Genomic DNA, 57156 nt, shown 5'->3' with positions numbered 1-57156 from the left:
TCTTCGCCGGCGGCTTCCTCCTTTTGGCCGCCGCAGGCGCCGAGGGCCAGCAGTATTGCCGCCATGGGTAACAGTCGGTGCAGTGTACGGATCAGATTCATACCAATTCCCCCATTGTTTACTCGCTTTTTGTGAGGATTCGCTGCCGCAAATTCTACTTGGTCAGTGCCCGGACTGCCGGTGGGGAGTATGCACATAGCCCCCTCCTGCCAGGGAAGTCGCCGCCCGGCGGCACGACCACGCACTGTGCAGTCTTATCGACGGCTACTATAACGGCTCTCCATTTAACCGGCTAATGGCTCTCCATTTAGCCAGCTAGTTCGGCATCCAGCTGCGCCAGCCGCTGCTTGAGAAAACCGGTGAACGCCTGCACCTTGCGCGTGCGGTGCATATCCCGGTGGGTGACCAGCCAGAGGTCGGTGCTCCAGTCCTCCGGCGGAGGCAGCAACCGCCGCAGCCGGTCGTCGCCGTGGGCATTCCAGGTGTTCAGCGGCGCTATGCCGATGCCGGCGCGCACCGCATCGTAGAAGGTCTCGAAGTCATTGCAGCGCAGTGCTATCTGCTCCTCCGGCACGCACTGGTCGATCCAGCGCATGAACGGAATAAAGGAGGCATCGCGGCTGGAGGCGATAAAGCGATGTCCAGCTATCTGCTCCAGATTGTGCAGCGCGCCGAACTCCCGCAGATGGCCCGGCGATGCGTAGAGGCTGTGGCGCAGGCACGCCGGCTTCTGCACCACATAATCCGGGTCGCCGGGCCTGGCGCCGGGGCGAATGCCGATATGGGCCTCGCCGTGTTCCAGCCGCAACTGCCGGTAGGCGGTGGCAAGCTGCAGGCGCACTTCCGGGTACTGTCGCTGAAATTCCTTGAACAGCGGTATTATCCGGACCGCCAGTTTGGAGACGGTGGTCACGACCAGGGTGCCGCGCAACTGATCGTCCACCCCCTGCACCCTACCCACGAGCAGGTCCAGTTGGTCCTGCATGTTCTCCGCCGCGCTCATCAGCAGGCGCCCCGCCTCGGTGGCCACATAACCGCGCGCGTGGCGGTGGAACAGCGGGTTTCCAGGGATCTCTCCAGCGCGTCGATACGCCGCTGCACTGTGGAGTGGGCCACCCCCAACTGCTCCGCCGCACCGGACAGGGTGCCGGCGCGGCACAAGTCCCGGAAGAAGTCGCGGCCTGAATTCCCCTGTTAGACTGAAAAGTGCGAAGACTCAGTCAGTGGCGCTGAACTCCAGCGCTTTTTTCTGCCCTATGGCCAGCATCACCTTTCGCTTCTACCGGGAACTGAACGACTTCCTGCCGCGGCACCGGCGCCAGCGCTGCTTCGTTCGCGAGTATGCGCCGACGGGCTCGGTGAAGGATGCCATCGAGAATATCGGCGTGCCGCATACCGAGGTGGACCTGATTCTGGTGGACGGGGAATCGGTGGATTTCGATTACCGGCTGCGCGACGGCGACCGCGTCAGCGTCTACCCGGTGTTCGAGGCATTGGATGTCTCCGACGTCACCCGCCTGCGCCCGCGCCCCCTGCGTGTCACCCGCTTCGTACTCGACTGTCACCTGGGCCGCCTGGCCGGCTACCTGCGTATGCTCGGATTCGACAGCCTGTTCCGCGGCGACTACCACGACGACACATTGCTGCGCATTTCCGTCGGGCAGCAACGCATCCTGCTGACCCGGGATCTCGGCCTGCTGAAACGCAAGCAGCTGCAGCGGGGCTACTATGTCCGCGCCACCAAACCGCGCCAGCAGGCGGCGGAGGTGATCCGGCGGTTGCAGCTCGAAAGCAGCATCAGGCCCTTTACCCGCTGTATCGCCTGCAACGGCACCCTGGTAGAGGTGCGCAAGGAAGAGATCCGGTCGTTGCTGCCGGAGAATACCGACCGCTACTTCGATGAATTCATCCAGTGCCGTGATTGCCTGCGGGTCTACTGGAAAGGCAGCCACTACGAGCGCATGCAGCTGCTGGTGAAACAGTTCACCGGCGCCTCCCGCTAGCCGGCCTCAGCCCTCGCTGGCGGAGCCATTACGCCTCACCCGCTCGTCCGCGGCCTGCTCGGCGGCTTCCTGGACGTCCTTGGCCTCGGCAATCGGATGTCGCTCGTCCTCCGCCGCATCAAACTCCTCCGACACCGGCGCCCGGCGCAACACCAGGAAGCCCGCCACGCCGGCGATCACCGAAGCCAGTATGACACCGGCCTTGGCCTGGTTGAGCAGTTCGGCCCGGCCGGCGAACGCCAGCTCGGAGATAAAGATGGACATGGTGAAGCCGATACCACCCAACAGTGCCACGCCGACGATATGGTGGAAACTGGCGGACTTGGGCAGGCTGCCCAGGCCCAGCTTCCAGCCCAGCCAGGTGGCCCCGACGATCCCCACCAGCTTGCCCACCACCAGGCCGCCGATCACCCCCAGGGTCACCGGATTGAACACCGCTTCGGTGCTGGTAAAACTGGCGATGGGAATGCCGGCATTGGCCAGCGCGAAAATGGGAATGATCAGGAAGGCCACCGGCGTGTGCAGGCGGGTCTCCATGCGCTGCAGCGGCGACTGCGCCAGGTTGACGCCATTATCCAGCGCCATCACCCGCGCGCGCAGCGCATCGTTGGCGATGATCCTGTCGCCGGGGCGGAAGCAGCGGTCGAAGCTGCGGATAATGTCCTTGACGAAGGTACTGAAGGCCACCGGGTCGTATTTCGGTCGCGCCGGTAGCGCCATGGCGGTGATCACCCCGGCCAGTGTCGCGTGCACCCCGGCCTCGTGAAGTTCGTACCACAGCAGCAGGCCGACAAACACATAGGCGGGAGAGCGGCGCACGCCGGCGGCCTTCAGCAGCCACATGATCACCACCAGGACACCGGCGGCGATCAGCGCCACCGTGTTGACATCCTCTGTGTACCAGATGGCGATCACCAGTATCGCGCCTAGGTCGTCGACGATGGCCAGTGCCACCAGGAACATCACCACCGAGCGCGGCACCCGGTTGCCTAGCAGCGCTATACAGCCGACCGCGAAGGCAATATCCGTAGCCATGGGAATACCCCAGCCGCGCTCCCCCTCGGTGCCAATATTCAGCGAGGTGTAAATCAATGCAGGCACCAGCATGCCGCCGATGGCCGCCAGTATCGGCAGCACTGCCTGCTTCAGATCCGACAGCTCCCCCACCAGGAACTCCCGCTTCAGCTCCATGCCTACGAGGAAGAAGAAGATGGCCATCAGGCCGTCATTGATCCAGTGGTGCAGGCTGAGGGAGAATTCCCAGTCGCCGGCGTTCAGGCTGATGGGCATATGCAGCAGGTGCTCGTAGGCGCCGGCCAGGGGGGAATTGGCGATGATCAGCGCCGCCACGGCACACAACATCAGCAGGATGCCGCTGCTGCTCTGGCGGTGGATGAATTCCTCGAATGGTGTGACCAGGCGTCCGAAGGCGTTCTCCAGTGGCGCCTCAAATACCGTTCCCTTGCGAACCTTGAACTTGCCCAGAACGCTTTTCGCCATCAGCCACCGACCTCCTTCCTAAAGAATAGAGCCTCAACCCGAAGTCACGGATTCAGGTTTCCCCCAAAGGGGCCAGAGGTTAGCATGGCACCCGATTCACCCACCACATCTTTAGAACTATAGTGCCATTAATGACACGCCTGGACCTATTGTTAGTACAACGCAACCTGGCCAACTCCCGCACCCACGCCAAGAAGCTGGTGGATGCGGGCCGGGTGATGCTGTCCAGCGGCGGCGCCTGGCAGCCAGCGCAGAAGGCGGGCCAGGCGGTGGGCGAGGACTGGGAACTCAGGGTGGAGCCGCTGCCGGAGGACCGCTACGTGTCCCGGGCAGGCCTCAAACTGGCGGCGATGCTGGACCGCACAGGCCTGGACCCGCGCGGCTGGCAGGCCCTGGACGTGGGTTGTTCCACCGGCGGTTTCAGTGACTGCCTGCTGCAGCGCGGCGCCGAGCTGGTAGTGGGTGTGGATGTGGGGCGCGACCAGCTGGCGCAGAAACTGCGCGACGACCCGCGCATGCGGCTGTTCGAGGGTGTCAACGCCCGCAACCTCACAGCCTCGCAGTTGGCGCCCTACGGAGACTCGGGTTTCGATGCGATAGTGATGGACGTGTCCTTTATCTCCCAGACGCTGATACTGCCGCGCCTGCCCGCACTGATTCGCCCGGGCGGCCAGTTGCTGAGCCTGGTAAAGCCCCAGTTCGAGGTGGGCCCAGAGGGTATCGGTAAGGGCGGCCTGGTGCGGGACGCCGGGCTCTACCCGCAGGTACAGGAAAAGATCACCGGCCTGTGCCGGGAATTGGGGCTGGAGGTGAGGGAATATATCGAGAGCCCGATCAAAGGCGGTGACGGCAACCGCGAATTCCTGCTGTGGGCAACCCGCGGGGCCGATCCGGCAACCTCCGGGGCCAGTCCGTAGGGGCGAACCTTGTGTTCGCCCAGCAGGGATTAGGTTAAACCGACGAAAGCGATGCGAAGGCCCTGATGCCGGTAGCCCTTTGCGGGACTGTTCGCGAGAGGGACCTCGCGGACAAGCCTACAGGGATGTATTCACGGCGTGTCCCGCAAAGGGTCACCGGCAGCAGGGCCGCCACCAGCCTCTCTACAGAACTCCGGCTTCAGATACCCGCAGTGCGAACACAAGGTTCGCCCGTCCTTCAACGATTACAGAATCTCCGTCACCACCTCAGTCCTGACCGAATTGGCGATAAAGCACTGCTCGTGGGACTGGTGGTGCATCTTCTCCAGTTGCTCGCGGCTGGGTCTCTTGTCGCCGGAGAATTCTATGCGCGGGCGCAGCGTCACCCGGGTCATGGCCATTTTTCCATCTTCGTTCTTTTCCATTACCCCGATCGCCTCGTCCCGGTACTCCTCCACCACGAATCCGCGCTTGGCGGCGATGGCGAGGAAAAACAGCATATGACAGCTGGACAGGGAGGCGACGAAGGCCTCCTCCGGGTCGACATTTTCCGCCACGGACCAAGGCAGCGGCACTATATGCGGGGACGAGGAGGCGGGCACCTGCAGGCCGCCGTCAAACTCCCACAGGTGGCCGCGGCTGTATTTATTGTCGGTAAAATTCTGGCCGTTTCTTCGCCACAGGATGGTGGAAAAATATTCGGACACGGTTCGGCTCCTTATCTTAGAGGTAACCTGTCAACGCAACAGTTTTTCGAGTTTGGCCCTGAATCGCTGTGGCGCCCCCTCGGTGGGGGAGCGGCTGCGGATGGGGCGCAGCAACAACTGGCCCTGACAGTTGGGGCAGCGCTGCTCCAGCTGCTCCGCGCAGGAGGGACAGAATGTACATTCAAAAGAACAGATATAGGCCTGGTCGGTTAGCCCCAGCGAGGCATTGCAGCGCTCACAGGTAGACTTCATTCTTAACATGGCAGCCCCGTGTTATTTCAATCCCGAGCACGCAGCCTGTCGGGCTACACGCGTCCAGTCGGGCGGCCGCGATCTCAATCGGGGCCGCCAATCAGGTAGAGGCGGGCTGCCAGTCAAAAATTCCCGGCTACTCCGCCTCGATTTGCTGGTCGGTGCGCGCGGCCATGATGAAGTCGTTCTTGTGCAGCCCCTTGGCCTCGTGGCTCCACCAGGTCACGGTGACCTTGCCCCACTCGGTCAATAGCGCCGGGTGGTGACCGACTTCCTCCGCGATGGCACCCACGCGGTTGGTAAACGCCAGTGCCTGCTTGAAGTTGCGGAACTTGAAGACCCGTTCCAGCTGCATGATCCCGTCGCGGGTGACCGGAGTCCAGTCGGGTATCTGCCGCAGCAGCTCCGGGAGCTCCTCATCACTGACCAGCGGTGCATCGGCGCGGCAGGCTTCACATTCTTGTTGGGCCAGTTCTGTCATGTGAGTGGTCATGGGAAAGTCCTCAAAAAAATTTTGTTTATTATGGACTGTTTTGAGCTGGGCCCAACTCTACCCGCCGCCTCTGGAGGAAACAAGCGCACCGACCAAAAACACATTTTATGCGGTTTTGGCGCCAGGTAATGGGACAGAGTGCTAAAAACGGCACATGGAGTTGTCGCGCAAATACACTCGCCGGAACTGCGGCTGGTGTACTACAAGTGGAACCTGCACACGGTGACCAACACCACCCTCGACTATGAGGTACAGGTGAAAGGCATCGACGAGGAGCGGGCCATGGAACTGATGGTGAGGAACGCCTCCCAGTAGAAGGCCGAGGCCATGGGCAAATGGCGCTGCGCGAAGAGATGAAGGAAAAACTCGGCGACGACTTCGACCTGAAGGAATTCCACGCGCAATTCCTCAGCTACGGCAGTGCACCTGTGCCGGTGATCCGGGAGTTGATGTTGGCGGAGTTGCAGCAGGGCTGATCGAGCATCCCGCGGTGCGAGGCCGCCATGGATGGCAGTCATGCAGATCACGCATGGAGCAGTTATCTGCCACGGCGCACCCTACGGCGCTGGCCGTGTAGGGGCGAACCTTGTGTTCGCCCTGGGCCGGGAAGGCACTGGAGGCTGGGGCTCTGTAGCGGGTTTCGTGGCGGCCCTGCTACCGGTGACCGTCCGGAAAAAACCTCATCGGCAAACATTTTCCGGACGGCCACCGGCATCAGGGCCTTAACGTCAGGCGCAGGGATTTTCTCTACCTCCGCAGGGCGAACACAAGGTTCGCCCCTACAGATCGATTAAGGGGAAGTGATTAAACCACGCTCCAGATCAATTGCGGAAAGCGTTTAAACCGCTCCCTCCTCGATCTTCGCCTTCCAGATCAGCGGCCCGGTCTGGTGTACCGATTCGCCCTGGCTGTCCACGGCCACGGTCACCGGCATATCCTCCACGTCGAACTCGTAGATGGCCTCCATGCCCAGCTCCGGGAAGGCCACGACCCTCGCGTCCTTGATCGCCTGGGCCACCAGGTAGGCGGCGCCACCGACGGCCATCAGGTAGACCGCCTTGTTGTCGCGGATGGCCTCGATCGCCACCGGGCCGCGCTCGGCCTTGCCGATCATGCCCAAGAGGCCGGTCTCCTCCAGCATGGTGCGGGTGAACTTGTCCATGCGCGTGGCGGTGGTGGGGCCGGCCGGGCCCACCACCTCCTCGCGCACCGGATCCACCGGCCCCACGTAGTAGATAAAGCGGCCGGACAGGTCCACCGGCAGCTTCTCGCCCCCGGCGAGGATATCCACCATCTTCTTGTGCGCGGCATCGCGGCCGGTCAGCATCTTGCCGTTCAGCAGCAGGGTCTCACCCGGCTGCCAGCTGAGCACGTCCTCGCGGGTCACCTCGTCCAGGTTCACACGGCGGGTGTTGCCGCCCGCCTCGCGCGCAACCTCCGGCCAGTCCTCCAGCTTCGGCGGTGTCTGCCGCGCCGGACCCGAGCCGTCCAGGGTGAAGTGGGCGTGGCGGGTGGCGGCGCAGTTGGGGATGATGGCCACCGCCTTGTTGGCGGCGTGGGTCGGGTAGTCCCTGACCTTCACGTCCAGCACCGTAGTCAGGCCGCCCAGGCCCTGGGCGCCGATGCCCAGCTTGTTGACCTTGTCGTACAGTTCCAGGCGCAGCTCCTCGGCGCGGTTGGAAGCGCCGCGCTCCTGCAGGTCCTGGATATCGATCGGGTCCAAAAGTGACTCCTTCGCCAGCAGCATCGCCTTCTCGGCGGTGCCGCCGATGCCGATGCCCAGCATGCCCGGCGGGCACCAGCCGGCGCCCATCTGCGGGACCATCTTCAGCACCCAGTCGACCACCGAGTCGGACGGGTTCAGCATCGCGAACTTGCTCTTGGCCTCGGAGCCGCCGCCCTTGGCCGCGACATACACCTCGACGGTGTCGCCGGGCACGATTTCGTAGTGGATCACCGCCGGGGTGTTGTCGCCGGTGTTCTTGCGGGCGCCGTCCGGGTCCGCGAGGATGGAGGCGCGCAGCACATTGTCCGGATGCATATAGGCGCGGCGCACGCCCTCGTTGACCATATCGGTCACGCTCATCTCCGCGTCCCACCGGACCTTCATGCCCACTTTCATCTTCACGGTCACGATACCCGTGTCCTGGCAAATGGGGCGGTGGCCCTGGGCGCACATGCGCGAGTTGATCAGTATCTGCGCCATGGCGTCCCTGGCCGCCGGGTTGGCCTCCTTCTCGTAGGCCTTGTGCAGGGCCTGGATGAAGTCCTGCGGGTGGTAGTAGGAGATGAATTGCAGCGCGTCGGCGACGCTGTCGATCAGGTCATCCTGGCGGATAGTGGTCATTTCCGGCCTCGGTTAAGGTTTGGGGTTAACGTCTCGAGGCGGGCGATTTTACACGATTTGTGGGGTTATTGGCGGGGAAGCGGAATGATGAATGAATGATGAATCAGAGTGTAGGTTGGGCTGAGCTCCGCGAAGTCCAACCTACGGGCTCAGATGCCCCAAACAGGCAAGGGCGAACACAAGGTCCGCCCCTACACGATCTGGCCCAGTGGCTTTACAGGGAGGACGAGGCCGTGGTGCCGCCGGACTGCAGGCTGCGGATGGCGTCGCGCAGCTGCACCAGGTCCTTGTTCACCGAGCGGCGGTAGGCGTCGATGGACTCCACCGCCTCCTCGTTGGCGCCCACGCGGGCGGTCAGATCGCTGCGCACTGACGCCAGCTGACGCTCCAGTCGCGCCAGCTTGTCGGCGGTTTCTCGCTGACTCTCGGTATTGCTCTTGCGCAGCTCTGCCAGGGCGGATTCCACCGCGGCAATCTTCTGCACGCTGCCGCTCAGGCCGTTGACCTTGCCGGCCAGGGACGCCAGCTCCTTCTTGTTCGCGGCCGCGGCGATCTTGTTCGCCTCGATGTTCTTGCGGTTGGTGTCGTAGGACACGCCCCACAGCTTGCGGATCTCGGAGGCGTTCTCCTTGACCTTGGCGTTCAGCACCTCAACCGAGGCCGAGGACTCCTCGTCCGACATCTCGAAGCGCTTCTCCAGCTCGACGATGCGGGCCTCCGCGTCGACCAGTTGTACCCGGCTGGCCTGCCACTGCTGGTACAGGAAGGCCGCCGCGCCGAGGCCGGCCAGGGCCAGGATCAGCGCAAAAAGGGCCAGTACCGGGAAACCGCCACTGCGCTCCTCCGCGGTCGCTGCGGGCTCCGGGGGGCGCGGGCTGCGGCCGATCGGCCTGGTGTCCAGTTGCGGCTCAATGGCGGCGCTGCCGTCCAGTGTGGGCTCTCTGCGTTGCATGTTTGAAAATACCCGATATGTTTACTTGGCCGGCGTGGGTCTCTGTTGCACGCCGGGCCGGTGATAGGTCGAATTCAGCGGCAGTTTAACCCAAAAACTGACGAAAAAGTAAGCGACTCCGCCTAAAGCCTAGCAGGCGGGAGCCCCGAGGCGCCAACTGCCGCTCCCCGACCCCGTTAGACTGTTTTTGCAGCAAATGGACCGAGAATTCAACAAGTTTCTACTAGGCTGCTTGCGTTTGCGGAATTAGACCCCAATACGTCCTATTCATCACCTACGCCGGCTTAATTCTGACATGCCGCGCGTGTAGAATGCCCCCACCAATAACCCGAGACAAAGGAAGGAAGACACCATGGCTTTCGAACTGCCCGAACTCCCCTACGCGAAGAATGCCCTGGAACCGCACATCTCCGAGGAAACCCTGGAGTACCACTACGGCAAGCACCACAAGACCTATGTGGACAAGCTGAACGGCCTGCTGGAAGGCACCCCCGACGCCGACAAATCCCTGGAAGAGGTGATCAAGTCCTCCTCCGGTGGTGTGTTCAACAATGCTGCGCAGGTGTGGAACCACACCTTCTATTGGAACTGCCTGAGCCCCAACGGCGGCGGCGCGCCCAGCGGAGCGGTCGCCGAGGCCATCGACAAGGCCTTCGGCTCCTTCGACAAGTTCAAGGAAGAGTTCAGCACCAGCGCCGTAAACAACTTCGGTTCCGGCTGGACCTGGCTGGTCAAGAAGGGCGACGGCTCAGTGGCCATCGTCAACACCTCCAACGCCGGCACCCCGCTGACCGAGTCGGACCAGACCGCCCTGCTGACCTGCGACGTCTGGGAGCACGCCTACTACATCGACTACCGCAACCTGCGGCCGAAGTACCTGGAGGCCTTCTGGAACCTGGTGAACTGGGACTTCGTGAACCAGAACTTCGCCTGATAGAAGTCGATCTCGAAAAGCGGGCCCTGTGCCCGCTTTTTTGCATACGGAACACCAGCGGTGACTATTCGCCCACTTGGGACCCGGGACCCGGGACCCGGAAAAGAATGCCAGAGCTCGATACGAAGGCCCTGATGCCGGTGGCCGCCTGGCAAATATTTACCGATGAGGTTTTTTGCCAGGCGGCCACCGGCAGCAGGGCCGCCCCGGCCTCTCTTACAGGACAGGCAACCGGGGGCGAGCAGTTACCATCAAACAAAAAACAAATCCGTCGGGAAAGCAATCATGAAGTTAAACCCCACCCTGCTCGCCGCCGCCATAAGCGCGCTGGTAATGACAGGTTGTGACCGCGGCCAGGAATCCAAGGCCCCGGAGCAGAGCGCGACCGAGGTCACCACCGAGACTGCGGAGATGGCAACCGAGACCACCCCCCAGGCTACCGGAGAGGCCGACGAAGCGGCCATCGCCCAGGCCAACCAGATGTTCGAGGAATTCTTCCAGGAACACCTGTCCCGCAGTCCGGAATTCAAAACCTTCCTGGGCATGAAGGAGGACTACGACAAGTGGGATAACCTGTCGCCGGAGTTCGAACAGGAGACCCACGACATCAACCGGCGCCAGCTGGCCGAACTGAACAAGCTGGACCCGGCCAAACTGGACGACGCCACCCGCCTGAGCCTGAAGCTGGCCAAGCGCAACCTGGAGCAGGATATCGAGGGCTTCAAATGGCGCCTGCACGACTACCCGGTAAACCAGATGTACGCCGTGCATACCGGCATAGCCTCGCTGCTGATCAACCAGCACCGCATCGACAATGTCTCCGATGCCGAGGCCTATATCGCGCGCCTGAATGCCCTGCCGGAACATTTCGCACAGCTGCAGGAAAACCTGGAGTCGCGCGCCGAGATCGGCACCATAGTGCCCAAGTTCGTATTCCCCTACGTGATCAGCGATGCCCAGAACCTGATCAGTGGCGCCCCCTTTGACGACGGCGAGGACAGCACCCTGTTCGCCGACTTCAAGGGCAAGGTGGAAAAACTGGAAATCCCCGACGAGCAGAAGGAACAGCTGATCGGCAAGGCCAGGTCCGCCCTGCTCAGCAGCGCCGGTCCGGCCTACGAAAAACTGATCGCCTACCTGCAGAAACTCGAGAAGCGCGCCACCACTGACGACGGCGCCTGGAAGCTCGCCAACGGCGACGACTTCTACGACTTCCGCCTGCAGGTCTACACCACCACCGACATGACTGCCGACGAGATCCACCAGATCGGCCTGAAGGAAGTGGCGCGCATCCACGACGAGATGCGCGGGATCATGAAGAAGGTCGGCTTCGAGGGCAGCCTGCAGGAATTCTTCGAATTCATGCGCACCGACGACCAGTTCTACTACCCGAACACCGAAGCCGGCAAGCAGCAGTACCTGGAGAAAGCCACCGAGATCATCGACACCATGAAGGGCCGCCTGGACGAGCTGTTCATCACCAAGCCCAAGGCGGACCTGATCGTGAAGGCGGTTGAGCCCTTCCGCGAGAAGTCCGCCGGCAAGGCCTTCTACCAGCGCCCGGCACCGGACGGCTCGCGCCCGGGTATCTACTACGCCAACCTGTACAACATGGCGGACATGCCCATCTACCAGATGGAGGCCCTGGCCTACCACGAGGGCATTCCCGGCCACCATATGCAGCTGTCCATCGCCCAGGAACTGGAGGACATCCCCAAGTTCCGCAAGTTCGGCGGCTACACCGCCTATACCGAGGGCTGGGGCCTCTATTCGGAGCTGGTGCCCAAGGAGATGGGCTTCTACCAAGACCCCTACTCCGATTTCGGCCGCCTGGCGATGGAACTCTGGCGCGCCGCCCGCCTGGTGGTGGACACCGGCATCCACAGCAAGGAGTGGACCCGCGAGGAGGCCATCAATTACCTGAAGCAGAACACACCCAACCCGGAGGGTGACGTGGTCAAGGCCATCGAGCGCTATATCGTAATGCCCGGCCAGGCCACCGCCTACAAGGTGGGCATGCTGAAGATCGTCGAGCTGCGCGAGAAAGCCAGGAAGGAACTCGGCGACCAGTTTGACATCCGCGCCTTCCACGACGTGATACTGGCCAACGGCGCCGTGCCGCTGGATGTGCTGGAGGAACTGGTGGACGAGTGGATTGCCGAGGTGAAGGCGCAGCAATAGCCTCCCCGGATCTCCCTCTTTAGGAGCGGCGGGGCGGCCATCCGCCCATGGCCGCGATCGGCCTTGCGATGTGGCAAGGGCCTATCGCGGCCACCGGCCGCTCCAGGTATTCACGGCGCCTTAGGCCCTACAAGGCTACCCCTTCACCGGAGAAACGAAATCGCTCGGCTTCAGGGCCAACAGCGAACAGCTCACCTTCTGCAAAATATTCTCCGCGGTGTTGCCCATGATAAAGCCGGGAATGCCGGTGCGCCCCACCGTGCCCATCACCAGTATGTCGAACTTCCTCTCCTCGATCAGCAGCGGGATATAGCGGTCCGGACGGGCGATGGTGTGGTTCACGTCCAGCTTGCCGCCGATACCGGAGGCGTGGATCAGCACGTCCAGCTTGGACCTGTGCCTGGAGATGGCCGCCTCGGTGGCCCGGTCCAGCTCCTCGTCCGAGGCACTGATGGGAAACTTGTGGCGCAGGTACTCGTCCACATCGTAATCCCAGCAGGAGATGATATGCAGTTCGCCGCTGCAGGTGTCCGCCAGCGCCCGCGACCACCGCAGCAGTCGGATCGCCAGGTCGTAGGCGCTCGCCTCCTCACAATCGGGATCCACCGCCACCGCCACGTCGATGTCCTTGTGCGAGTTCTCGATCGGGCGACACAGCCACACCGGGCAGGGGCACTTGCGCAGCAGCTCCATGTCCATGGCCTTGAAGCCGGCGCGCCGGGTGCGGCCCTCGACATTCTTGATCACCAGGTCGTAGTCCTCGCCGAGCACCCGGTGAATCACCCGCTCCGCCGGCCGGCTGCCGCAATCCGCCTCTACCTCCAGGTCCAGCTCGCCCTCCCCAAGCTTCAGCCTACCGCGCACCGCATCCACAGCCTCCCGCACCCGCGCGGTCAATGCCTCCATGCAGACCTGGCTGAATTCTTCGAATTCCTCCGGGATCGCCGGGCACACCACCAACACCTTGACTGCCGCGTGGTTGTTGCGCGCCACAGCGAGCGCCTGCAGCAACCCCGCGCTCTCGTCGCCGGTGGCATGGCTGACATACAGAATGTTATGAAAATTTTGCATAACAATGCCTCTGGACTGGTAATTCTCAGAATCAAAAAATGCCGTGCGCGCCGCAGCTGCCACAATTCAATAGTTAATATTGTGGCAGCTGCGCGATTCAAACAGGAGTTGACGGCGGATAGGTGGCGCAAGGCCGAACGGTATCGAGCTTTCGGCCGGCACACAGCAAGGCCCCCGTTGTCGGGGGCCCCTCCGGGAAAGCGAAGGATTACTAGCTCCAGAACCGCGACCTGCTGGAGGTTGGAAACTCATGAATATCGTTTTCCTCGGCGGCACCGAGACGGTCACCGGCTCCAAGTTCCTGCTCGAGTCCGGCGATGCCCGCATCCTGGTGGACTGCGGCCTCTTCCAGGGTTACAAGTGGCTGCGCGAGCGCAACTGGGAGGCGCCGCTGTTCGATATCGACGGGCTGGACGCCATAGTGCTGACCCACGCCCACCTGGATCACTCCGGCTATATCCCCCGCATCTACCAACTGGGCTACCGCGGCCCCGTCTACTGCCACAGGGCCACCCGCGACCTCTGTGCCATCATGCTGCCGGACAGCGGGCAGATACTGGAGGAGGATGCGCGCTTCTACGCCCGCCACAAGCTCGGCAAGCACGCGCACCCGGAACCCCTGTACGACGCCGAAACGGCGGAGCGCTGCCTGGAATTGTTCCGGCCACTGGAGTTCGATGAGACGGTTTCCATCAAAGGGGGGCGCGCCCGGCTGCAATCCGCCGGCCATATCCTCGGCGCCGGCAGCGCAGTGCTGGAGGCGGAAAATAGACGAGTGGGCTTTTCCGGCGACGTGGGCCGGCCGGACGATATCCTGATGTACCCGCCGCAACCGCTGCCGGAACTGGACCTGCTGCTGATGGAATCCACCTACGGCGACCGCCGCCACCCGGATATCGATATCTGGCAGCAGCTGGCGGATATCGTCAACGAGACGGCGAACCGCGGCGGCGTACTACTGATTCCCAGTTTCGCCGTGGGCCGCGCGCAGACGCTCCAGCATATGCTGGTGACCCTGATGGACCGCGGGGAGATCCCCAAACTCGGTATCTTCCTCGACAGCCCCATGGCCATAGATGTGTCCGATATCTACTGCCGCTACGCCGAACAGCACCGCCTCGGCGAGGTCGACTGCCGGCGCATGGGCCGGGGCATAACCTATACCCACAGGGTCGAGGAATCCAAGGCGCTGGAGGAGCTTCGCTACCCCCATATCGTCATCGCCGGCAGCGGCATGGCCACCGGCGGGCGCATACTGCACCATATGAAACGCCTGCTGCCGGACCACCGCACCACCCTGCTGTTCACCGGCTTCCAGGCCGGCGGCACTCGCGGCGCCCACCTGATGGCGGGGCACAGGACGGTGAAGATTCACGGCGACTATGTCCCCTGCAAGGCGCGCATCGAGATGCTGGACGGCCTCTCCGCCCACGCCGACTACCGGGACCTGGCCGACTGGCTGCAGCAGTCTGACCTCAAGCCCGGCACTCCCATCCAACTGGTGCACGGCGAACCGGATGCGGCGGACGCATTGCGGCTCTACCTGCAGGATCACACGGAATTTGAGGTGGCAGTGGCGCAGTATCGGCAGATACTGCGGCTGTGACAGTGGTGAGTGGGTTGGGCGTAGGTTGGGCTGAGCTCCACGAAGCCCAACGCTCCGGTGCCGTTGTCTGGTGGATGCGCTTAGCGCTTATCCACCCTACGGCCGGGAAAGAGTACTGAAGTCCGATGCGAAGGCCCTGCTGCCGGAGGCCGTCCGGGATAAGCGCCTGCGGCTGGCAAACAGACCGATGAGGCTTTTTCCCGGGCGGCCACCGACAGCAGGGCCGCCCAGGCGCCCGCTTTCGGGGACGACTCACAGGAACCCGATAGATCAATCGCGGCCATGGGCCGCTCCTACCCTCTATGCCTCAAATCCCCAAAACCTGCTTCACGAACGGAATGGTGATCTTGCGCTGGGCCATCAGGGAGGCGCGGTCCAGCTGCTCCAGGCACAGGAACAGGGCGCGGGTATCGCGGGGGGCGCGGTGGAGTATGTACTGGGCCACGTCCTCCGGCAGGTCGAAGCCGCGCAGGCGGCTGCGCCGGCGCAGGGCGGCCAGCTTGTCACTGTCGCTGAGGGGCTGCAGCTGGAACACCAGCGCCCACTGCAGCCGCGAGCGCAGGTCGGCCAGGTCGATTTCCAGGCCGCGGGGTGACTTGCGCGCACCCAGCAGCAGTTGGCGCCCGCTATCCTTGACCCGGTTGTACAGGTGGAAAAGCGCCGTCTGCCACTGGGGATGCCCCTCCAGCAGGTGCAGGTCGTCGATACACACCAACTCCAGCTGTTCAAGGCCGTCCAGTATCACTGCCGGATCCATCGCCAGCTCCTTCTCCAGCCCCTTTCCCAGCAAATCGGCCAGGGGCAGGTACTGGAATGAGCGGCCGCTGGCCTCGGTGCTCTGGCACACCGACTGCAACAGGTGGCTGACGCCGCTGCCGGCCTCGCCCCAGAGGTAAATCACCGGCTCGGGATTCTCCCCGCTGGCAAAGGCCTGCAGCAGGGCCACCACCTGGCGGTTGGGGTCCGACCCGGAAAGATAGAAGTTGTCAAAGGTGGCATCGTCCCGCAGGGAAACGCCCAGCGGCAGCTGCTGCGGTACACCTTTTTCGTTAGTCATCTCAGTGCCAGCGGTAGCGCAGGGGGTTTTCCGCACTGCCATGGGGGGCGCGGTAGCCGGTCAGGTCGATGGGATCCCGCTCCGCCTGGGCCTCCAGCTTGCGGTTCAGCGCCAGGGCGTCGCGCAGATTCTGCAGGGGCACGGAGGTGGTCAGGGCAAAGCGCATACGGTCGCTGTCGACGGACAGCAGGTCGGCGCTGCTGACCTGGGCCAGGCCCTGCAGGTAGGCGGAGGCCTGTGTGTAGTCGGCGAAGCTGTCGACGCCGGAGAGCTCGACAACCACAGCACTCAACTGGCCGCTGCCGCCATCCGTGCGCACCGCGTAGCGCTGCGCCAGCAGGTCGGCGGCCTCGTCGATACCGCGCAGGGCCACTTCCTCCAGGGAGCTGCCGCTGGCATCGAAGGCGTAGCTGCGACCGCCGTGAATCAGCAGCCAGCTGGCCTGCCAGCGCTGGCCGGAGGCCTCCAGCAGGCGCCCCATCAGCGTGGCATCCGGGCGGTAGCGCACGCCGGCGCGCTCGGCAGCCTGCTCGTCCAGGGCCCACAGGTTGCCCAACGGCATGTTGCGCTGGTCGTTCAGGTCCATGACCGGGAAATCCACCGGTAGCCCCCGCTCCATGGCCATGGCATCCAGCGCTGCGTAGAGTTCCGGGTATTGCGCCTCGGTCAGGGCGCTGCGGCCGCCCTGCAGCGTATCCACTGCCATCCACACCAGGGTGCCGGGGCGGTTGTTCGGCCACATGGGCAACCCCAGCTTATGCACCTGTTCGGATACGGCCTGGGGATCGAAGGAGAGGTGCAGGTAGAGCTGGTTGTCCTCGCTGGCGTAGCGGTAGCCCTGCACATACTGCTGGGCCTGTTCCAGCAGCGGCCGCAGCTGGGGATTGCTGCCGATGGCGGCGTCGCCGGTCACGCGCACGAACACCCGCGCCAGCCCGCGGCTGCTTGCGGCCGCGCGGTCGGTAGCGCCGCGGCTCGGCACCGCCTCCACCACCTCATACAGGTCCGGTATCACCCGGGCCTGGGCCGGCAGGACCAGCGCACACAGCAGCAGTGCCAACAGCTTGGGCGCTATACGGTACCGGAGCAGTTTATGCATCGGATTACTCCCCAAAACCCCTTATCTTTGGAAGCGGCCTGCCCCGCCAAACGCAGCGGGGAGGTTTGAAATGCGGCTATTGTATCAGTGTCGGGTATTTCTCCCAGTACCTGGCGCGCATTTCTCGCCACACTTCTTGGTGAGAATTGCGTGTCCATTCACACAATGGGCCGGTTTTCCACTAGAATACGCGCCCTTCGACTACCCACCGCAGGATGAATCATGAGCGATTCCAAGCCGCAATCCCTTTCCTATAAAGACGCCGGTGTCGATATCGACGCGGGCAATGCCCTGGTCGAGCGCATCAAGCATGTCGCCAAGCGCACTGCGCGCCCGGAAGTGATGGGCGGACTGGGCGGATTCGGCGCCCTGTGCCAGCTGCCCAGCGGCTACAAGGAGCCGGTGCTGGTATCCGGCACCGATGGCGTGGGCACCAAGCTGCGCCTGGCCATGGACCTGGGCATCCACGACAGCATCGGTATCGACCTGGTGGCCATGTGCGTCAACGACCTGGTGGTGGCCGGCGCCGAGCCGCTGTTCTTCCTCGACTACTACGCCACCGGCAAGCTGAACGTGGATATCGCCGCGGAAGTGGTATCCGGCATCGGCCTGGGCTGCGAACAGGCCGGCTGCGCCCTGGTGGGGGGCGAGACCGCGGAAATGCCCGGCATGTACGAGGGCGATGACTACGATCTGGCCGGCTTCTGCGTGGGCGTGGTGGAGAAATCCGAAATCATCGACGGCAGCAAGGTCGAGACCGGCGACGTGCTGATCGGCCTGGGCGCCAGCGGCCCCCACTCCAACGGCTACTCCCTGATCCGCAAGGTGCTGGAGATCAGCGGTGCCGACCTGCAACAGAATATGGGTGAAGTCACCCTGGCCCAGGCCCTGATGGCGCCGACACGCATCTACGTCAAGAACCTGCTGCAGCTTATGAAGAACACCCGGGTGAACGCCCTCAGCCATATCACCGGCGGCGGCCTGCTGGAGAACCTGCCGCGGGTACTGCCGGAGGGCACCTGCGCCCGCATCGACGTGAACAGCTGGGAGATGCCGCCGGTATTCCGCTGGCTGCGCGAGGCCGGCAACATCGACCGCCGCGAGATGTATCGCACCTTCAACTGCGGCGTGGGCATGGTGGTCTGCGTACCCGCCGATGCCGCCGCGGGCGCACTGGAAACCCTGCGCCAGCTGGGGGAGAACGCCTTCGTGATTGGCAGCATCGAGCCCGCCGCCGAGGGCAGTGACGCGGTGGAGTTGGCGGGTCTCTGATGTCACAAAACAAGTGCAAGGTGGCCGTGCTGATCTCCGGCAGCGGCACCAACCTGCAGGCACTGATCGATGCGGCCGCCGGCGGCGACACCGACTTTTCCGTCTGCGCGGTGATCAGCAACAAGCCCGAGGCCTACGGCCTGACCCGCGCCGCCGAAGCGGGCATCCCCTCTTCCGTGGTCGACCACCGGGACTACCCGGACCGGGACAGCTTCGATCGCGCGCTGATCGGGGAGATAGACCGCCACGGCCCGGACCTGGTGGTGCTGGCGGGCTTTATGCGCATACTGACACCGGAGTTCGTGCGCCATTACAGCGGCCGTTTGCTGAATATCCACCCTTCCCTGTTGCCCAAATACCAGGGCCTGCACACCCACCAGCGCGCGCTGGAGGCCGGCGACAGCGAGCACGGCGCCACGGTGCACTTCGTCACCGAGGAGCTGGACGGCGGCCCCGCCATAGTCCAGGCGGTGGTGCCGGTAGAGGCCGGGGACACCCCGGAGCTGCTTGCAAAGCGGGTACAGGTACAGGAGCATGTCATCTATCCGCTGGCGGTAACCTGGTTCGCCCAGGGGCGGCTGCGCATGGTGGAGGACCACTCGGAGCTGGACGGCGAACTGCTGCCGCGCAGTGGCAAGAGACTGGCTGGCTGAGAAAACTGCACTTTTGCCAGCTGGCCAAGTCTCATTGACTGTCACCGTTCAGGCCCGGTATGGGTAACGGGCCTGAATATGTGCCGTAGGACTCGGACATCGGGAGGTCACTGTGCCCTTGCACTTCAACTCTTTTTTTTCTCACCCCCTTTTCTGTTGGGCTCTTTCCCTTCTCTTCCTTTCCGGCCAGGCTCTGGCCGCTGAACTCGAACCCTTTTCCGCCACCTACTCGGCCAGCTTTAACGGCATTGGCGTCACCGCCAAGCGCGAACTTTCGGGCAGGGACGACAACTGGCGGCTGGATTTCAGCGCCGATTCCCTGTTCGCCGATATTCGCGAGTACTCCCGCTTCGGCAGCGACAACAGCCGCCTCGTCCCGCAACATTACGAATACCACAAGACCGGGCTGGGCCGGGACAGGCACACGGTCCTCAACTTCGAACCGACCGAGCGGCGCGTGATCAACCTGTCCAACGCCGAGCGCACCCTGGAAAACGTCCCCGCGAACATCCATGACAAAATCAGCTATCAACTGCAATTGGCTCTGGATGTGGCCGCCGGAAAGGAGGACCTGAAATACCAGGTGGCTGACGGCAGGAAAATCCGCGAATACAAGTTCGCCGTTGCCGGCACGGAAAAGCTGCAGACGCCGTTGGGGCTCATAGAGACAGTCAAGGTGCAGCGGGTTCGGGATGGAGATTCCGAGCGGGAGACCACAATCTGGTTTGCGCCACAGTGGAACTACGCACTGGTAAAGCTGATGCAGGAAGAAGAGGATGGCAAAACCTACCAGATCTCCTTGACCAAATTATCCATCGACGGAAAAAGCATCACAGCAAGCCAATAAAATTCTTGTTCCACTCTAAAAGCCGGCAAAACGGCAGGATAGCTGCTTTGCACAGCCGAAGGCTGCCCGCAGGGCGAGGGCCATGGATGGCCCGAGTGCAAAAAAATCGCGACATACGATAGATTTTTCGGCTTTTTGTCTTTATAAAGTCGCCCGTTTCCACTGTTGGACAAGTTTGGCGCTGCTAGACTTGCCGGCAGGGAATTAATTGCGATAACCAAAGGCTTTTGAAAAAGTCTTTCCGCCATGCATCAGTTTTTGTCCAATCCTGTTTGTGGCTTTCCGTTAACAGCAATATAGAGTGGGATCTCATGAAAAAGACAATTCTGCGTCGCGCCCTCCTGGCTGCCGCAATCAGCACCGCGTCCAGCGGCGCGATGGCCGCCGGCTTCTTCCTGAACGAAACCAGTACCTCCGGCCTCGGCCGCGCCTTTGCGGCGGAGAACACCATCGGCGACAACGCCGCCATACTGGCGCGCAACCCGGCCGGTTCCGCACTGTTCAACAGCATCAGCATTTCCGGCGGCGTGACCTACGTCAATCCGGAAATCGACGCGGCGGGCGACGTCACCTACTTCAGTCCCATTACCGGCCAGCCCATTGCCACCTTCCCAAACCAGGAGGCCAACGACTACGCCACCTCCGCATGGGTGCCCAACGCCTACCTGGCGGTGCCCATCGACGACTGCTGGTCCTTCGGCCTGGCCATGTACACCAACTATGGCCTGGAAACCGACTTCGACAGCGACTGGCTGGTGACCTCCATCGCCGACAAGACTGAGCTGCTGACCGTCAATATCGCTCCCTCGGTGGCCTACGACTTCAACGACCAGTTCAGCATCGGCCTCGCCGTCAACTTCCTTTATGCCGACGCCACCCTGAAAACCAAGATCCCGTCCAACTTCCCGCTGGACCCGTCACTTTCCAACACCTCGATTCTGGATTACGACGACGCAGATGACTGGGACGTGAGCTGGAGCATCGGCGCCCTGTGGAATATTACCGACCGCACCCGCTTCGGCATCTCCTACCACGCGGAGCTGGATCCCGAGTTGGAAGGCGATGTCAATTCCGACATACTGCCCACGGCGTTGATCCCGACATTGCCGCCTTTCCGCAACGCCGAAGGCAACGTGACCCTGGATCTGCCGGATACCGTCGAGTTGGGCCTGTATCACCGCTTCAACGAGAACTGGGGCCTGGCCCTGGGCGCCCTGTGGACTGACTGGGACGACTTCGTGCGCCTCGAGGCCTTCGTCCCGGAAGGTGGAGCACCCTTCGACCCGCTGCTGTTCAAGGAAGAGAACTTCGAGAGCGGCTGGCGCTACAGCATCGCCGGTGAATACTACCCCTGCGAAGAGGTCACCTGGCGCATCGGCTACGCCTACGACGAGGGCGCAGCGCGCGATGGACTCAACACGACTGATGCGACCGCCAACGCACTCGGACTGCCGATCACCTGGCGCACCCTGTCCATTCCGGATACCGATCGCAACTGGGTGACTTTCGGCGGCACCTACAAGTTTGACGAGCACCTGACCATCGACGGCGGCTTCGCCTACCTCTGGGGCGACGACGAAAAAATCCAGGAATTCACCCCTATCCCCGTTCCCACCTATTTCGATGGCGGAACCACCAATATCGAAGCCTGGCTGGCCGGTGTGTCCCTGAACTATACCTTCTGATCGGCATAGCCATCCCAGCCGAAGGGCCGGACAGTGATGTCCGGCCCTTTCTGTTTCCGCGCCCTGGGCCGGGACAGCTGCACCACAATAGAGCCCGGATAGCGAAACGATGACTCGACTCCCGCACCAAAAAACCGCCCGGCAGTTGAACCTGCACTAAAAGATCCCCCTCCCTGGTGTCCCACCTGCGTTTCAAGAAAACAGGCGCTCGCGATTCCCGCCGGTCTGTGACTCTGGCCAGGCGCGAACCCAAGCGCTCATGAGACACCACCAAAACCCCAATAAATACATTGGCTTAGCCGACGCCTGCTATTGAGCACCTCGCTGAAAAGGGCCCCCTCCCGCTCCCCCAAAAAATCCACCCGGAGAAATTGGCACACTCCATGCAATGCAGAAATTGCAAGGCGCATATCAGTCAACCGGACCAACAACAAAGACAGTGAATCGGTGACTGCAGAAGTTTCCCGCCGCCCTTGACGACAAAAATTAGGGCCAGTCGATCCATCCGGCTGGTAATGAGCAGAGGCGCTCATCGACTCCTGTCCCAGGCAGACGGTCGAAGAGCGCCTTTTTTGTGTGCGCAATTTTTACAGGCCATCAACTGGGGAGGCTTTCACATGAAATGGATACGGGTTTTCAGGCGCGCGGCGCTGATGCTGGGACTGGCCGGCATCGTGGGACTGCATTCGACACAGGCGATATCGGCGGAACTGGGCTATCCGGAAAAGGAAGAGCTGACCTTCGGCTTTATCAAGCTCACCGATATGGCCCCGATCGCCATCGCCTACGAGAAGGGATTTTTTGAAGACGAGGGCCTCTACGTCACCATAGAGGCGCAGGCCAACTGGAAGGTGCTGCTGGACGGCGTGATCGACGGCCGCCTCGACGGCGCCCATATGCTGGCTGGCCAGCCCATCGCCGCCACCATGGGCTTCGGCACCCGGGCGGATATCATCACGCCTTTCTCCATGGACCTGAACGGCAACGGCATCACCGTCTCCAACGAGATCTGGGAACAGATGAAGCCGAATATTCCCAAGATGGAAAACGGCCTGCCGGTGCACCCGATCAAGGCGGATGCGCTCAAGCCGGTGGTGGAGAAATACAGGGCGGACGGCAAGCCGTTCAATATGGGCATGGTGTTCCCCGTGTCCACCCACAACTACGAGCTGCGCTACTGGCTGGCCGCCGGCGGCATACATCCCGGCTACTACGCGCCGCACAAGGGGGATATTTCCGGGCAGATAGACGCGGAAGCCCTGCTCTCGGTAACGCCGCCGCCGCAGATGCCCGCCACCCTCGAGGCCGGCACCATCTACGGCTACTGTGTGGGCGAACCCTGGAACCAGCAGGCAGTGTTCAAGGGTATCGGCGTACCGGTGGTGACCGACTACGAGATCTGGAAAGACAACCCGGAAAAAGTCTTCGGTATCACCAAAGCCTTCGCGGAGAAGTATCCCAATACCACCGTCCGCATCACCCGCGCCCTGATCCGCGCCGCCATGTGGCTGGACGAGAACGACAATGCCAACCGCCCGGAAGCGGTGAAAATACTCTCCCGGTCCAACTACGTGGGCGCCGACTACGAGGTGATCGCCAACAGCATGACCGGCACCTTCGAGTACGAGAAAGGCGACAAGCGCGCAGTGCCGGACTTCAACGTCTTCTTCCGCTACCACGCCACCTACCCCTACTACTCGGACGCCATCTGGTACCTGACCCAGATGCGCCGCTGGGGACAGATACCCGAAGACAGGAGCGACGACTGGTACAAGGAACTGGCGTCTAAGGTGTACCGCCCGGATATCTACGCGGCCGCGGCAAAATCCCTGATCAAGGACAAGCTGGCCAGCGCCGACCAGTTCCCGGACTTCGACAGCGAAGACGGCTTCCGCGAACCGCAGACCCATTTTATCGACGGCATCGTCTACAACGGCCACAAGCCCAACGATTATATCGACAAGTTTCCGATCGGCCTCAAGTCCGGACAGCAGCTCTAACGATCCGGTAACTACTCACCCATCGGAGGCCGAACAGAACGGTAAACGTGATGCGAAGGCCCTGATGTCGGGGGCCGTCCGGGAAATGTTTGCCGACGAGGCTTTTTCCCGGACGGCCACCGGCAGCAGGGCCGCCCATGCCCCGGTTCAGTACTCGCAGGGGTGAGTAGTTACTGATCCCGACCATTTGAATTGAACAGAAACGTGAGGTGAGGACCATGACATCGACCACCCTGACTGAATGCAAGCCGGTCGCCTGGAAGCTGTCGCTGTTCGACGGCAAGCTGTTTGGCAGTGCCATCAAGACCCTGGCCGTCCCGCTTGCCGGCATCCTGGTATTCCTGATGCTGTGGTCTGTCACCGCACAGAATATCGACACCTCCCTGGGCAAGTTTCCCGGCCCTGCCGCCGTGTGGGAGCAGTTCGACGCCCTCTATCAGGAGCATCGGCGTTCGCGGGAAAAGGAGGTGGCCTTCTACGAGCGCCAGCGGGAACGCAATGCCAGGCGTGTGGCGGAGGACCCCGGCTACCAGCCGAAGATCCGCGACTACACCGGCAAGGAAACCTTTATCGACCAGATACTCACCAGCCTGATCACCGTGATGAGCGGCTTCCTGCTGGCCGCGGTTATCGCCATTCCCCTGGGCATCGCCACCGGCCTCTCCCGCACACTCAACAGCGCCATCAATCCGGTGGTGCAGATCTTCAAGCCGGTATCGCCGCTGGCCTGGCTGCCGCTGGTCACCATGGTGGTGAGCGCCCTCTATACATCGACGGATCCGCTGGTGGCCAAGTCGTTCCTCAATTCAATGTTCACCGTCACCCTCTGCTGCCTGTGGCCGATGATCATCAACACCGCCGTCGGCGTGGCCGGCATCGACGGCGACCTGGTCAATGTCAGCAAGGTACTGCGACTGTCGGCACTCAGGCATGTGCACAAGATCATTCTGCCCGCCTCTGTGCCGATGATTTTCACCGGCATGCGCCTGTCCCTGGGCGTGGCCTGGATGGTGCTGATCGCCGCGGAAATGCTGGCGCAGAACCCGGGGCTGGGTAAATTCGTCTGGGATGAATTCCAGAACGGCAGCTCCGACTCCCTGGCCCGCATCATGGCCGCGGTCCTGGTGATCGGCCTGATCGGCTTCCTGCTCGACCGCGCGATGCTGCAACTGCAGAAGCTGGTTTCCTGGGACAGGAACAGCGTGACCCACTAACAACTGGAGACGGCCATGAGCGAATACAGGAGACAGCCATGAGCGTATTACTGGATATCAGCCATATCGATATGGAGTTCCCGACTCCCAAGGGATCATTTACCGCGCTACGCGATGTGAAACTGCAGATCAAAAAGGGCGAATTCGTCTCGCTGATCGGCCACTCCGGCTGCGGCAAATCCACGGTGCTGAATGTGGTCGCCGGCCTCTACCGGGCCACCCGCGGCGGCGTGATACTGAGTGGCAGGGAGGTCACGGAGCCGGGCCCGGAGCGGGCGGTGGTATTCCAGAACCACTCGCTGCTGCCCTGGCTCACCGCCTACGAAAACGTGGAACTGGCGGTAAAGCAGGTATTCGGCAAAACGAAAACCAGGGGTGAAATACGCGAGTGGATTGAACACAACCTGCAACTGGTCCATATGGGCCATGCGATGCACAAGCGCCCCGCGGAAATTTCCGGCGGCATGAAGCAGCGAGTGGGCATAGCCCGCGCCCTGGCCATGCAGCCGAAGGTACTGCTGATGGACGAACCCTTCGGTGCACTGGATGCACTGACCCGCGCCCACATGCAGGACTCGCTGATGGAAATCCAGGCGGAGCTGAACAACACCGTGATCATGATCACCCACGATGTGGACGAGGCGGTGCTACTCTCCGACCGCATAGTGATGATGACCAACGGCCCGGCGGCGACCATCGGTGAAATCCTCGACATCTACCTCGAGCGGCCGCGCAATCGACTGGAGCTGGCCGGCGACCCGCACTACAACCAGTACCGGGCCAGGGTGCTCAAGTTCCTGCACGAAAGGCACGGTAAGCGGGAATCACTGCCTGCAAAATCCGTCGAGAAAAACGAGGAGATACCCGAGGAAAAGCCCGTGGAGCAGCACGCGGCCTGATTTTTCACAATAACGTGTTCGATTTTGGCACACATGAAATCGGTAATAACGTAACTACTCTCCGGGACTTGGAAAGAATACCGGGCTCCAATGCGAAGGCCCTGATGTCGGGGGCCATTTGGGAAATATTTGCCGATGAGGCTTTTTCCCAAATGGCCACCGACAGCAGGGCCGCCCAGACCCCGGCTTAGTACCACAGGGATGCGTAGTTATCTACAAATTTAACAACCTACAGACCTTTTGGGGATAAACCATGAAACAAGCAACTCTCTCACCGCAGCAGCGGTTACTGGCCCTGGCGATAGCCGCCCTTGCCGGCACTCCCGCCTTCGCCGCCGACACGGCTGAATCCGCAGAGACCTCTGCCGCAACGCTCGGTGAGGCCCTCGGCCAGGGCGAGGTGACCCTGGGCCTGCGCGCGCGCAGCGAACAGGTGGATGTGGACGGCGCCGATTCGGTGGACCTGACCAGCCTGAAAACCCGCCTGACCTACCAATCCGGTGTCTACGAGGGCTTCAGTGCGCTGATCGAAATGGACGATGTCACCCACCTGACCGATTTTGAGGGCGGCGTGGCGGACCCGGAGGACACCGAGGTCAACCAGGCGCTGCTGGCCTACAAGTTCGGCGACACCACCCTGAAATACGGCCGCCAGCGCATACTGCTGGACAACCAGCGCTTCGTCGGCGGTGTCGGATTCCGCCAGAACGAGCAGACCTACGACGGCTTCAGCATCACCGACAACAGCCTCGCCGACACCACCCTGTTCCTCGCCCATATCGGCAACGTCAACCGCATCTTCGGCGAGAACAGCCCCCTCGGCGACCACAAGAACAATACCTACCTGTTGAACGCCAAGTACAGCGGCATCGAGGCCGGCGCCCTGTCCGCCTATGCCTACCTGATCGACAATGAGACGCTACCGGCCTTTTCCACCGTCACCTACGGCCTGCGCTTTGCCGGCAAAACCGGTGCCACCGACTATGCGCTGGAATACGCCACCCAGTCCGCCGCCGCCGACAACCCGGCCAGCTACGACGCAGATTATCTGCTCGCCGAGGGCGGCTACAAGTTTGGTCCCCTGACGGTTAAGGCGGGCTACGAACTGCTGGGCTCGGACGGCGCCGACGGCCAGTTCATTACCCCGCTGGCGACACTGCACAAATTCCAGGGCTGGAACGACCAGTTCCTCGGCGGCGGCACCGGCGGTATCCCCGGTGGTATCGAAGATATTTACGCATCGATAGGCACCTCGCTGGCCGGGGTCAAGATTTCACTCAACTACCACCAGTTGAATTCCGACGACTCCGGTGTTTCCGCTATGGACAAGCTCGGCAGCGAGTACGGCTTCGTGTTGGGCGGGAAACTCGGCTTCGCCGATTTGAGCCTGAAGTACAGCAGCTATACGGCTGATGAATTCAGCGTGGATACCGACAAGCTCTGGATTACCGCCCAGGCGCAGTTCTGACCCAAGCGATTTATAACCGTAGGGTGCCCGCGACAGAAAATTGCTCCTGTATTTTCTGCACTTCCGCCATCCATGGCGGCCGCACACCGGACACAGTCCGAAATTGCGGCAACACCAAATCGGTGCGCACGGCGCACCCTACGCCTAACCCAATTTCCTCTGGATTGTTCAAGGAAGGAGACAATGAGAGTTTTCCTGGCACTTTTCCTGTTTCTATTCTGTGCAGACACCCTCGCCTTCAGCATGGGCGATGCGATCAATATCGCCGGGCGCCAGCGCATGCTGTCCCAGCGCATTACACAGGCCTATATCCTGCATGGCATACAACCGGACGCGGAACGTCACCGGCAGGTGTTCGAGCGCTGTCTACGGGAATTTGCCCACAACCTGGATCAGCTGGTCGCCTTTGAAGAGGCGGCCCCAATACGGGGCGAGCTGCAAAAAGTGCAGCGCGAATGGCAGGCCTTTGCGGAAGTGGCACGCCAGCCTGTCAGCAAGCGGACCGCCGCAGCGCTGTTCACGCACAGCAATACCCTGCTGCCCGCCGCCCACGCCTATGTGATGCGCCTGCAACAGCTCGCCGACCACAGCAGCGCGGAGCTGGTCAACGTCTCCGGCCGCCAGCGCATGCTCTCCCAGCGCATCGCCAAGAATTTTGTCGCGCAGTTCTGGGGCGTAGCCGGCGAAGAGGGCACGAAACGGCTCTATGAAGACCTGGCGGAATTCGAGCATATGCTGGACTTTCTGCTGCAGAGCCCGCTGAACACGCCGGAGATCACCCGCAACCTGCTCAAGACCCAGGGGTACCTGAGCTATGCCAGCCGCGGCTTCGACGGGGAGATGCAGATTTCCGAAGAGCGCCAGATCCACGTGATCACCGGCACCACGGACATGATGTTGCGCAATATGGATGTGATTACCGGGCAGTATGCGGAGTTGCTGAATTCGGTGCAGTTGGCTTCCCGTTAAATAAAAAAGGCCGGGAAAAACTGCCCGGCCTTTTCGTTATTCCGCAAGTATCCGTAGGAGCCTGCTTGCAGGCGAATGGATCGGGCCCCGTCCTTTTTCGCCTGCAAGCAGGCTCCTACATCCATGTGCAGATATTGAGCCCCACAGATGCCATCCATGGCCGGTCGCCGGGCAGGGAGCTTCGCTCGCTAAGCGCCCGGCTCGGCCCAACCACACTGCCGGTCTTTGTTCTGCTCTTCCAGATACACCATCAGCGGCTGGAAATAATCGATTATCGCCGAGGCATCCAGCTCGCGCTGGCCGGTCAGGGCTTCCATCGCGTCCGGCCAGGGCTTGCTGGCGCCCATGGCGAGCATATCGCGCAGCTTCTTGCCGGCTGCATCGTTCTTGTAGATGGAGCAGCGGTGCAGCGGGCCCGTCTCGCCGGCGGCCTCGCAGAGGGCGCGGTGGAACTGGAACTGCTGTATGCGGGCGAGGAAGTAGCGCGCGTAGGGCGTGTTGCCGGGGATATGGTACTTGGCACCCGGGTCGAAATTGGCCTCGGTGCGCTCCACCGGCGCCTGGATACCCTGGTAGTCCTCGCGCAGTTTCCACCAGGCCTTGTTGTAATCGCCCGGCTGCACCTCGCCGTTGAACACCTGCCAGCGCCACTTGTCCACCATCAGGCCGAAGGGCAGGAAGGCGATCTTGTCCAGGGCCTGCTGCATCAGGTAGCCGATATCCTTGCTCTCGTCCGGCACCTCGTCCATCAGGCCGATTTCCTTCAGGTACTTGGGCGTGATGGACAGCGCGATGGTATCGCCCACCGCCTCGTGGAAGCCGTCGTTGGCCCCCTCCTTGTACAGGAACGGCTGGTCCTTGTAGATGCGCTGGTAGAAGTTGTGGCCCAGCTCGTGGTGGATGGTGACGAAGTCCTCACCGGTCTTCTGGATACACATCTTGATGCGGATATCGTCCTGGCCGTCCATGTTCCAGGCGCTCGCGTGGCAGACCACATCCCGGTCGCGGGGCTGGGTGAACATGGAGCGCTCCCAGAAGGTCTCCGGCAACGGCTTGAAGCCGAGCGAGGTGAAGAACTTCTCGCCCACCTCAACCATGTCCTTTTCGCTCATGCCGGACTCGACCACCAGCTCGGTCAGGTCGTAGGGGGCCTGCATGTCCTCGTCCTTGACCAGGTCGTAGACATTGCCCCACTCCTGGGCCCACATATTGCCGAGGAGGTGCGCGGGAATCTTGCCCTGGGGCGGCACCACGTCGTCGCCGTAGTGCTCGTTCAGCCTGGCGCGCACATGGCAGTGCAGCGCCTCATAGAGCGGCTTGACCTTGTTCCACTGGGCATCCATGTCCGCGGCGAAGGCGTCCGGCTCCATATCGTACTTGGAGCGCCAGAAGACGCTCAGGTTGTCGTAACCCAGCTCCCGGGCGCCGGCGTTGCCTATCTCCACCTGGCGCTCATACAGCGGCTTCATCGGCGGCGAGACCTTGCGCCAGCCCACCCACAGCTCCTTGAGCAGTTCCGGATCGCGGCTCTCGGCCATGATGCGGCCCATCTCGGTCAGGGTGTAGCACTTCTCCTCACCCTCCTCCTCGCGGCAGTATTTGCCGGAGCCATACATGCCCTGCATCTTGGAACCTATCTGCGCCAACTCGGCGGTCAGCTCCGGATCCCTGGGCGCCGGGAACACCAGCCCCTGCTTGAGCATGGTCAGTTGGCGGCGGGTATCCGGGTCCAGCTCCAGGTCGTTGAACCTGGCTGCCTCGGTGGCCAGCTCCACCGCCAGGGCGGTATAGCGCTCGGAAGCCAGGGCCTCGACGTACTGGGAGTCCACGTTGATGTAGGTGGAGGCCAGCCAACTGGCGTGGCTCACTTCCTCGGCCATCTCCTCCAGGCGCGACTGGGCTTCCTGCAGGAAGGCCTTGGCATCCTCGGCGGTCGGCTGCTTGGTTTCGGCGGTGCTGGTGACCTCGGCGGCCGTTGTCGGCTGGCTCGGCTTCTGCTCGGCCTGCCTGCCGTCGCATCCGGCAAACGCCACGGCGGCGGTAATGGCTAGGGCAATCTTCTTCATGGCTCCCTCTAATCGTTATTGGACACGGTCATAGTTGTCGCCGTTTATAGCATAAGCGCGATAACCGGAGGGACGAGGACACCGACGCCAGTGGCATATCGGCACAAAATTCCCCGAATGAGGAGGTTTTTGGAGAAATATCGCGGAAGCGGAACTGTGAGAATGAAAACGGAGGGGAGAAATGGAGGCAGCCCAACCAGCAACACCCTCGGCACATGACACCACTGCTACCGTTGCTCCCTTCCGGGCCTGGCGGGGTTCACAGCTGTTCATTGCGAGGGGACCGGAAGGGCCGCCACAACGTTCTTCGGTATTGCCGAAGAGGGGCGCGATTATAGAGATTTGCAGGCGCGAGTTCCAGCCCTGTTAAAGGTATAATGGCCGGCCACCCCGAATCACCAAAGAATTACCATGCACCTGTTCGTCGACAACCTCACCAACGTAGATTTCAGCTACCTGGACCACCGGCGCGGCCTGGTGGGCGAAACCTGGCTGGCGAACGCTGCCCTCGACGGCGCCCTGGACAGCCAGGGCATGGTGTGCGACTTCGGCATCGTCAAGAAGACACTGCGCCACTGGCTGGACGACCAGCTGGATCACCGGCTGCTGGTCCCTACCCTGTCGCCCCACCTCCAAATACAGAGAAACGGCGAACGAATTACGCTCACTTGGACTCTGCGGGACGGAGAGCAGATCCGCGTATCCGGCCCGGAAGAGGCCTTCGCGCTGGTGGAGACAGAAGCGATCAGCGCTGGCAGCGTCGCCGCCTGGAGCGTGCGACGGCTGGCCTCCGCCTTCCCCACCAGTATCGAACGGCTGAGCCTGGATTTCACCTGCGAGGAAATCGCCGATCCCTACTACCACTACAGCCACGGCCTGAAGAAGCACGAGGGCAACTGCCAGCGTATCGCCCACGGGCACCGCTCCAGAATCCGCATCACCCTGGATGGCGAGCGCAGCCTGGAATGGGAACGCAAGTGGGCCCGGCGCTGGGAGGACATCTACCTGGGCACCCGCGAGGACCTGCTGGAAGGCAGTGACGAGCAGACCCTGCGCTTCGCCTATTCTGCGCAGCAGGGGAAATTCTCCCTGGACATTCCGGCCGGGCGATGCGAGCTGATGGACTGCGATACCACGGTGGAGCAGCTGGCCCAATACATCGCAAACAGTATCGCCGCAGAGTTGCCGGGCACGGAGGTCCAGGTGCGCGCTTACGAGGGACTGGACAAGGGCGCCGTGGCCGCGGCCAAAGCCTGAAGCCCAACGACGGCGAGTGCGACATCTTGAATCTGATCATTCTGGAAGAGAGCGATTTCACTGGACCCGATCGCGTACAGCTTCGCGAACGCCGGCAGCTGCATATACAGCAGGTGCACAGGGCCAGTCCCGGCGATCTTCTCCGTGTGGGCCTGCTGAACAGCAATATCGGTACGGGCGAAGTTCTGTCCATAAACAGCGACTCCGTCGAACTGAAAGTGGAACTGCAGCGCCCGCCGCCCCCTCCCCTGCCCCTCACCCTGGTACTCGCCCTGCCGCGGCCGAAAATGCTGAAGCGGGTGATACAGCATGTCACCGCGCTGGGGGTTAAAAGACTCTACCTGATCAACGCCTACCGGGTGGAAAAGTCCTACTGGCAGACGCCCTGGCTCGACGAAGAAAAGCTGCGCGAGCAGTGCCTGCTGGGACTGGAGCAGGCCGTCGACACGCAGATGCCGCAGATAGAACTGCGCAAGCGCTTCAAGCCTTTTGTGGAAGACGAGCTGCCGGAAATTGCCCCGGAATCACTGAAGCTGGTCGCGCACCCGGTGACGGAATCGCCCTGCCCGGTGGATATCGCCGGGCCAGTGACACTGGCGGTCGGGCCCGAGGGCGGGTTTATTCCCTATGAAGTTGAGAAGCTGCAGGAGGCGGGATTTGATGCGGTGCACCTGGGGCCGCGGATTTTAAGGGTGGAAACGGCCCTGCCGGTGCTGCTGGGCAGGCTTTTCCCCGGGCGCTGAAAATCATTTGTAGGAGCGGCCGTTGACCGCGATTGATGTCGGGAAAAATTCACAGACCGATCGCGGCCAACGTCGGATGGCCACCCCGCCGCTCCCACATTGGGCCCACCAATAAAAAAGCCGCGTAAAAACGCGGCCGTAAAGTGGTGGCTCCCGCCACCGGGTCTCACAGAGTGGGGCGCAGGTGTGCACCCCTGGGGAGAAAGACTGTTCGAGTAGACAAGCGCGTTACCGAATGCTTTCTCTAAACGACGGCCGCCTGGCGGCCGTCCGTCATCAGGCTGCAGCACCTTCCGCTACCGCGGATTTCTGCAGCGCCAGTTTCGGGTCGACGTATTCATAACCCAACACATCGGCCACCGCCTGGTAAGTCACCATGCCCGCGTGGACATTCAGGCCTTCCAGCAGGTTGGCGTCGTCCAGCAGCGCCTGCTTGGCACCCTTGTTGGCCAGAGCCACCGCGAACGGCAGGGTGGCGTTGTTCAGGGCCATGGTGGACGTGCGCGCAACACCGCCGGGCATGTTGGCCACGCAGTAGTGCACCACGCCGTCGACAACATAGGTCGGATCCGTGTGGGTGGTCGCCTTGGAGGTCTCGAAGCAACCGCCCTGGTCGATGGCCACGTCCACAACCACGGCGCCCTTCTTCATGCGGCTGATCATGTCGCGGGTCAGCAGCTTCGGCGCCGCGGCGCCCGGGATCAGTACCGCACCGATGACCAAGTCGGCCTCCAGCGCGTGCTTCTCGATGGCGTCGTTGGTGGAGTATTCGGTGCGCACGGCGCCGCCGAAGATATCGTCCAACTGGCGCAGGCGCGGCAGGGACCTATCCAGGATGGTGACGTCGGCACCCATACCCAGGGCCATCTTGGCCGCGTTGGTACCAACCACACCGCCGCCGATGATCAGCACCTTGGCCGGGGCCACACCGGGCACACCGCCCAGCAGCACGCCGAGGCCGCCCTGGGCTTTCTCCAGGTGGTGGGCGCCGCACTGCACGGACATACGGCCGGCCACTTCAGACATGGGCGCCAGCAGCGGCAGGCCGCCAAAGCGGTCGGTCACGGTTTCGTAGGCGATACAGGTGGCGCCGGACTTGACCAGCAGCTCGGTCTGCTTGGGATCGGGCGCCAGGTGCAGGTAGGTGTACAGAAGCTGGCCGGGGCGCAGCATTTCGCACTCGTTGGGCTGCGGCTCCTTCACCTTGACGATCATGTCGGCGGTGGCGAAGATCTCCTCCGGCGTATCGATGATCTTGGCACCGGCTTCCACATACATTTCGTCGGTAAAACCGATGGCGGCACCGCCGTCTTTCTGAACGACCACTTCGTGGCCATGGCTGACGAGCTCGCGAACACTCGCCGGCGTCAGGCCGATGCGGTACTCGTGGTTTTTGATCTCTTTCGGGACACCAATCAACATTTTTCTGCTCCTCGCTTTATCGGTGACCATCCGCAGGGACAGCATCACCTTATCTCTGTGATTTCACCCAGTATAGGGCCGCACCGAAAGTGGATTTATGCTAGATTTCTGAGATAACCAGTGGAATCCACCATTTAAGGCGCAAATCCGTCTAATTTTCGAACAAACCGACCACTCCGGAGAGCCCCCATGCGCAAACGCGCCAGCGAACTGAGCACCATCGACCGCAATATCCTGCGGGTACTGCAGAAAAACGGCCGCACCAGCTACGCGGAACTGGCGCGGCAGGTGGGACTGACCGCGACCCCCTGCGTGGAAAGAGTCAAGAGACTGGAGAGTGACGGCGTCATCCAGGGCTACACGGCGCTGATCAACCCGGAGTTCCTGGACGCAGCACTGGTGGTCTTCGTGCAGATACGCCTGAACCGCTCGGCCCAGGACGCTTTCGAGGAGTTCCGCAACGCCGTGGCGGCGCTGCCGGAGGTGCAGGAGTGCTACCTGGTATCGGGCAATTTCGACTACCTGATCAAGGCGCGGGTGGCGGACATGAACGCCTACCGCAAATTCTACGGGGAGACGCTATTGAGTCTGCCGGAGGTGCTGGAGTGCACCAGCTATGTGGTGATGGAGCAGGTGAAGGAGACGCTGGAGGTACCGGTGCACTACAACCGGTGAGGATCAATACGCGATGCAAATCCTGTGCTGTAGGAACGGCGGGGCGGCCATGGGCCGCTCCTACAGTCAGTCGTGATCGCACGCAGGATCAGTATTTGATGCCTAGCTTCCGATAGATAAAACCGATCACCCAGGCCGGGCCGATCAGCAGGAATTGCAGGTCCTTGAAGAAAGAGGGTTTCCTGCCCTCGATATGGTGGCCGACGAACTGGAGGATCCACATCAGCACGAACAGCGCCAGCGCCGTCTGCCACACGGTAATACCCAACCGCTCGACCACCGACCAGCCCCAGAGGCAGACCACACTGATGGCCGCCATACCCAGCGCCAGCGGAAAGGACATGGCCAGGTAGAACAGCAGCGTCGGCACCAGGGCCACCACCGCCCAGTTCAGCCAGGGGATTTCGGCCATAAACGTCGGTTGCGGAATCGCCCACAGCAGGCCGACAACGGTGGCGTAGATCACCGGCACGGCTATCCAGTGAATGGCCTTGTTGGTGGGGTTCTGGTGGCTCTGGCCGTATTCGGCAAACCACTGTTCGGCGCTGCGCATAGCTCAGTCCTCGTTATTTTTATCCACACCAATCATCATTGACCGGGCGATCCCGATCAATGACCAGAACGCTCACCAGGGACGGGACACCGATGTTGGGCTTCGCGGAACTCAGCCCAACCTACGCACTAGGCGTCGGGGCCGGATCGAAGCCACTACCGCCGGTTACCGCCGCACATAGGCCTCCAACTGCTGCCGGTACAGTTCCGCCATCGCCTCGTCGAAGCAGCAGAAGACGATGCGCTGGGGCTGGCAGTCTTTCTCCAGATGCTGCTGCACCTGCTCCACCGCTATCTCCACCGCCTGTTCCGGCGGATAGTCGTAGACGCCGCAGCTGATCGCCGGGAAGGCGATGGAGCGCATACTCTCTCGTCGCGCCAGGGCCAGGCACTGGCGGTAGCAGCCGGCCAGCAGCTCCGGTTCGCCCAGGCTGCCGCCGCGCCAGACGGGGCCGACGGTGTGGTAGATGCGTTTGACGGGAATGTTGAAGGCCGGTGTGGCGCGCACTTCTCCTACCGGGCAGCCGCCAATCTCGCGGCAGGCCTCCAGCAATTTGGGCCCCGCCGCGCGGTGAATGGCGCCATCCACACCGCCGCCGCCCATCAAGTGCTGATTGGCGGCATTGACGATTACATCGACTTGTAATCGAGTGATATCACCGAGATGAACTTCGATCACTCAGTTTCTCCAACCGCTATTTGAATAATCGTTGCGGATGGACTTCCTTATCACTTCACAACAGTCGCGCAGCAGTCGGCAGGGCCCGCGGCGCAATCCACGCCGCCTCCGGCACTGTCCAGACAGCAACCCGCTGGATCACCCCAGCAGTCCGCGGTGGCGCGAGGCCACGGCCGCGGGACACTTTGTCACTGCGCTAACTATCACGATAGCAGCTGCGGAGAGAAGGAACCCGGGCAGGAGCTCGTAAATATCGAAGATACCCCCGGACAGCCGCCCCCAGACCACCACGGTCAGGCCGCCGACCACCACACCGGCGATGGCCCCGGCACCGGTCATACGCGACCAGAAAAGGCTGATCAGGGTCGCCGGGCCGAAGGCCGCCCCCAGGCCCGCCCAGGCGTAGGCCACGACGTCCAACACCCTGGATTCCGGATCCATCGCCACCCAGACGGCGACCAGCGACAGCGCAACCACCGCCCAGCGGCCCACCTTCACCATCGCCTCCGGGCTGGTCTCGCGCCCCAGCCACACGTGGTAGATATCCTCGGCCAGGGCCGCGGAACTGACCAGTAGCTGGGAGTCGGCGGTACTCATGATCGCCGACAGTATCGCCGCCAGCAGTATGCCTGCGACCAGCGGGTGGAAGAGCGCCTCCACCAGCGCCATAAATACCCGCTCGCCATCGGGCAGTGTCTGCTGCAGTTCCAGGTGTCCGAACAGGCCCACCGAGAGAGCGCCGGCGAAGCCGAAAAGCGACCATACGGCGGCTACCGAGGCAGCCGCCGGCACATCGTCCGGGCTGCGCAGCGCCATGAAGCGCGCCACGATATGCGGCTGGCCGAAATAGCCCAAGCCCCAGGCCAGGGAGCTGAGAATCGCCGCCCAGCCCAGCGCCTGGCCGGTGTTGTCACTCATCCAGTGCATCAGTTCCGGCACCTTCTCGTGCAGCCGGGCCCAGCTGGCACCGAATCCGCCCACGTCCTGCATGACGATGACCGGCACTATCACCAGCGCCAGGCTCATCAGCAGCCCCTGGAACACATCAGTCCAGGACACCGCCAGGAAGCCGCCGAACAGGGTATAGGAAATGACCGCCACGGCGCCGATGATCACCGCCCAGCGGTAATCCCAACCGAACACCGTCTCAAACAGCTTGCCACCGGCGATCAGGCCGGAGGCCACATAGAAGAGAAAGAACAGCAGGATAAAGATCGCGCAGACGGTGCGCAGGTAGGGGTGGCCCATATTGAAACGCCGGTGCAGGTAGGCGGGCACCGTCAGGGCATCGTCCAGTTCGTAGGTGTAGATACGCAGCCGCCGCGCCATGGTGAGCCAACTGGCCAGGATGCCGCTGAACAGACCAATAGCGATCCACACCGACGACAGGCCGGCCATATAGGCGGCGCCGGGCAGGCCCAGCAGCAGCCAGCCACTCATATCCGAGGCGCCGGCACTGAGCGCCGCCACCGCCGGCGGCAGGGAGCGGCCGCCGAGGAAATAATCACTGGCGTCCTTCGTGCGCAGGTAGGCGTAGACACCGATGGCCAGGATCAGGGCCAGGTAGGCGACAAAGGTGAGGGCGACGAGCCATTGTCCGGACATAGGGAATCCTTGGTTTTCAGGAGGCGGGACGCCCGCGCGGCAGGAATCCGGGCCTCCAAAATTGGTTATTTTTAGTGCAAGATTTGACTTCAGAATAGGTATCGCAGCCAAATCTTGTGTTTATTGCGCGTAAATCTACTAATTCGCTGGCGCCGGCTCAATCCGCAAACTACATATTGGAGAAACACACGGAAAAATCTGACAACACTATGGGTATCTGTCTGGACGAACTGCGGCTTCTGGTCATTCGTCCGACCCTCAAGCATCTGAGAGCCTGGTCTGCGGGAATGGAAAATCTGCTACTGGGCACGGCCGCGCAGGAGTCACAGCTCGGCTTCCATCTCAAACAGGGGCGGCGCCACGGACTCGGCATCTACCAGATTCAGCCGCACACACACCGGGAGATCTGGGACGACTACCTGATCGACCACCCGGCGCTGGCCTCCAAGGTGCGCGGCTTGGCCAGCCAGCGGGATTTCCTCGATCACCCCCACAGCGAACTGACCACCAACCTGCGCTACGCCACCGCCATCGCCTGGCTGATCTACCGCTCCGCGGGCGTGGAGCGGGTGAAGGAAAACGATGTGGGCGGTATGGCACGGCTCTGGCACCAGCACTTCCACCACGGGCCCTCGGCCTCGGCGCGGGACTTCCAGTGCAGCTACGCGCGCCTGGTCAGTGCCGCCGACCCTACAGATTCAGCGCCTCGATATACCGAGGCGGCTCCTCCGCCTCCCCATCGGGCAGCCAAGACTGGACCTGGCGCTGAATCGAGTGCTCATCCCTCCCGGCAGACGACGGTTTAGAGCGGTCCAGCTCCAGGCTCTCGAAATCGTAGAGGTCCCGGTCCGCCAGCTGTGACGGCGACACCCGGGTCAGCGCGGCGAAGATATTCTCGCTGCGGCCCGGGAACTTCCTGTCCCACTCCCGCAACATCTGCTTGATCGCCTGGCGCTGCAGGTTCTCCTGGCTGCCGCACAGGTTGCACGGAATGATCGGAAATTCCTTGTACTCCGCGAAGCGCGCCAGATCCTCCTCGCGGCAGTAGGCCAGCGGGCGTATCACGATATTGCGGCCGTCGTCCGCGCGCAGCTTCGGCGGCATCGCCTTCAAGCGCCCGCCGTAGAACATATTCAGGAATAGCGTCTCGACGATATCATCCTTGTGGTGCCCCAGCGCCACCTTGGTCGCACCGATTTCCTCGGCGAAACCGTACAGGGTGCCGCGGCGCAGGCGCGAGCAAAGACCGCAGGTGGTCTTGCCCTCCGGCACTACCTCCTTCACCACCGAATAGGTGTCCTTCTCCACGATATGGTAGGGAACACCGAGGGACTGCAGGTATTCCGGCAGTACATGCTCAGGAAACCCCGGCTGCTTCTGGTCCATATTCACCGCCACCAGCTCGAAGTGTACCGGCGCCGTCTTCTGCAGATTGAGCAGGATATCCAGCATCGCGTAGGAATCCTTGCCGCCGGACAGGCACACCATGATCCTGTCGCCCTCCTCGATCATATTGAAGTCGGCGATGGCGCGGCCCACATTGCGGCGCAGGCGCTTCTGCAGCTTGTTGAATTCCAGCCGCTCGCGGCGGTTTTCCAGTTCGGACATGGTGGTTCTCTGCATTAAATCAAATTGCGGCAGCACACCTGTAGGGGCGAACCTTGTGTTCGCCGGCCGAGGGTGGCGACTGCATCCAGGGCGAACACAAGGTTCGCCCCTACAAATCAAAGCCGTGCCTTGACACGATTTGGGGCCGCGATTGTACGCATTTCGATCACGGAGTACACGACTGTTCGTCCACGCTCTGCCCCAGCAGAAGCTGAACGCAGGGCCAGGCATGATCGAGCAGCGCCGGCTGGACTGCGGCGGTGGGGTGGATGCCGTCGGTCTGCATCGCGCCCTCCAACAGCGCCACCGGCTCCAGGAAGAAGGACACCAGCGGCACCCGCTCCGCCTCGGCCACCTTTGGGTAAACGGCTGCGAAGGCCTCGGTGTAGGCGCGGCCGTAGTTCGGCGGCATGCGCATGCCCAGCAGCAGCACTTCGGCACCCTCCTCCGTCGCCAGCCGCACCATCTGCTGCAGATTGCGGGCAAGCGCCTGGGGCGGATAGCCGCGCAGGCCGTCGTTGCCCCCCAGCTCCACGATCAGCCAGCGCGGACTGTGCTCGGCGAGCAGCCGCGGCAGCCGCGCCAAGCCGCCGGACGACGTCTCCCCGCTGATGCTGGCATTGATCACCTCGATCGGCTCGTCCCCCTGCGCCAGGCGATCGCGCAACAACTGCACCCACCCCTGGGCCTCGTCGATACCGTAGGCAGCGCTGATGCTGTCCCCCAGTACCAGCAGCCTTTCAGCGGCCCGCGCCTGCCCAACAGGGACAGACAGCAGCAGACACAAGCCGAAACGCAGGCACAGCTGCCGGAAAAAAACTGTCGTCATGTCATACTCTCCACTTCCTAGCGAAATCACAGCGCAGCAGCAGAAGGAACACCGAATGTCCGCCATGCTCAGGGCCGAAAACCTGCACCACCGGGTCACCACCAGCGAGGGCCCGCTGACCCTATTAAACAATATCTCCCTGCAACTCGCCCGCGGCGAGAGCCTGGCCATCACCGGCGCCTCCGGTTCCGGCAAGTCCACCCTGCTCGGCCTGCTGGCCGGTCTTGACAAACCCAGCGCCGGCCGCATCTGGCTCGCCGGCGAGGAAATCACCGCGCTGGACGAAGAGCAGCGCGCGGCACTGCGCGCCCGCTGCGTCGGCTTCGTGTTCCAGACCTTCCAGCTGCTGCCCGGCCTCACCGCGCGGGAAAACGTCATGCTGCCCAGCGAACTGCGCGGCGAGCGCGGCGCCGCCAAACGCGCCGGCGACTTCCTCGCCCGCGTCGGCCTCGGGCACCGGCTGCACCACTACCCGCGCCAGCTGTCCGGCGGCGAGCAGCAGCGGGTCGCCATAGCGCGGGCATTCGCCAGCTTCAGCGGCGACAACGGCATACTCTTCGCCGACGAGCCCACCGGCAGCCTCGACGCCGGCAACGGCGACAAGGTTATAGACCTGCTGTTCAAACTCAATGCCGAGTCCAACACCACCCTGGTGCTGGTCACCCACGAACAGCGCCTGGCCCAGCGCTGCGGCGCCCACCTGCGCATGGCCGCCGGCGAGATTCAGGCCGGTGATTCCGACAGCGCCCTCACCGAGGTATCCGCCTGATGCTGCCGCTGAAACTGCTATTCAGGGACTGGCGCGGCGGCGAGCTGGCCCTGATCGCCACCGCCCTGGTACTGGCGGTGACCTGCGTCACCGCCATAGCCCACTTCACCGACCGCCTGGCCCGCGCGATGGAACAGCAGTCGCTGACCTTCCTCGCCGCCGAGCGGGTGCTGCGCAGCAGCCGCCCGGTGGACCCGGCCTGGCTGCAGGAGGCGCGCGATCGCGGCCTGCAGCAGGCGGAGGTGGTGCAGTTCGCCTCCATGGTGGCCGCCGGCGACCAGTTCCAGTTCGCCGCGGTCAAGGCTGTAGGCGCTGGCTATCCGCTGCTCGGCGAACTGGAAATCCGCGAGGTCGGGGAAGGCCCCCGCCGGATTGTGCGGCAGGGCCCGGCCCCCGGCGAGACCTGGGTGGAGCCGCGCCTGTTGCCGCTGCTTCAGCGGCAGCTGGGCGAATCGCTGCAGCTTGGCGACACCAGCCTGAAGATCACCGGCCTGCTGGAGCGGGAACCGGACCGCGGCACCAGCTTCTTCGATATGGGCGCGCGGGTGCTGGTGAGCCTTTCCGACCTGCCCGCCGCCGGGGTCATCCAGCCCGGCAGCCGGGTGCGCTACCGCTACCTCTTCGCCGGCGACGACGAGGCCCTGAACCAGTATTTCGAGTGGCTGAAGCCACGGCTGACCGAACACCAGCGGGTGATCGACCTGCGCGAGGGCCAGCCGCGGGTGGCCCGGGCCCTGGAGCGCGCCGAGAGCTTCCTGTTCCTGGCCGGCAGCCTGGCGGTGCTGCTCGCCAGCGTCGCCGTCGGCCTGGCCGCACGCCGCTACGGCCTGCGCCACACCGCCTATGTGGCGGTGATGAAGAGCCTCGGCGCCGGGCGCGGCCAAGTGCTGTCGATTTACCTGGGGCAGCTGGCGGCCCTGGCCCTGATCGCCACCGCCGCCGGCCTGCTGCTCGGCAGCCTGATCCAGTCCCAGGCGGTGAACCTGATGGCCGACTTCTTCCCGGCGCAGCCGCCGCCCAGCCACTGGTCGCCCTTGATCGCCGGCCTGGCCACCGGTTTCGCCTGCGCCCTGGGCTTCGCCGTGGCGCCGATCGTCCGCCTGGCGCGCACGGACCCGATGCAGACACTGAGGCGCGACTGGAGCAACCCGGACAGGCGCGAGTGGCTGGGCCTGGTGCTGGGCCCGGCCAGCATGCTGCTGCTGATCTGGTGGCTGTCCGGCAGCCTGGCGATCACCGCGGCGCTGTTTTTCGGACTGGTGCTTTTAGTCAGCGGCGCCGCCCTGGTCAACCGGCTGTTGGTGCGCGGCAGGCTGGCATCCATCGGCGGCGCCTGGCGTATCGCCCTCGGCAGCCTGCAGCGGCGCGCCGCCTTCAACACATTGCTGATCGCCGCCTTCGGCACCGGCCTGCTGGCCATGTTGGCACTGGTGTTCGCGCGCACTGCGCTGATCGACGAGTGGCGCATGCAGCTGCCGGACAAGGCGCCCAACCACTTCCTGATGAATATCGCCCCCCACGAGGTAAATGGGCTGGGCCGGATACTGTCCGACAACGGCGTCGCCAGCACCGAGATCTACCCGATGGTGCGCGGCCGCCTGGTCGCGATCAACGGCGTCCCGGCCAGCGAGCACGAAAAAACGGTGAGCCACGAACGGGTCGGCGCCCTGCACCGGGAGCTGAACCTCAGCTGGACCGAGAACCTGGCGCCGGACAACCGCATCCTCGAGGGCGAGTGGTGGGACAAGACGGATGAAGGGGTGAGCGTGGAAGTGGAACTGGCCGCGCGCCTGAACCTGTCCCTCGGCGATATGCTGCGCTTCTCCATCGGCGGCCTGGAAGTCGAAGCCCCGGTGGCCAGCTTCCGCTCTCTGGACTGGAACAGCATGAGGCCGAATTTCTTCATGCTGTTCGCCCCCGGCACCCTGGAGGATTTCCCGGCGACCTATATCACCAGCTTCTACCTGCCGCCGGAACAGAAGTTGCTGGTCAATGACCTGGTGCGCAACTTCCCCAGCGTCAGCGTGATAGAGCTGGACAAGATTATCCAGCGCATCCGCGACACCATCGACCAGGTCTCCCTGGCCATAGAGTCGGTGATGGCACTGATGCTGGTAGCCGGCGTACTGGTACTGGTGGCCGGCGTGCGCGCCAGTATCGCCGAGCGATTGCAGGAGGCGGCGATTATCCGCACACTGGGCGGCCGCCGCCTGCTGCTGCTGCAGAGCCTGCTGCTGGAGTTCGGCCTGCTGGGCACTGCCGCCGGCCTGCTGGCCGCGATCGGTGCCGAGGCGACGCTGGCGGTGCTGTCGCAGCGGGTCTTCGAACTGCCGTTCGTCTTCCACCCGCTGCTGTGGCTGCTGGGCCCGTTGATGGGCGCGCTGCTGGTCGGCACTGCCGGCACCCTGGCCTGCCGCAGTTCGGTCAGCCAGCCGCCGTTGAAGGTGCTGCGGGAACTCGCATAACACGAAAATTGAATCTCCCTTGTAGGAGCTGCCCATGGCCGCGATCGATCTATCCGAATTCTCTGGAATCCGATCGCGGCCATGGGCCGCTCCTACAGAAAAACAAATTTCTGTCTGACCCAAGAAAAGATTTATGGATCTGGATTTCGACCGCGCCCATATCTGGCACCCCTACTCTTCCCTGATCAATCCGCCACCGGTCTATCCGATAGAACGCGCGGACGGAGTGCGCATCTACCTGGAAGACGGCCGCGGCCTGATCGACGGCATGTCTTCCTGGTGGTGCGCGCTGCACGGCTACAACGTGCCGGAACTGAACAGCGCCCTGCAGGCGCAGATGGAGAAGATGTCCCACGTAATGTTCGGCGGCCTCACCCACGGGCCGGCGATCGAGCTGTGCAGGAAACTGGTGGAGATTACCCCCGAGCCACTCACGCGCATCTTCCTCGCCGACTCCGGCTCGGTATCGGTGGAAGTGGCGATCAAGATGGCACTGCAGTACTGGCAGTCCCAGGGCCGCCCCGAGAAAAACAAACTGCTGGCATTGCGCAACGGCTACCACGGCGACACTTTTGGCGCCATGGCCACCTGCGACCCGGTCACCGGCATGCACCACCTGTTCGCCAGCCACCTGACCCGGCACTTCTTCGCCCCGGCGCCGCGGCCGAAATTTGACGAGCCCTGCGGTGATGAAGATATCGCCGAGTTGCGGCAGTTGATCGAGGAAAATCGCGAACAGCTGGCGGCGGTGATCCTGGAGCCGATCGTGCAGGGCGCCGGCGGTATGCGTTTCTATTCGCCGCAGTATCTGAAGCGGGTGCGCGAACTCTGCGATGAACACGATCTACTTTTGATCGCCGACGAAATCGCCACCGGCTTCGGCCGCAGCGGGAAACTGTTCGCCTGTGGGCACGCCGGCATCAGCCCGGATATCCTGACCCTCGGCAAGGCCCTGACCGGCGGTACCATGACCCTGGCCGCGACCCTGTGTACCGACAGAGTGGCCGAGGGCATCTGCCGCGGCGAGGCAGGCGTTTTCATGCACGGCCCGACCTTTATGGGCAATCCTCTCGCCTGCGCCGTGGCCAACGCCAGTATCGACCTTTTGCTGAACAGCCCCTGGCAGCAGCGCGTCGCCAGTATCGCAAGACAGCTGCGAAATGACCTGGCGCCGCTGCGGGATTCAAGCGCCGTCGCCGATGTGCGCGCCCTCGGCGCCATAGGCGTGGTCGAGATGCGCGAGCCGGTGCATATGATGCGGCTGCAGGAGTCGCTGATAGCGCGCGGCGTCTGGCTGCGCCCCTTCGGCAAACTGGTCTACGCCATGCCGCCCTATGTGATTTCCGAGCAAGACCTGGGCCAGCTCACCGGCGCCATGGTCGAAGTCCTCGGCAACCTGTAGGAGCGGCGGGGCGGCCATCCGCCCCGCCGCTCCTACAGGCATAGAAGTTTAAATAAGGCTCAATGTGCAACCGCTGCTAAAGGTCACCGACCTCGAATGCCGCTACGGCGACAGGGTCATTCTAGAATCCGTTTCCTTCGCCCTGAACGAGGGCGAGATCGCCTGCCTGCTCGGCCCCAGCGGCTGCGGCAAGACCACACTGCTGCACGCCATCGCCGGCTTCCAGCCGCTGTACCGGGGCTCGATTTTCCTGGGTGGACGTAATATTTCGACACCCACCGCCATCACGCCACCGGAACAGCGCAAAATTGGCGTGGTATTCCAGGACTACGCCCTCTTCCCCCACCTGAGCCTGCGGCAGAATATCGCCTTCGGCCTCAAGTCCATGCCCCGCGCCGCGCGGGAGGCCCGCGTGCGCGAACTGCTGCGGCTGGTGCGCCTGGAAAACTTTGCCAATCAATATCCACACCGACTCTCCGGCGGCCAGCAACAGCGGGTGGCCCTGGCCCGCGCGCTGGCGCCGCGCCCTCGGCTGCTGCTGATGGACGAGCCCTTCTCCAACCTGGACACCGAGCTGCGCCGCAGCCTGGCCACCGAGGTGCGGCATATCCTGCGCGAGGAGGGTACGGCCGCGCTGATCGTCACCCACGACCGCGGCGAGGCCTTTGTGGCCGGGGACAAACTGGGTGTATTGAGCGGCGGTCGCCTGCAGCAGTGGGACACGCCGGAAAACATCTACCGTACGCCGGCCAGTGCGGCGGTGGCGCGCATCGTCGGCGAGGGCAATCTGCTGCGGGGGCAATTGCGGCGGCCGGACCTGATCGAAACGGAAATGGGGCGAGTGCAGCTGCCCGCGGCCATCGAATCCCCCGGGGAAGAGTTGCAGGTCTTTGTGCGCAGCGAAGACCTGCTGCCCGGCGAACACCCGGACGCGGTGCCCGCCCGGGTGCTGGAAAAGAGTTTTCTCGGCAGCGGCATGCTGTATAAATTCCGCCTGCCAAGTGGCCGCATTATCGAGGCGACACTGGGCGCGGAGTTTCAGTTTGCAACCGGCAGCGAGGTGCCGCTGCGTATCACCACGCCGCTCGTATTTGCAGTGTAGGGTGCGCCGTGCGCACCAACCGGCATTGATGGTGCGCAGGGCGCACCCTACGAGGAAAATTCGTAGGAGCGGCAGGGCGGCCATCCGCCCATGGTCGCGACCGGAGGTCAAATCGCCCTGTTCAAAGTGCCGGCACCTCGGACTCCATCAATTCAACCTTCTCGCTTGCCCTGCGCCGCCCCATGGAGCGACTCAGCAGAATCACCGGCAGCAGCCCCACCAGCACGATCATCAACGCCCCCAGCGCCGAGCGCTCCAGCATCTCGTCGGACGCAAACTGGTAGACATAGGTCGCCAGCGTATCGAAACCGAAGGGCCGCAACAGCAACGTGGCCGGCAGCTCCTTCATGCAGTCCACGAACACCACCAGCGCACCGCTCAACAGCCCGGTGCGCACCAGCGGGAAATGCACCGCCCACAGCGTCTGCCAGCTATTGCGTCCCAGTGAGCGGGACGCGCGGTCCATCGACGGCGTGACCTTGTCCAGACTGGACTCTATGGCGCCGGCGGAAACGGCGAGGAAGCGCACCGTATAGGCGAATACAATCGCGAACACGCTGCCGGACAGCAACAGGCCGGTGGAAATGCCGAAGTGCGCCCGCAGCAGCGCGTCCAGCGCGTTGTCGAAGGCCGCCAGCGGAATCAGCACGCCGATGGCCATCACCGCGCCGGGCATCGCATAGCCCAGCCTGGCAAAGCCCACCAGGGATTTGACCGCACGCCGGGGATACAGCCGCTTGCCGTAGGCCAGCAGCAGTCCCAGCAGCGCGGCCACCATCGCGGCGGCGCCGGACAGCAGGAAGCTGTTGCGCGCTATGGCAAAGAAATCGTCGCTCCAGTAGCTGGCAAAATTCCCCAACGCATAGTTGCCCAATACCAGTAGCGGAACGCCGAATCCGGCCAGCAGCAACAGGCCGCAAAAAATCGCGGCCGCGAGCGAGCGCCAGCCGTGCAGCTGGTAATTGTCGCGGCTACGTGACGGCGACTGCACGAAATGCCTCTGCCCCGCACGACCCCTGCGCTCCAGCGCGATCAGCAGCACCACAAACGCCAGGGTGCTGCAGGCGATCTGCGCGGCACCGCCCAGGTTGCCGCGACTTAGCCAGGTATCGTAGATGCCGACACTCAGGGTGCGCACTGCGAAGAAATCCACGGTGCCGAAATCGTTCAGCGTCTCCATCAGCACCAGCGAAAGACCCACCGCAATCGCCGGGCGCGCCATCGGCAGTGAAACCCTGAGGAAACTCTGCCAGGGCGTACAGCCCAGCGAGCGGCTGGCGGCGCGGATACTGCCACACTGCTCGATAAAGGCCGCCCGCGCGAGCATATACACATACGGATAGAGCACCAGCGACAGCATGGCTACGGCGCCGCCCATGCTGCGGATCTCCGGGAACCAGTAGTCCCGTGCCGTCTGCCAGCCGAACCAGTGGCGCAGGCCTTTCTGTACTGGCCCCGCGTACTCGAGCAGGTCCGTGTACACATAGGCGATCACATAGGCCGGCACCGCAAACGGCAACAGCAGCGCCCACTCGAAGAAGCCCCGCCCGGGAAAGCGGCACATGGTCACCAGCCAGGCGCCGCCGACGCCCGCCAGCAGCGTCAAGACCGCGACGCCGAATGCCAGGACCAGGGTCGCGGAAATATAGTGGAAGAGCACCGTGTCCAGCAGGTGCGGCCAGATATTCTCCTCGGGGAAGAGCGCCAGCCAGAATATCGACAGCACCGGCAGCGCCACCAGCAGCGCTATGGTCGCCACCAGCAGTACCCAGCGCAGGCCGGACGCGTTCGGCCGGGGAAATGGAGATGCAGGGATCATGGGCAACTACTCGGGACCTGGAACTCGGGATTCGATTCGTGTGTAGGTTGGGGTGAGCTTTGCGAACCCCAATGTTGCCCGGCGCCCGCTGGGCTTCGCTGCGCTCAGCCCAACCTACCCAGGCTCTCGGGACTCAGAAAAGAATGGCAGAACCTGATGCTAAGGCCCTGATGCCGGTGGCCATTTGAGAAAAGCGCCTGCGGCCGATACAAGGACCGATGAGGCTTTTTCCCAAATGGCCGCCGGCAGCAGGGCCACGCAGACTTCTCTTACAGGCAACAGGGACGAGTTGTTGCACGCAAAATTTAGAAATCGAAACCCACCTCGTCCACCAACCGCGAGGCGGCGGGCACGTGGGAGCCGATTTCCGTCAGGCTCAGGTCGTCCTCCTTGAACTCGCCCATATGTTCCTCGATCAGTTCGGAGCGCTCAGTGCCGGGGCGCACCGGGAACTCGAAGTTTTTCTCCGCGTAGAGGTACTGGGCCTCGGCGCCGCTGAGGAATTCCAGCAGCTTGACCGCGTTGTCGCGGTTGGGCGCGTGCCTGGTGAGCACGGCGCCGGAGACGAACATATGAGTGCCGCGATCCCCCTGATTCGGGAACACCAGGTTTACCGACTTGGCCCATTCGATCTGCTCCGGTTCCTCGGTGTTGGTGATCATCTTGCCGAAGTAGTAGCTGTTGCCGAGGGACAGGTCGCACACGCCCTCCTTGATCGCCTTTACCTGGGCGCGGTCATTGCCCTGGGGCTTGCGCGCCAGGTTGGCCTTCAGGCCCTGGAGCCACTTTTTGGTCTCCGCCTCACCGCGATGGGCGATCATGGAAGCGAACAGGGACAGGTTGTAGGGGTGCTTGCCGCTGCGGGTGCAGATGCGGCCCTTCCACTTGGGGTCCGCCAGTTGCTCGTAAGTGGTGATCTCACCGGGTTTGACCCTGTCCTTGGAGGCGTAGATCAGCCGCGCCCGGGTGGTGAGGCCGAACCAGTTGCCCGCCTCGTCGCGAAACTGGGCGGGGATATTCTTTTCCAGCACATCGCTCTGCACCGGCTGGGTCAGCCCCTTGGCCAACAGGTCCATCAGGCTGCTGGTGTCGGAAGTCAGCACCAGGTCCGCCGGGCTGTTGCGCCCCTCCCGCTGCAGCCGCTCGTTCAGGCCGCTTTTGGCGTAGACCACCCTGGTTTCGATACCGGTTTCCTCAGTGAACCTATCGAGCACCGGCTCGATCAGGAAAGGCTGGCGGTAGGAGTAGATGTTCACCTGCTCCGCGGCAGAGGCGGCGAGCGCGCCAAACAGGCCGGTTGCAACGATTGCGATACGGGAGAGAGATCGGATAAGCATCGAGAGCCCATGGTTGCCTGATTGATTTGAGAAGGATTCTCATTTCTATGGCAACCAAAGTCAACACATCACCTTCTGAGGAGAGCCCCCGCGGAGTCGCCGAATTCGACCTATGCCCGAGCTCGACCTATGCTTAGATGCGAAACGGCAACCTGTGGAGAAGCCATGTACCTCTATCTGCCCCTGCTCGTACTGATTCTTGTCCTGGGCGGTTGCGGCCGCAAGAGCGACACCCACGACCCGGCCGACGCAGAGCGCACCCCGCCCGGCGAGACGGCCACTGAGGCCATGGAGGAACCCATTGCCCCGCCCACGCCGGAGGAAAGCGCGGAGGCGCCGGCCGCCGACAGCACCGAAGCTCCAATCTGCACCCCCGAGTGGTTCGCCTGGGTCCACGAACAGGTCCTCGCCCGGCACGACGGCGACCTGGCGGAACTCTACCCCGCCGGCCTGCCCGAAGTGGGCTCAGAGGAGTGGTTCCTCGCGGTGGACCAGCTCACCGGCGGCGACGGCGCCCACGGCCCGGACGGCGGCAGCATCGAGTGGTGCAACATGATCCAGCAGCGCCTCAGCGAGCCCGCCGAACCGACGCAGTAACCCCATCGTCCCTGATACCTGCCCCAGGAGAAACCGATGAGCTCAATCAAGAAGCTGTTGATAGCCGCCATTGCCGCCTCCACCCTGCAGCCGGCCCTGGCGGACGACAAACCCCCGCCCGGCGCCATGGCCCTGTCCACCGTGCTGACCAAGCTGGAGCAACAGGGTTACACCCCTGTCACCGATGTCTCCCTCGACAACGGCCGCTGGGAAGTGGAGGCCTACAAGGGCGACGAAAAACGCGATCTGGAAGTGGACCCCAACTCCGGCGAGATACTGTCCGACAAGCCGGACAAGGATTGACCCCACATCCCCGGCCGGCGCCCGCCGGCCGGATCTTCCTGTTCCTCGCAACCGACTCCAGTCGCGTACAATGGCCGCTGAATTCACGCGGAGTTGATTGCATGCTAGCCATGGTTCGCGCCAGCGCGCTGTCGGGATACAAGAGGCTGTTGCGCAGTTGCGGGGTCGACGCCGACCAGCTGCTCGCGCGCCTGTCCCTGCCAGCGAGCTACCTGGACCGGCCGGACCTGATGATCCCGCTGGAAACCAAGGTCGAACTGCTGGAACTGGGCGCAAAGCTGAGCGGCTGCCCCCACTTCGGCCTGCAGCTGGCGCAGCAGCAGAATATCTCCATGCTCGGCGCCCTCGGCCTGCTGATGCAGCAGTGCCCCACCCTGCGCGACGCCCTGAACACCATCGTTTCCTCCATCGGCCAGACGATACAGGGCCTGGACGCCTGGCTGGAGGAGAAGGACGGGCTGGCCTACCTGCGTTCCACCTACCGCCTCGAAGGAGAATCGGCCCGGTCGCGCCAGCACAACGACAACACCCTCGCCGGGGCCTACAACATCCTCTGTTTCCTGCTCAACGAGAGGATACCCCTGCGCGCCGCCTACCTGTGCGGACCGGAACCGGAATCCACTGCGCCCTATAGCAAACTGCTGCAGGCGCCCATCGTTTTCGGCGGCGACTACAACGGCCTGGTATTCGACCACGTTTACCTGGACAGGCCGGTGGTGGGCGCCAACCCGGAGATGCGCGGCCTGATCGACAGCTTCCTGAAAAAGAAACAGCTGGACGAATTCCGGGAGCGGCTGCTGTGGACCATCACCAACCTGCTGCCCCGCGGCCCGGTGACCCTGGAGGCAGTGGCGGAACAGATCGGCATGGCCCCGCGCACCCTGCAGGCCAGGCTAGGCCAGCGGGGCACCAGCTTCCAGCAGCTGCTCGACCGGGCGCGGGTGGAGCAGGTGTGCACCCATATGCTCGACGGCGACCTGAGCCTGACGGAGATCGCCGAGCTGGTGGGCTACAGCCAGCTGAGCGCCCTGACCCGCAGCTTCAAACGCATCATGGGCGCCAGCCCCGCCGCCTGGCGCCGGCAGCAGATCACCGCACTTGCGCCATCTGTCAAATCGCCGGCGCCATCGGTCAACTCCCCCGGCGACGATTGAATTAACCTCGGCATCCGATAACGATAATTCCAGTCGGATGACTCCCATGACCACCCAGACCCTGACCCGACACGCTGTGGACCTGTCCCTGCTGCAGAACCTGCTCGACCGACAACGCCAGGCCTACTTGGGCGACCCGGTGCCGACCTGCCGCCAGCGGGTGGAAGACCTGAAAACCCTGGCGCGCATGCTGCGCGACCACCAAGAGGAGATGGTGCAGGCGGTCAGCGCCGATTACGGCAACCGCTCCCGCCACGAGACCCTCTTCTGCGAGTTCTACCCGGTGCTGGACGGTATCAAGGACACCATCAAGAGACTGAAGAAGTGGATGAGGCCTCAGCGCCGCCATATCGACTTCACCGCCTTCCCCACCTCCTCCAACCGCGTGATACCGCAGCCCCTGGGCGTGGTGGGCGTCATAGTGCCGTGGAACTTCCCGGTCAACCTGACCTTCACTCCGCTGACAAGCGTCTTCGCCGCCGGCAACCGCGCCATGGTGAAGATGTCCCACAACTCCGGCCGACTGGCGCAGCTGTTGAACCGCATCAGCGGCGACTATTTCCCGGCGGAAAAACTGGCGTTCGTGGAGGACACCGGCGGCGTGGGCCCGGTCTTTTCCAGCCTGAAGTTCGACCACCTGATCTTCACCGGCTCCACCGCCACCGGTCGCGCGGTGATGCGCGCTGCCGCCGACAACCTGACCCCGGTCACCCTGGAGCTGGGCGGCAAGTCCCCGGCCATAATTGCGCCGGACTTCCCGATAGACACCGCCGCCGAGCGGATTATTTTCTGGAAGCTGATGAACGCGGGCCAGATCTGCACCACCGTGGACTACCTGTTCCTGCCGGAAAATCGCGTCGACGCTTTCGTGGAAAAGGCCAGGCAGTTGGTGCAGAAACGCTACCCGGACCTGCAGGGCAGTGACTACACCTCGGTAATCGACGACGTTTCCTACCAGCGCCTTTGGGCGACCCTGGACGACGCCGTCGCCGGGGGGGCCATCGCCATCGACCTGTCCGGCGGACAGGGCAGCCGCGACGACCGGCTGCGCAAGTTCCCGCCGCACCTGCTGCTGAACGTCAGCGAGGATATGGGCGTGATGCGGCGGGAGATCTTCGGCCCGCTGCTGCCGGTAAAAACCTATTCCGATAAAGAGGAAGTGGTGGAATACATCAACGGCCGCGACCGCCCGCTGGCCATCTACCCGTTTACGAAGGACAAGTCGCTGCGGGATTTCTATATCGAGCGCGCAATTTCCGGCGGAGTCTCGGTGAACAACTGCGTGCTGCACGTGGGCCAGCACGATATTCCCTTCGGCGGCGTCGGTGAGAGCGGTATGGGCCACTACCACGGCTACGAGGGCTTTATCACCTTCTCCAAGCTGCGCCCGGTGTTCCAACAGGGCCCGCTGGATCCTCTCAAGCTGCTGATGCCACCCTACGGCAAGACCGCAAACCGGATCATGGATATCATGCTGCGTATGACCCGCTGACAACTTACCCCCAGAAAGCCAAACACGACCTGTAGGAGCCGGGCAGGATGGGCAAAGCGCAGCGTGCCCATCGAAAAACTGGGAACCACGCCCTCCTCACACTATCAATGAACATTCCGGGTAGTGAGGAGTTGTCCATGAGTTTCTTCGCCACCGTACTGCTGGTAAACGCACTCACCTTTCCGATACCACCGGGTATTGATCCCAATACACCGGCCCCCATCTACGACAGCCCCGATCTCTACGGCGCTGAACCTTCAGTCATCGCACTGGACTATTCCACCATACGCAACAAGCTGTATAGCCTCGGTTTCAGGCCGATTACCGATGCCAGGTTTGTCGGCGGGCGCTGGAAAATAAAGGCCAGGTACGGCGGCGAGAGGCGCGCGCTGGAAGTAGACCCGGACAGCGGCCTGATCATTTCCGACCGGCCGGACAGGGGTTGACCGGGCGGGCTTCACAGGGCCCCGTACTTCTCCGCGATCAACGTCAACAGCCGGCTGAAGGCCTGGTTGGCCGCCATGGTCGAGGACTCCTCCATGGTGTGGTAGCCGGTGGTCGGGATCTGCAGCGTGGTGCCCTGTACGAAACCGTTGGAGGCCGCCACTATGCGCCCCAGCTCGGTACTGCCGAGGGACTGGGGCTCCAATCCCTGCTCCATCGACAGCCGGTTCTGCTCCTCGATATAGGCATCCTTGTAGCCGTAGCTGATGTCCTGCCCCCGGCACAGCGCCTCCAGTACCGCCGTGGTGCCGGCGTGGAACTCGGCGTTGGCATCCCGCCGCCGCAGCACTACCTGCTGGCAGTCCGCCGCCCGCCGGTCCGGGTAGGGGCTGGTGTCCACCACCACCAGCTTGTCGGTGCCACCGTTGAAGCGGCGGAACCACTCCAGCAGGTAGCGCCAACTGCTGCCCGCCTCCTCCTGGGCGGTAAAGAAGGCCGTGCCCTGGAAGCCGAGGGAGAAGAGATGCACCAGGTGCGCGGCGGTGAGCACATTGTCCAGCTGCGCGCTGAGGATGCCGCCGTCGATTGTCAGGTGGTCGGTAAAGGCCACCGGCGTACCCGCCACCAGGTGCTCCAGACCGTCCACCTCGAAGATCAGGTTATTGCGGTACTCGCACACATAGGTGCGCCTGATCACCCCGGAACCGCGGTAGGAGCCGGACCAGGGTTCGTAGGCCATCACCGGCACCGCCTGGAAGCGATCGACGATTTTCATCATCAGCTTTTCAGATACCGAATTGCCCAGCAGATCGGAGCGGTTGCCGGTGACGAAGGCCGCGTACTGGAACTCGTTGGGCCCGGTACAGACAAGCCCGTGGCGGTCGATATGGGCGGAGAACATGGCGGTACCCGGCCGCGAACCCTGGGCCACCAGCAACCCCTCGTACCAGGTCACCCTGGCCCCGCGCTCCTCCAGCTCCCGCTGCAACACGCGGAAAAACGAGTGTTCGGCCCCCACGACACTGGGGTTGCGAATCAGCACTTTCAACAAATCGATAAACTGGTCGGCCTGCTGCATGGGCGGAAAATCTCGACGGCTGGTCTGGCTCAAGGGTAACCGGGTGCACCGGAGGTAAGCGACAGCGCTACGGCCCCGGGAACCCGCTCCGCAGTATATCCCGCAACCCGGGTACCAGCGATACCTTGGCGAAGCTCAGTAAACGCAGCAGCTACAGGAAGACAGACGGTGGAGGCCGGCCATCCGGCCAGCCTGCCCCGGAAGGAATTGCCGATACAGCGGAGCGGCTATTCGCCTTTGGCGTAGTCCGCCATACCCTGGAAGTCCACGACGACGACCGCTTCGTCCCCCACCACCCAGGCATCGTGCCCCGAAGGGAGCAGCGACACATCGCCGGGTTTGCACTCCAGCTCTGTGCCGTCATCCATCACTACCTTCAAGGTGCCGGACACGTGATACTGGAAATGCGGCGCCTCGCAGCTGTCGGTGCCAGCAATGGGCTGTACCGACTCAGACCAGCGCCAGCCCGGCTCAAAGGTGGCGCGCCCGACAATGCCACCGCCTATCTTGACCACCTCAAGGCGACCCTTCGGGAACTCGCGCACCTCATCCGGCTCAGAGAATCTTTTTAGTTCGGCTTCGTCCATCTTCACGTCCTGTGATCGCGACAGGTAGCTGTCCTGACACCCGGCGATCGGGAACCGCCTGGCGCCGGGACCACCCGCTACAGCGCATTTATCAACGAGTTATCATTATCTATAGTAGCTGCACTTGGAAACGGCATCTGCATCGCAACCAGGGTAAAGTCAAAATGCGCGTCAACCATAGAATTCAGCCGGAACATGGCGCATGATTCAATCCAGGATCTCGGCACTCTTTCCTTCGACAACATCGCGCTCAGGCCTCGGTTGGAGCTGATCTTCGAAGTTGATGGCGACCATAGCGTCTTGGCTGTAGCTGTGTTTTCTGAAATTTGGCATATCCCCTCCCTTTGAGGGTCAAATTTTATTAACCCTGAGCTGAGAACGCCTCATGGTAGGATACTTCCCCTTGCGGGACCTCGCCGGAAAACGATAGCCCCTGAAAATACTCAGAAGGTACACCGGGATAAAGCAGCCCATCTACAACCTTGAACCCGAAACGACCATAATAATCAGGATCACCAAGCACTACACAGCCAGATGCGCCCATTGCTTCAAGAGCGGCAAGAGAACTTTTCACTAACTTAGATCCTACGCCGCGCCCTTGAAACTCTGGAATAACAGAGATTGGTCCAAGGCCAAACCAGCCGGATGCCCCAGTTGATAAAGTGACGGGCGAAATTGCAACATGGCCAATAATCTCTCCGTCAACTTTGGCAACCCGAGAGATCGTTAACGCTCCCGCGTGACGAAGAGCGTCAACAATGAACTGCTCTGTATGATCCGTATGGGGAGCATTTAAGAACGCTTCCGCTGTAACTTCATGTATACGCGCTGTGTCATCAGTGCTTTCATTGCTAATTTGAATATCCAATCTCGACCTCTTTTGAAGGGTTCTCGCCGTAGGAACCCCAGTTACCCAGGGCCCCCGGCACAGTCCCGGACGTGCGGTTTTCCCGCATCCGGTTCCTCGGTTGTACTCGCTTTCGCGACGGGCAGTTTATGCATACACCAAACACTTTCGACTCCACGGCTTGGTCTTCGGCTGCGGGATGCCCAGGCGGACAAGTGCCCGCTTGAACTTCGGCCAGGTAAAGCTCCGATACTTCCCTCCACGCCGATTCAACCATTTGAAGACTTGCCTGATTGCTTCGATATAGAAGCTGTACAGGCCAGTACTATTGCCCATCACGTCGTAGTAGTTGTAGTGTCCCTGCAATCGCCGCTTGAGTCCAGCCACGAACTCGTGGCCGGGCAGATGCCGCGCCTTCTTGATCCAGTCGCGTATGCGCTTTTCGGCGGCCTGTCGCTTCTTCGGGGCAGTGCGCCGTTGAACCTTGGGCTCGCCGTGGCGATCCCAGCCCCACCACAGTTCGAAGCCGAGATATTGGATTCTGGCTTCCTGCTTGTGGCCAGGCTGGAAGCGGCTGAAGCGGCATAGCCGCGTTTTATCCGGCGCTATGGCCAGGTGGAACTTGTTCAGCCGCTTGGGCAGTACGCGATAGAAGGCTTCCGCTTCGCCTTTGTACTGAAAGGCACAGACGAAATCGTCGGCGTAGCGATTGAGGAAGGCTTTGCCTCGACAGCGGGGCTTCACTATGCGCTCGAACCAGAGATCGAGGGCGTAGTGAAGGTAGATATTGGCCAGCACCGGTGAGATGATGCCGCCTTGGGGGCTGCCTGTCTCCGGGTGGATGATCTGGCCGTCGATGTCGAGGATGCCAGCCTTGAGCCATTTGCGGATCAGGCCGAGGAAGGCTTTGTCGTCGACGCGCTGTTTTAGCATGTCGATCAGCCAGTCGTGGTCGAGGTGATCGAAGAAGCCCTGGATGTCGGCTTCGACGAGGTGACCGTAACTGCCGAATTGGAGGTTAAAGGTGAGATCTTCGATCGCACCCTTGGCACTCCGCTGCGGTCGGTATCCGTAGCTGCTCTGAATGAAGTCCTGTTCGTAAATGGCGCTTAGCAGCTTGGCTGCTGCACGCTGTACGAGCTTGTCTTCGAACGCTGGGATACCGAGCGGCCTTTCCTTGCCATTCCCTTTTGGGATCATCACGCGCCGGACGAGCCGGGCGCGATAGCGTTTGTGTTTCAGGCGCTCTACCAGATCGGTCAACCGGGCTTCCAGGTCGCGGGCGTAGTCTTGATAGGTGACGTCGTCCACGCCTTTGGCGGCTTTCGGGTTGAGTTCCCGGAAGCAGCGCCGCAGGAGACCAGTATTGATTTCCCGATAGAGGTTTCTGAAACGATGGTGTTTGCACACGCGTGCCCGCGTGGCTATTCCCCGCAGTGAGGTTGACTCAAAGTTGTCCAGTCCTGCTATGTCCGGCATGAGTTTCCTTTGCGGGCTACGTACTTCCGTCAGGTCCTTCCCCATGTAAACGGCTTTCCCGTTCTCAGAGTACTATGCCTGATAAGACACCCCGTCGGCATAAGGCATCTTGTGCCCTCCAGGGGCCGGCAGACGATCGACGGTTTAGGCTCCAGCACAGTTCCGTTTCCGGGTTTCCCCTTGTGGGCCTCAAGGTCTGTATGCCGTGCCGTCATGATCTTCTGTTCCTCCGGTTCCGGAGCCTTCGGGGCTTCCTGGGTTCCCAGCCTATCTCTTCCTGCATGCCACGGCCTGAAGACTCCGGAGGTCCGCCACATCCTCGCCATTGCGGATGTTTTGTATTTCCTTCGGGGACGTTAACACCCTCGGCAACCTCGAGGTTCTTTCGAAGCTGTACCAGCACTTCAGGGAGCGCGATCTCCCCTACGGCCTACAGGATTCTCTGCCTACGCTTAGCCTGATTTGTTCGCCGTGTTAGTCACGACTCCGCCACAGGCCCAAGGCTCGATACGGGTGGGTGGCTAGCCCTTACAGTGGGGATTACTCCCTCACTTCCCGACAGGGACTTTCACCCTGCAAGATAGTGCTGAGCTTTGCCCAGCGCGATATGTAGTGGTCAAGTGATTTAGGCCACCGTCTTTTGAGTTTTCCAGTAGGCCTGCTCTGCCACATTGGGCGGCAACCCGTCGTTGTGCTTATGCGGCCGCAACGCGCTGTAA

General features: G+C 62.7%; 54 protein-coding genes and 1 other RNA gene (1 of these 55 only partly in view). 28 read left to right on the top strand and 27 right to left on the bottom strand.

From position 1 onward, the window contains the following. The 3 genes from AC6R19_RS17530 to AC6R19_RS17520 all read right to left on the bottom strand — a co-directional run. Positions 1 to 101, bottom strand: the start of a protein-coding gene (locus AC6R19_RS17530; protein WP_500581142.1) for a hypothetical protein. 1261 nt of this gene lie to the left of the window's left edge; the window shows 101 of its 1362 coding nt (coding positions 1-101); the start codon lies at positions 99 to 101; its stop codon lies beyond the left edge, outside the window. Between the two features lie 206 nt (positions 102 to 307). Further along, a complete protein-coding gene (locus tag AC6R19_RS17525) occupies positions 308 to 1030 on the bottom strand; it encodes a LysR family transcriptional regulator (protein ID WP_500581141.1) in 723 nt (240 codons plus the stop codon). Then, entirely contained in the window at positions 1003 to 1161 is a 159-nt protein-coding gene (locus AC6R19_RS17520) for a helix-turn-helix domain-containing protein (RefSeq protein WP_500581140.1), read from the bottom strand. Before AC6R19_RS17520 ends, AC6R19_RS17525 begins: the two co-directional genes overlap by 28 nt. Positions 1162 to 1223: 62 nt before the next feature. On the opposite strand from AC6R19_RS17520, the gene AC6R19_RS17515 reads away from it, so the two are divergent. Next, a complete protein-coding gene (locus AC6R19_RS17515) occupies positions 1224 to 2003 on the top strand; it encodes a Mut7-C RNAse domain-containing protein (RefSeq protein WP_500581139.1) in 780 nt (259 codons plus the stop codon). A gap of 6 nt (positions 2004 to 2009) precedes the next feature. On the opposite strand, the gene nhaA is transcribed toward AC6R19_RS17515, so the two are convergent. Beyond that, positions 2010 to 3503, bottom strand: coding sequence for a Na+/H+ antiporter NhaA (gene nhaA / locus AC6R19_RS17510; protein WP_500581138.1), 1494 nt, complete (start codon positions 3501 to 3503; stop codon positions 2010 to 2012). A gap of 131 nt (positions 3504 to 3634) precedes the next feature. Here nhaA and AC6R19_RS17505 point away from each other — a divergent pair, with 131 nt between their 5' ends. Next, on the top strand, positions 3635 to 4420 hold the full coding sequence (locus AC6R19_RS17505; RefSeq protein WP_500581137.1) for a TlyA family RNA methyltransferase: 786 nt from the start codon (positions 3635 to 3637) through the stop codon (positions 4418 to 4420). A gap of 245 nt (positions 4421 to 4665) precedes the next feature. On the opposite strand, the gene AC6R19_RS17500 is transcribed toward AC6R19_RS17505, so the two are convergent. From AC6R19_RS17500 to AC6R19_RS17490, 3 genes are all read right to left on the bottom strand, one after another. Further along, entirely contained in the window at positions 4666 to 5127 is a 462-nt protein-coding gene (locus AC6R19_RS17500) for an OsmC family protein (RefSeq protein ID WP_500581136.1), read from the bottom strand. A gap of 30 nt (positions 5128 to 5157) precedes the next feature. Next, a complete protein-coding gene (locus AC6R19_RS17495) occupies positions 5158 to 5388 on the bottom strand; it encodes a DUF1272 domain-containing protein (protein ID WP_500581135.1) in 231 nt (76 codons plus the stop codon). 127 nt (positions 5389 to 5515) lie between these two features. Continuing rightward, positions 5516 to 5872, bottom strand: a complete 357-nt coding sequence (locus AC6R19_RS17490; RefSeq protein WP_500581134.1) for a 4a-hydroxytetrahydrobiopterin dehydratase — start codon at positions 5870 to 5872, stop codon at positions 5516 to 5518. A gap of 335 nt (positions 5873 to 6207) precedes the next feature. Here AC6R19_RS17490 and AC6R19_RS17485 point away from each other — a divergent pair, with 335 nt between their 5' ends. Beyond that, complete coding sequence (locus tag AC6R19_RS17485; RefSeq protein ID WP_500581133.1) at positions 6208 to 6348, top strand: DUF885 family protein; 141 nt, start codon at positions 6208 to 6210, stop codon at positions 6346 to 6348. A gap of 362 nt (positions 6349 to 6710) precedes the next feature. Here the strand turns inward: AC6R19_RS17485 and AC6R19_RS17480 are convergent, their stop codons facing one another. Together AC6R19_RS17480 and AC6R19_RS17475 are read right to left on the bottom strand one after the other, a co-directional pair. Continuing rightward, the gene (locus AC6R19_RS17480; protein ID WP_500581132.1) at positions 6711 to 8219 is read right to left on the bottom strand and encodes a fumarate hydratase; all 1509 of its coding nucleotides are present in this window, start codon (positions 8217 to 8219) and stop codon (positions 6711 to 6713) included. A gap of 214 nt (positions 8220 to 8433) precedes the next feature. After that, complete coding sequence (locus AC6R19_RS17475; RefSeq protein WP_500581131.1) at positions 8434 to 9171, bottom strand: hypothetical protein; 738 nt, start codon at positions 9169 to 9171, stop codon at positions 8434 to 8436. A 352-nt stretch (positions 9172 to 9523) separates the two neighbouring features. Here AC6R19_RS17475 and AC6R19_RS17470 point away from each other — a divergent pair, with 352 nt between their 5' ends. Together AC6R19_RS17470 and AC6R19_RS17465 are read left to right on the top strand one after the other, a co-directional pair. After that, on the top strand, positions 9524 to 10105 hold the full coding sequence (locus AC6R19_RS17470) for a superoxide dismutase (protein WP_500581130.1): 582 nt from the start codon (positions 9524 to 9526) through the stop codon (positions 10103 to 10105). Between the two features lie 285 nt (positions 10106 to 10390). Beyond that, complete coding sequence (locus tag AC6R19_RS17465) at positions 10391 to 12286, top strand: DUF885 domain-containing protein (RefSeq protein ID WP_500581129.1); 1896 nt, start codon at positions 10391 to 10393, stop codon at positions 12284 to 12286. 135 nt (positions 12287 to 12421) lie between these two features. Here AC6R19_RS17465 and AC6R19_RS17460 read toward each other — a convergent pair whose 3' ends face one another. Then, entirely contained in the window at positions 12422 to 13357 is a 936-nt protein-coding gene (locus tag AC6R19_RS17460; protein WP_500581128.1) for a universal stress protein, read from the bottom strand. 250 nt (positions 13358 to 13607) lie between these two features. On the opposite strand from AC6R19_RS17460, the gene AC6R19_RS17455 reads away from it, so the two are divergent. Then, positions 13608 to 14963, top strand: a complete 1356-nt coding sequence (locus AC6R19_RS17455; RefSeq protein WP_500581127.1) for an MBL fold metallo-hydrolase RNA specificity domain-containing protein — start codon at positions 13608 to 13610, stop codon at positions 14961 to 14963. Positions 14964 to 15270: 307 nt separating this feature from the next. On the opposite strand, the gene hda is transcribed toward AC6R19_RS17455, so the two are convergent. Together hda and AC6R19_RS17445 are read right to left on the bottom strand one after the other, a co-directional pair. Then, a complete protein-coding gene (hda, locus tag AC6R19_RS17450) occupies positions 15271 to 16020 on the bottom strand; it encodes a DnaA regulatory inactivator Hda (protein WP_500581126.1) in 750 nt (249 codons plus the stop codon). 1 nt (position 16021) lies between these two features. Continuing rightward, positions 16022 to 17119: a DUF2066 domain-containing protein gene (locus AC6R19_RS17445; RefSeq protein WP_500581125.1), complete on the bottom strand. Its 1098-nt coding sequence runs from the start codon at positions 17117 to 17119 to the stop codon at positions 16022 to 16024. A gap of 222 nt (positions 17120 to 17341) precedes the next feature. Here AC6R19_RS17445 and purM point away from each other — a divergent pair, with 222 nt between their 5' ends. The 9 genes from purM (at position 17342) to AC6R19_RS17400 (ending at position 28126) form a co-directional block, all read left to right on the top strand. Then, entirely contained in the window at positions 17342 to 18391 is a 1050-nt protein-coding gene (purM, locus tag AC6R19_RS17440) for a phosphoribosylformylglycinamidine cyclo-ligase (RefSeq protein ID WP_500581124.1), read from the top strand. Next, entirely contained in the window at positions 18391 to 19044 is a 654-nt protein-coding gene (gene purN / locus AC6R19_RS17435) for a phosphoribosylglycinamide formyltransferase (RefSeq protein WP_500581123.1), read from the top strand. Before purM ends, purN begins: the two co-directional genes overlap by 1 nt. Positions 19045 to 19156: 112 nt before the next feature. Further along, positions 19157 to 19891, top strand: coding sequence for a DUF3108 domain-containing protein (locus AC6R19_RS17430; protein WP_500581122.1), 735 nt, complete (start codon positions 19157 to 19159; stop codon positions 19889 to 19891). A 311-nt stretch (positions 19892 to 20202) separates the two neighbouring features. Continuing rightward, positions 20203 to 21576 (top strand): OmpP1/FadL family transporter, encoded by a 1374-nt coding sequence (locus AC6R19_RS17425; protein ID WP_500581121.1) that lies wholly within the window; start codon positions 20203 to 20205, stop codon positions 21574 to 21576. Between the two features lie 617 nt (positions 21577 to 22193). After that, positions 22194 to 23576, top strand: a complete 1383-nt coding sequence (locus tag AC6R19_RS17420; RefSeq protein ID WP_500581120.1) for a CmpA/NrtA family ABC transporter substrate-binding protein — start codon at positions 22194 to 22196, stop codon at positions 23574 to 23576. Positions 23577 to 23794: 218 nt separating this feature from the next. Further along, positions 23795 to 24790 carry an ABC transporter permease gene (locus AC6R19_RS17415; protein WP_500581119.1) on the top strand — a complete coding sequence of 332 codons (996 nt, stop codon included), beginning with the start codon at positions 23795 to 23797 and terminating at the stop codon, positions 24788 to 24790. 38 nt (positions 24791 to 24828) lie between these two features. Beyond that, positions 24829 to 25689 carry an ABC transporter ATP-binding protein gene (locus tag AC6R19_RS17410; RefSeq protein WP_500581118.1) on the top strand — a complete coding sequence of 287 codons (861 nt, stop codon included), beginning with the start codon at positions 24829 to 24831 and terminating at the stop codon, positions 25687 to 25689. A 253-nt stretch (positions 25690 to 25942) separates the two neighbouring features. Beyond that, a complete protein-coding gene (locus tag AC6R19_RS17405) occupies positions 25943 to 27157 on the top strand; it encodes an alginate export family protein (protein WP_500581117.1) in 1215 nt (404 codons plus the stop codon). A gap of 183 nt (positions 27158 to 27340) precedes the next feature. After that, a complete protein-coding gene (locus AC6R19_RS17400) occupies positions 27341 to 28126 on the top strand; it encodes a type IV pili methyl-accepting chemotaxis transducer N-terminal domain-containing protein (protein ID WP_500581116.1) in 786 nt (261 codons plus the stop codon). A 188-nt stretch (positions 28127 to 28314) separates the two neighbouring features. Here the strand turns inward: AC6R19_RS17400 and AC6R19_RS17395 are convergent, their stop codons facing one another. Beyond that, positions 28315 to 30192 carry a M2 family metallopeptidase gene (locus AC6R19_RS17395; protein WP_500581115.1) on the bottom strand — a complete coding sequence of 626 codons (1878 nt, stop codon included), beginning with the start codon at positions 30190 to 30192 and terminating at the stop codon, positions 28315 to 28317. A 191-nt stretch (positions 30193 to 30383) separates the two neighbouring features. Then, positions 30384 to 30481, bottom strand: an RNA gene (gene ffs, locus AC6R19_RS17390) — signal recognition particle sRNA small type. Between the two features lie 122 nt (positions 30482 to 30603). Between ffs and AC6R19_RS17385 the strand changes: the two genes are divergently transcribed. Both AC6R19_RS17385 and AC6R19_RS17380 read left to right on the top strand, forming a co-directional pair. Next, positions 30604 to 31449, top strand: a complete 846-nt coding sequence (locus AC6R19_RS17385; RefSeq protein WP_500581114.1) for a 6-carboxytetrahydropterin synthase — start codon at positions 30604 to 30606, stop codon at positions 31447 to 31449. Positions 31450 to 31475: 26 nt separating this feature from the next. Beyond that, positions 31476 to 32192 carry a 16S rRNA (uracil(1498)-N(3))-methyltransferase gene (locus AC6R19_RS17380; RefSeq protein WP_500581113.1) on the top strand — a complete coding sequence of 239 codons (717 nt, stop codon included), beginning with the start codon at positions 31476 to 31478 and terminating at the stop codon, positions 32190 to 32192. A 276-nt stretch (positions 32193 to 32468) separates the two neighbouring features. Here AC6R19_RS17380 and ald read toward each other — a convergent pair whose 3' ends face one another. Next, entirely contained in the window at positions 32469 to 33614 is a 1146-nt protein-coding gene (ald, locus tag AC6R19_RS17375; RefSeq protein ID WP_500581112.1) for an alanine dehydrogenase, read from the bottom strand. Between the two features lie 189 nt (positions 33615 to 33803). Here ald and AC6R19_RS17370 point away from each other — a divergent pair, with 189 nt between their 5' ends. Next, positions 33804 to 34289 carry an Lrp/AsnC ligand binding domain-containing protein gene (locus tag AC6R19_RS17370; protein ID WP_438631053.1) on the top strand — a complete coding sequence of 162 codons (486 nt, stop codon included), beginning with the start codon at positions 33804 to 33806 and terminating at the stop codon, positions 34287 to 34289. An 88-nt stretch (positions 34290 to 34377) separates the two neighbouring features. Here the strand turns inward: AC6R19_RS17370 and AC6R19_RS17365 are convergent, their stop codons facing one another. The 3 genes from AC6R19_RS17365 to putP form a co-directional block, all read right to left on the bottom strand. Then, positions 34378 to 34842, bottom strand: a complete 465-nt coding sequence (locus AC6R19_RS17365; RefSeq protein WP_500581111.1) for an Mpo1 family 2-hydroxy fatty acid dioxygenase — start codon at positions 34840 to 34842, stop codon at positions 34378 to 34380. Between the two features lie 165 nt (positions 34843 to 35007). Then, on the bottom strand, positions 35008 to 35520 hold the full coding sequence (locus AC6R19_RS17360; protein ID WP_500581110.1) for an O-acetyl-ADP-ribose deacetylase: 513 nt from the start codon (positions 35518 to 35520) through the stop codon (positions 35008 to 35010). Positions 35521 to 35658: 138 nt separating this feature from the next. After that, positions 35659 to 37125, bottom strand: coding sequence for a sodium/proline symporter PutP (putP, locus tag AC6R19_RS17355; protein WP_500581109.1), 1467 nt, complete (start codon positions 37123 to 37125; stop codon positions 35659 to 35661). 287 nt (positions 37126 to 37412) lie between these two features. Here putP and AC6R19_RS17350 point away from each other — a divergent pair, with 287 nt between their 5' ends. Continuing rightward, positions 37413 to 37931 (top strand): hypothetical protein, encoded by a 519-nt coding sequence (locus AC6R19_RS17350; RefSeq protein WP_500581108.1) that lies wholly within the window; start codon positions 37413 to 37415, stop codon positions 37929 to 37931. On the opposite strand, the gene ttcA is transcribed toward AC6R19_RS17350, so the two are convergent. Both ttcA and AC6R19_RS17340 read right to left on the bottom strand, forming a co-directional pair. Then, a complete protein-coding gene (gene ttcA / locus AC6R19_RS17345) occupies positions 37816 to 38733 on the bottom strand; it encodes a tRNA 2-thiocytidine(32) synthetase TtcA (RefSeq protein ID WP_500581107.1) in 918 nt (305 codons plus the stop codon). The genes AC6R19_RS17350 and ttcA overlap by 116 nt on opposite strands. 166 nt (positions 38734 to 38899) lie before the next feature. Next, positions 38900 to 39562 (bottom strand): arylesterase, encoded by a 663-nt coding sequence (locus tag AC6R19_RS17340; protein WP_500581106.1) that lies wholly within the window; start codon positions 39560 to 39562, stop codon positions 38900 to 38902. A 55-nt stretch (positions 39563 to 39617) separates the two neighbouring features. Between AC6R19_RS17340 and AC6R19_RS17335 the strand changes: the two genes are divergently transcribed. The 4 genes from AC6R19_RS17335 to AC6R19_RS17320 all read left to right on the top strand — a co-directional run bounded on the left by AC6R19_RS17335 (position 39618) and on the right by AC6R19_RS17320 (position 45300). Beyond that, on the top strand, positions 39618 to 40331 hold the full coding sequence (locus AC6R19_RS17335; protein ID WP_500581105.1) for an ABC transporter ATP-binding protein: 714 nt from the start codon (positions 39618 to 39620) through the stop codon (positions 40329 to 40331). Beyond that, the gene (locus tag AC6R19_RS17330) at positions 40331 to 42796 is read left to right on the top strand and encodes an ABC transporter permease (RefSeq protein WP_500581104.1); all 2466 of its coding nucleotides are present in this window, start codon (positions 40331 to 40333) and stop codon (positions 42794 to 42796) included. The genes AC6R19_RS17335 and AC6R19_RS17330 overlap by 1 nt, the downstream gene beginning before the upstream one ends. Positions 42797 to 42929: 133 nt before the next feature. Then, positions 42930 to 44198, top strand: coding sequence for an adenosylmethionine--8-amino-7-oxononanoate transaminase (bioA, locus tag AC6R19_RS17325; RefSeq protein ID WP_500581103.1), 1269 nt, complete (start codon positions 42930 to 42932; stop codon positions 44196 to 44198). Between the two features lie 64 nt (positions 44199 to 44262). Then, positions 44263 to 45300, top strand: coding sequence for an ABC transporter ATP-binding protein (locus AC6R19_RS17320; RefSeq protein WP_500581102.1), 1038 nt, complete (start codon positions 44263 to 44265; stop codon positions 45298 to 45300). A 121-nt stretch (positions 45301 to 45421) separates the two neighbouring features. Here the strand turns inward: AC6R19_RS17320 and AC6R19_RS17315 are convergent, their stop codons facing one another. Then, the gene (locus AC6R19_RS17315) at positions 45422 to 47119 is read right to left on the bottom strand and encodes an ABC transporter permease (protein WP_500581101.1); all 1698 of its coding nucleotides are present in this window, start codon (positions 47117 to 47119) and stop codon (positions 45422 to 45424) included. A 305-nt stretch (positions 47120 to 47424) separates the two neighbouring features. After that, positions 47425 to 48456 carry a Fe(3+) ABC transporter substrate-binding protein gene (locus AC6R19_RS17310; protein ID WP_500581100.1) on the bottom strand — a complete coding sequence of 344 codons (1032 nt, stop codon included), beginning with the start codon at positions 48454 to 48456 and terminating at the stop codon, positions 47425 to 47427. Positions 48457 to 48621: 165 nt separating this feature from the next. Here AC6R19_RS17310 and AC6R19_RS17305 point away from each other — a divergent pair, with 165 nt between their 5' ends. The 5 genes from AC6R19_RS17305 to AC6R19_RS17285 all read left to right on the top strand — a co-directional run bounded on the left by AC6R19_RS17305 (position 48622) and on the right by AC6R19_RS17285 (position 52448). Beyond that, complete coding sequence (locus tag AC6R19_RS17305; protein WP_500581099.1) at positions 48622 to 49053, top strand: hypothetical protein; 432 nt, start codon at positions 48622 to 48624, stop codon at positions 49051 to 49053. Between the two features lie 36 nt (positions 49054 to 49089). Beyond that, positions 49090 to 49356, top strand: a complete 267-nt coding sequence (locus AC6R19_RS17300; protein ID WP_500581098.1) for a PepSY domain-containing protein — start codon at positions 49090 to 49092, stop codon at positions 49354 to 49356. Positions 49357 to 49457: 101 nt separating this feature from the next. Next, positions 49458 to 50510, top strand: coding sequence for an AraC family transcriptional regulator (locus AC6R19_RS17295; protein ID WP_500581097.1), 1053 nt, complete (start codon positions 49458 to 49460; stop codon positions 50508 to 50510). A gap of 46 nt (positions 50511 to 50556) precedes the next feature. Next, positions 50557 to 52002: a coniferyl aldehyde dehydrogenase gene (locus AC6R19_RS17290; RefSeq protein WP_500581096.1), complete on the top strand. Its 1446-nt coding sequence runs from the start codon at positions 50557 to 50559 to the stop codon at positions 52000 to 52002. 137 nt (positions 52003 to 52139) lie between these two features. Further along, positions 52140 to 52448: a hypothetical protein gene (locus AC6R19_RS17285; RefSeq protein WP_500581095.1), complete on the top strand. Its 309-nt coding sequence runs from the start codon at positions 52140 to 52142 to the stop codon at positions 52446 to 52448. An 11-nt stretch (positions 52449 to 52459) separates the two neighbouring features. On the opposite strand, the gene AC6R19_RS17280 is transcribed toward AC6R19_RS17285, so the two are convergent. The 5 genes from AC6R19_RS17280 to ltrA form a co-directional block, all read right to left on the bottom strand. After that, entirely contained in the window at positions 52460 to 53524 is a 1065-nt protein-coding gene (locus AC6R19_RS17280; RefSeq protein ID WP_500581094.1) for a peptidase M42, read from the bottom strand. Positions 53525 to 53751: 227 nt separating this feature from the next. Then, positions 53752 to 54117, bottom strand: a complete 366-nt coding sequence (locus tag AC6R19_RS17275; RefSeq protein ID WP_500581093.1) for a cupin domain-containing protein — start codon at positions 54115 to 54117, stop codon at positions 53752 to 53754. A gap of 201 nt (positions 54118 to 54318) precedes the next feature. Continuing rightward, positions 54319 to 54444, bottom strand: coding sequence for a hypothetical protein (locus AC6R19_RS17270; protein WP_500581092.1), 126 nt, complete (start codon positions 54442 to 54444; stop codon positions 54319 to 54321). Between the two features lie 28 nt (positions 54445 to 54472). Then, on the bottom strand, positions 54473 to 54979 hold the full coding sequence (locus AC6R19_RS17265; RefSeq protein WP_500581091.1) for a GNAT family N-acetyltransferase: 507 nt from the start codon (positions 54977 to 54979) through the stop codon (positions 54473 to 54475). 126 nt (positions 54980 to 55105) lie between these two features. Beyond that, a complete protein-coding gene (gene ltrA / locus AC6R19_RS17260) occupies positions 55106 to 56437 on the bottom strand; it encodes a group II intron reverse transcriptase/maturase (protein ID WP_500581090.1) in 1332 nt (443 codons plus the stop codon). Positions 56438 to 57156: the final 719 nt, after the last annotated feature.

The sequence above is a fragment of the Microbulbifer sp. SE14 genome, from assembly GCF_059834885.1.
The sequence above is the reverse complement of the archived record's forward strand: the minus strand, read 5'-3'. Positions and strand labels throughout refer to the sequence as shown.

Coding starts and splice junctions, on each gene's coding strand:
- AC6R19_RS17270 (WP_500581092.1), bottom strand. CDS start 54,444: ATGCCAAATTTCAGAAAACACAGCTACAGCCAAGACGCTATGGTCGCC.
- AC6R19_RS17350 (WP_500581108.1), top strand. CDS start 37,413: ATGGAAAATCTGCTACTGGGCACGGCCGCGCAGGAGTCACAGCTCGGC.
- AC6R19_RS17295 (WP_500581097.1), top strand. CDS start 49,458: ATGCTAGCCATGGTTCGCGCCAGCGCGCTGTCGGGATACAAGAGGCTG.
- AC6R19_RS17385 (WP_500581114.1), top strand. CDS start 30,604: ATGCACCTGTTCGTCGACAACCTCACCAACGTAGATTTCAGCTACCTG.
- AC6R19_RS17395 (WP_500581115.1), bottom strand. CDS start 30,192: ATGAAGAAGATTGCCCTAGCCATTACCGCCGCCGTGGCGTTTGCCGGA.
- AC6R19_RS17410 (WP_500581118.1), top strand. CDS start 24,829: ATGAGCGTATTACTGGATATCAGCCATATCGATATGGAGTTCCCGACT.
- AC6R19_RS17370 (WP_438631053.1), top strand. CDS start 33,804: ATGCGCAAACGCGCCAGCGAACTGAGCACCATCGACCGCAATATCCTG.
- AC6R19_RS17340 (WP_500581106.1), bottom strand. CDS start 39,562: ATGACGACAGTTTTTTTCCGGCAGCTGTGCCTGCGTTTCGGCTTGTGT.
- bioA (WP_500581103.1), top strand. CDS start 42,930: ATGGATCTGGATTTCGACCGCGCCCATATCTGGCACCCCTACTCTTCC.
- AC6R19_RS17460 (WP_500581128.1), bottom strand. CDS start 13,357: ATGCAAAATTTTCATAACATTCTGTATGTCAGCCATGCCACCGGCGAC.
- AC6R19_RS17480 (WP_500581132.1), bottom strand. CDS start 8,219: ATGACCACTATCCGCCAGGATGACCTGATCGACAGCGTCGCCGACGCG.
- AC6R19_RS17290 (WP_500581096.1), top strand. CDS start 50,557: ATGACCACCCAGACCCTGACCCGACACGCTGTGGACCTGTCCCTGCTG.
- hda (WP_500581126.1), bottom strand. CDS start 16,020: ATGACTAACGAAAAAGGTGTACCGCAGCAGCTGCCGCTGGGCGTTTCC.
- putP (WP_500581109.1), bottom strand. CDS start 37,125: ATGTCCGGACAATGGCTCGTCGCCCTCACCTTTGTCGCCTACCTGGCC.
- AC6R19_RS17445 (WP_500581125.1), bottom strand. CDS start 17,119: ATGCATAAACTGCTCCGGTACCGTATAGCGCCCAAGCTGTTGGCACTG.
- AC6R19_RS17280 (WP_500581094.1), bottom strand. CDS start 53,524: ATGCAGCAGGCCGACCAGTTTATCGATTTGTTGAAAGTGCTGATTCGC.
- AC6R19_RS17400 (WP_500581116.1), top strand. CDS start 27,341: ATGAGAGTTTTCCTGGCACTTTTCCTGTTTCTATTCTGTGCAGACACC.
- AC6R19_RS17455 (WP_500581127.1), top strand. CDS start 13,608: ATGAATATCGTTTTCCTCGGCGGCACCGAGACGGTCACCGGCTCCAAG.
- AC6R19_RS17495 (WP_500581135.1), bottom strand. CDS start 5,388: ATGTTAAGAATGAAGTCTACCTGTGAGCGCTGCAATGCCTCGCTGGGG.
- AC6R19_RS17300 (WP_500581098.1), top strand. CDS start 49,090: ATGAGCTCAATCAAGAAGCTGTTGATAGCCGCCATTGCCGCCTCCACC.
- AC6R19_RS17330 (WP_500581104.1), top strand. CDS start 40,331: ATGCTGCCGCTGAAACTGCTATTCAGGGACTGGCGCGGCGGCGAGCTG.
- AC6R19_RS17405 (WP_500581117.1), top strand. CDS start 25,943: ATGAAACAAGCAACTCTCTCACCGCAGCAGCGGTTACTGGCCCTGGCG.
- AC6R19_RS17315 (WP_500581101.1), bottom strand. CDS start 47,119: ATGATCCCTGCATCTCCATTTCCCCGGCCGAACGCGTCCGGCCTGCGC.
- purM (WP_500581124.1), top strand. CDS start 17,342: ATGAGCGATTCCAAGCCGCAATCCCTTTCCTATAAAGACGCCGGTGTC.
- purN (WP_500581123.1), top strand. CDS start 18,391: ATGTCACAAAACAAGTGCAAGGTGGCCGTGCTGATCTCCGGCAGCGGC.
- ald (WP_500581112.1), bottom strand. CDS start 33,614: ATGTTGATTGGTGTCCCGAAAGAGATCAAAAACCACGAGTACCGCATC.
- ltrA (WP_500581090.1), bottom strand. CDS start 56,437: ATGCCGGACATAGCAGGACTGGACAACTTTGAGTCAACCTCACTGCGG.
- AC6R19_RS17505 (WP_500581137.1), top strand. CDS start 3,635: ATGACACGCCTGGACCTATTGTTAGTACAACGCAACCTGGCCAACTCC.
- nhaA (WP_500581138.1), bottom strand. CDS start 3,503: ATGGCGAAAAGCGTTCTGGGCAAGTTCAAGGTTCGCAAGGGAACGGTA.
- AC6R19_RS17425 (WP_500581121.1), top strand. CDS start 20,203: ATGAAAAAGACAATTCTGCGTCGCGCCCTCCTGGCTGCCGCAATCAGC.
- AC6R19_RS17475 (WP_500581131.1), bottom strand. CDS start 9,171: ATGCAACGCAGAGAGCCCACACTGGACGGCAGCGCCGCCATTGAGCCG.
- AC6R19_RS17305 (WP_500581099.1), top strand. CDS start 48,622: ATGTACCTCTATCTGCCCCTGCTCGTACTGATTCTTGTCCTGGGCGGT.
- ttcA (WP_500581107.1), bottom strand. CDS start 38,733: ATGTCCGAACTGGAAAACCGCCGCGAGCGGCTGGAATTCAACAAGCTG.
- AC6R19_RS17365 (WP_500581111.1), bottom strand. CDS start 34,842: ATGCGCAGCGCCGAACAGTGGTTTGCCGAATACGGCCAGAGCCACCAG.
- AC6R19_RS17335 (WP_500581105.1), top strand. CDS start 39,618: ATGTCCGCCATGCTCAGGGCCGAAAACCTGCACCACCGGGTCACCACC.
- AC6R19_RS17420 (WP_500581120.1), top strand. CDS start 22,194: ATGAAATGGATACGGGTTTTCAGGCGCGCGGCGCTGATGCTGGGACTG.
- AC6R19_RS17415 (WP_500581119.1), top strand. CDS start 23,795: ATGACATCGACCACCCTGACTGAATGCAAGCCGGTCGCCTGGAAGCTG.
- AC6R19_RS17310 (WP_500581100.1), bottom strand. CDS start 48,456: ATGCTTATCCGATCTCTCTCCCGTATCGCAATCGTTGCAACCGGCCTG.
- AC6R19_RS17285 (WP_500581095.1), top strand. CDS start 52,140: ATGAGTTTCTTCGCCACCGTACTGCTGGTAAACGCACTCACCTTTCCG.
- AC6R19_RS17490 (WP_500581134.1), bottom strand. CDS start 5,872: ATGACCACTCACATGACAGAACTGGCCCAACAAGAATGTGAAGCCTGC.
- AC6R19_RS17470 (WP_500581130.1), top strand. CDS start 9,524: ATGGCTTTCGAACTGCCCGAACTCCCCTACGCGAAGAATGCCCTGGAA.
- AC6R19_RS17485 (WP_500581133.1), top strand. CDS start 6,208: ATGGCGCTGCGCGAAGAGATGAAGGAAAAACTCGGCGACGACTTCGAC.
- AC6R19_RS17465 (WP_500581129.1), top strand. CDS start 10,391: ATGAAGTTAAACCCCACCCTGCTCGCCGCCGCCATAAGCGCGCTGGTA.